Annotated in this window: 36 protein-coding genes; 30 read left to right on the top strand and 6 right to left on the bottom strand. The window is 37.2% G+C overall.

Annotation, left to right across the window (positions count from 1 at the left end; translation table 11 throughout):
* Nucleotides 1–858 precede the first annotated feature (858 nt).
* The 5 genes from ACLIBG_RS10840 (at nucleotide 859) to yhbH (ending at nucleotide 8,221) form a co-directional block, all read left to right on the top strand.
* Nucleotides 859–2,337: an OmpA family protein gene (locus ACLIBG_RS10840; protein ID WP_439312780.1), complete on the top strand. Its 1,479-nt coding sequence runs from the start codon at nucleotides 859–861 to the stop codon at nucleotides 2,335–2,337.
* A gap of 76 nt (nucleotides 2,338–2,413) precedes the next feature.
* On the top strand, nucleotides 2,414–3,505 hold the full coding sequence (locus ACLIBG_RS10835; RefSeq protein ID WP_439312779.1) for a hypothetical protein: 1,092 nt from the start codon (nucleotides 2,414–2,416) through the stop codon (nucleotides 3,503–3,505).
* A 30-nt stretch (nucleotides 3,506–3,535) separates the two neighbouring features.
* The gene (locus ACLIBG_RS10830; RefSeq protein WP_439312778.1) at nucleotides 3,536–4,396 is read left to right on the top strand and encodes a hypothetical protein; all 861 of its coding nucleotides are present in this window, start codon (nucleotides 3,536–3,538) and stop codon (nucleotides 4,394–4,396) included.
* A gap of 639 nt (nucleotides 4,397–5,035) precedes the next feature.
* Nucleotides 5,036–6,931 (top strand): PrkA family serine protein kinase, encoded by a 1,896-nt coding sequence (locus tag ACLIBG_RS10825; RefSeq protein ID WP_439312777.1) that lies wholly within the window; start codon nucleotides 5,036–5,038, stop codon nucleotides 6,929–6,931.
* Between the two features lie 129 nt (nucleotides 6,932–7,060).
* Entirely contained in the window at nucleotides 7,061–8,221 is a 1,161-nt protein-coding gene (yhbH, locus tag ACLIBG_RS10820; RefSeq protein WP_439312776.1) for a sporulation protein YhbH, read from the top strand.
* A gap of 829 nt (nucleotides 8,222–9,050) precedes the next feature.
* Here yhbH and ACLIBG_RS10815 read toward each other — a convergent pair.
* Nucleotides 9,051–9,524, bottom strand: coding sequence for a hypothetical protein (locus tag ACLIBG_RS10815; RefSeq protein WP_439312775.1), 474 nt, complete (start codon nucleotides 9,522–9,524; stop codon nucleotides 9,051–9,053).
* A gap of 44 nt (nucleotides 9,525–9,568) precedes the next feature.
* Here ACLIBG_RS10815 and ACLIBG_RS10810 point away from each other — a divergent pair, with 44 nt between their 5' ends.
* The 5 genes from ACLIBG_RS10810 to ACLIBG_RS10790 all read left to right on the top strand — a co-directional run bounded on the left by ACLIBG_RS10810 (nucleotide 9,569) and on the right by ACLIBG_RS10790 (nucleotide 16,207).
* Entirely contained in the window at nucleotides 9,569–10,957 is a 1,389-nt protein-coding gene (locus ACLIBG_RS10810) for a SpoVR family protein (RefSeq protein WP_439312774.1), read from the top strand.
* Nucleotides 10,958–11,108: 151 nt separating this feature from the next.
* Nucleotides 11,109–11,546 (top strand): CBS domain-containing protein, encoded by a 438-nt coding sequence (locus ACLIBG_RS10805; RefSeq protein WP_439312773.1) that lies wholly within the window; start codon nucleotides 11,109–11,111, stop codon nucleotides 11,544–11,546.
* 1,170 nt (nucleotides 11,547–12,716) lie between these two features.
* Nucleotides 12,717–14,201, top strand: a complete 1,485-nt coding sequence (locus tag ACLIBG_RS10800) for a Na+/H+ antiporter NhaC family protein (protein ID WP_439312772.1) — start codon at nucleotides 12,717–12,719, stop codon at nucleotides 14,199–14,201.
* Between the two features lie 113 nt (nucleotides 14,202–14,314).
* Nucleotides 14,315–15,001 carry a Crp/Fnr family transcriptional regulator gene (locus ACLIBG_RS10795; RefSeq protein WP_439312771.1) on the top strand — a complete coding sequence of 229 codons (687 nt, stop codon included), beginning with the start codon at nucleotides 14,315–14,317 and terminating at the stop codon, nucleotides 14,999–15,001.
* Nucleotides 15,002–15,100: 99 nt separating this feature from the next.
* Nucleotides 15,101–16,207, top strand: a complete 1,107-nt coding sequence (locus ACLIBG_RS10790) for an aminotransferase class V-fold PLP-dependent enzyme (protein WP_439312770.1) — start codon at nucleotides 15,101–15,103, stop codon at nucleotides 16,205–16,207.
* A gap of 416 nt (nucleotides 16,208–16,623) precedes the next feature.
* Here ACLIBG_RS10790 and ACLIBG_RS10785 read toward each other — a convergent pair whose 3' ends face one another.
* Nucleotides 16,624–16,773 carry a hypothetical protein gene (locus tag ACLIBG_RS10785; protein WP_439312769.1) on the bottom strand — a complete coding sequence of 50 codons (150 nt, stop codon included), beginning with the start codon at nucleotides 16,771–16,773 and terminating at the stop codon, nucleotides 16,624–16,626.
* Between the two features lie 630 nt (nucleotides 16,774–17,403).
* On the opposite strand from ACLIBG_RS10785, the gene rbsK reads away from it, so the two are divergent.
* The 14 genes from rbsK (at nucleotide 17,404) to ACLIBG_RS10715 (ending at nucleotide 32,941) form a co-directional block, all read left to right on the top strand.
* Nucleotides 17,404–18,327 carry a ribokinase gene (gene rbsK / locus ACLIBG_RS10780; protein WP_439312768.1) on the top strand — a complete coding sequence of 308 codons (924 nt, stop codon included), beginning with the start codon at nucleotides 17,404–17,406 and terminating at the stop codon, nucleotides 18,325–18,327.
* A 38-nt stretch (nucleotides 18,328–18,365) separates the two neighbouring features.
* Nucleotides 18,366–19,823 (top strand): aspartate aminotransferase family protein, encoded by a 1,458-nt coding sequence (locus ACLIBG_RS10775; RefSeq protein ID WP_439312767.1) that lies wholly within the window; start codon nucleotides 18,366–18,368, stop codon nucleotides 19,821–19,823.
* 376 nt (nucleotides 19,824–20,199) lie between these two features.
* On the top strand, nucleotides 20,200–20,982 hold the full coding sequence (locus ACLIBG_RS10770) for an SDR family NAD(P)-dependent oxidoreductase (protein ID WP_439312766.1): 783 nt from the start codon (nucleotides 20,200–20,202) through the stop codon (nucleotides 20,980–20,982).
* A gap of 303 nt (nucleotides 20,983–21,285) precedes the next feature.
* Complete coding sequence (locus tag ACLIBG_RS10765) at nucleotides 21,286–22,110, top strand: carbohydrate ABC transporter permease (RefSeq protein WP_439312765.1); 825 nt, start codon at nucleotides 21,286–21,288, stop codon at nucleotides 22,108–22,110.
* Nucleotides 22,111–22,136: 26 nt separating this feature from the next.
* Nucleotides 22,137–23,429 carry an extracellular solute-binding protein gene (locus tag ACLIBG_RS10760; protein ID WP_439312764.1) on the top strand — a complete coding sequence of 431 codons (1,293 nt, stop codon included), beginning with the start codon at nucleotides 22,137–22,139 and terminating at the stop codon, nucleotides 23,427–23,429.
* Between the two features lie 61 nt (nucleotides 23,430–23,490).
* Nucleotides 23,491–24,357 carry a carbohydrate ABC transporter permease gene (locus ACLIBG_RS10755; protein ID WP_439312763.1) on the top strand — a complete coding sequence of 289 codons (867 nt, stop codon included), beginning with the start codon at nucleotides 23,491–23,493 and terminating at the stop codon, nucleotides 24,355–24,357.
* Nucleotides 24,358–24,585: 228 nt separating this feature from the next.
* Nucleotides 24,586–25,488 (top strand): sugar phosphate isomerase/epimerase family protein, encoded by a 903-nt coding sequence (locus tag ACLIBG_RS10750; RefSeq protein ID WP_439312762.1) that lies wholly within the window; start codon nucleotides 24,586–24,588, stop codon nucleotides 25,486–25,488.
* 33 nt (nucleotides 25,489–25,521) lie between these two features.
* Nucleotides 25,522–26,325 (top strand): ABC transporter ATP-binding protein, encoded by an 804-nt coding sequence (locus ACLIBG_RS10745; RefSeq protein WP_439312761.1) that lies wholly within the window; start codon nucleotides 25,522–25,524, stop codon nucleotides 26,323–26,325.
* A 21-nt stretch (nucleotides 26,326–26,346) separates the two neighbouring features.
* The gene (locus ACLIBG_RS10740; RefSeq protein ID WP_439312760.1) at nucleotides 26,347–27,168 is read left to right on the top strand and encodes an ABC transporter permease; all 822 of its coding nucleotides are present in this window, start codon (nucleotides 26,347–26,349) and stop codon (nucleotides 27,166–27,168) included.
* 47 nt (nucleotides 27,169–27,215) lie between these two features.
* Nucleotides 27,216–28,013, top strand: coding sequence for an ABC transporter ATP-binding protein (locus tag ACLIBG_RS10735; RefSeq protein ID WP_439312759.1), 798 nt, complete (start codon nucleotides 27,216–27,218; stop codon nucleotides 28,011–28,013).
* A gap of 21 nt (nucleotides 28,014–28,034) precedes the next feature.
* A complete protein-coding gene (locus ACLIBG_RS10730) occupies nucleotides 28,035–28,799 on the top strand; it encodes an ABC transporter permease (RefSeq protein WP_439312758.1) in 765 nt (254 codons plus the stop codon).
* A 39-nt stretch (nucleotides 28,800–28,838) separates the two neighbouring features.
* Nucleotides 28,839–30,161 (top strand): ArgE/DapE family deacylase, encoded by a 1,323-nt coding sequence (locus ACLIBG_RS10725; RefSeq protein WP_439312757.1) that lies wholly within the window; start codon nucleotides 28,839–28,841, stop codon nucleotides 30,159–30,161.
* A gap of 53 nt (nucleotides 30,162–30,214) precedes the next feature.
* Nucleotides 30,215–31,393, top strand: a complete 1,179-nt coding sequence (locus ACLIBG_RS10720) for an ABC transporter substrate-binding protein (RefSeq protein WP_439312756.1) — start codon at nucleotides 30,215–30,217, stop codon at nucleotides 31,391–31,393.
* Between the two features lie 531 nt (nucleotides 31,394–31,924).
* Nucleotides 31,925–32,941 (top strand): Gfo/Idh/MocA family protein, encoded by a 1,017-nt coding sequence (locus ACLIBG_RS10715; RefSeq protein ID WP_439312755.1) that lies wholly within the window; start codon nucleotides 31,925–31,927, stop codon nucleotides 32,939–32,941.
* Nucleotides 32,942–33,042: 101 nt separating this feature from the next.
* On the opposite strand, the gene ACLIBG_RS10710 is transcribed toward ACLIBG_RS10715, so the two are convergent.
* A complete protein-coding gene (locus ACLIBG_RS10710) occupies nucleotides 33,043–34,050 on the bottom strand; it encodes a Gfo/Idh/MocA family protein (protein ID WP_439312754.1) in 1,008 nt (335 codons plus the stop codon).
* A gap of 156 nt (nucleotides 34,051–34,206) precedes the next feature.
* Complete coding sequence (locus ACLIBG_RS10705; RefSeq protein ID WP_439312753.1) at nucleotides 34,207–34,971, bottom strand: SDR family NAD(P)-dependent oxidoreductase; 765 nt, start codon at nucleotides 34,969–34,971, stop codon at nucleotides 34,207–34,209.
* A gap of 417 nt (nucleotides 34,972–35,388) precedes the next feature.
* Between ACLIBG_RS10705 and rlmH the strand changes: the two genes are divergently transcribed.
* The 4 genes from rlmH to ACLIBG_RS10685 all read left to right on the top strand — a co-directional run bounded on the left by rlmH (nucleotide 35,389) and on the right by ACLIBG_RS10685 (nucleotide 42,617).
* Nucleotides 35,389–35,868 (top strand): 23S rRNA (pseudouridine(1915)-N(3))-methyltransferase RlmH, encoded by a 480-nt coding sequence (rlmH, locus tag ACLIBG_RS10700; RefSeq protein WP_439312752.1) that lies wholly within the window; start codon nucleotides 35,389–35,391, stop codon nucleotides 35,866–35,868.
* Between the two features lie 909 nt (nucleotides 35,869–36,777).
* Nucleotides 36,778–37,770, top strand: coding sequence for a virulence RhuM family protein (locus ACLIBG_RS10695; protein ID WP_439312751.1), 993 nt, complete (start codon nucleotides 36,778–36,780; stop codon nucleotides 37,768–37,770).
* A gap of 394 nt (nucleotides 37,771–38,164) precedes the next feature.
* The gene (locus tag ACLIBG_RS10690; protein ID WP_439312750.1) at nucleotides 38,165–40,972 is read left to right on the top strand and encodes an EAL domain-containing protein; all 2,808 of its coding nucleotides are present in this window, start codon (nucleotides 38,165–38,167) and stop codon (nucleotides 40,970–40,972) included.
* 1 nt (nucleotide 40,973) lies between these two features.
* Nucleotides 40,974–42,617 (top strand): thiamine pyrophosphate-binding protein, encoded by a 1,644-nt coding sequence (locus ACLIBG_RS10685; protein ID WP_439312749.1) that lies wholly within the window; start codon nucleotides 40,974–40,976, stop codon nucleotides 42,615–42,617.
* A gap of 99 nt (nucleotides 42,618–42,716) precedes the next feature.
* Here the strand turns inward: ACLIBG_RS10685 and ACLIBG_RS10680 are convergent, their stop codons facing one another.
* Nucleotides 42,717–43,334 (bottom strand): hypothetical protein, encoded by a 618-nt coding sequence (locus tag ACLIBG_RS10680; RefSeq protein ID WP_439312748.1) that lies wholly within the window; start codon nucleotides 43,332–43,334, stop codon nucleotides 42,717–42,719.
* A 778-nt stretch (nucleotides 43,335–44,112) separates the two neighbouring features.
* On the opposite strand from ACLIBG_RS10680, the gene ACLIBG_RS10675 reads away from it, so the two are divergent.
* The gene (locus ACLIBG_RS10675; protein WP_439312747.1) at nucleotides 44,113–44,538 is read left to right on the top strand and encodes a hypothetical protein; all 426 of its coding nucleotides are present in this window, start codon (nucleotides 44,113–44,115) and stop codon (nucleotides 44,536–44,538) included.
* Between the two features lie 350 nt (nucleotides 44,539–44,888).
* Nucleotides 44,889–45,014: an IS3 family transposase gene (locus ACLIBG_RS10670; RefSeq protein WP_439312746.1), complete on the top strand. Its 126-nt coding sequence runs from the start codon at nucleotides 44,889–44,891 to the stop codon at nucleotides 45,012–45,014.
* A gap of 90 nt (nucleotides 45,015–45,104) precedes the next feature.
* On the opposite strand, the gene ACLIBG_RS10665 is transcribed toward ACLIBG_RS10670, so the two are convergent.
* Nucleotides 45,105–46,568: an aldehyde dehydrogenase family protein gene (locus ACLIBG_RS10665; protein ID WP_439312781.1), complete on the bottom strand. Its 1,464-nt coding sequence runs from the start codon at nucleotides 46,566–46,568 to the stop codon at nucleotides 45,105–45,107.
* Between the last annotated feature and the right edge of the window lie 199 nt (nucleotides 46,569–46,767).

Raw genomic sequence — 46,767 nt, 5'->3', positions numbered from 1 at the left:
GGGGCCCCTCCAAACCAAATAAAATTAAATCTTAAACCGTACAAATAGTTGAAAACCTTGTATCTTAAATTACACATAATTAAGGACTTGACTCAAGTACGGATATCCTGCCTTCGGGTGCGGATATAAAGCCCCAAGTACGGATATCCTGCCACCGAGTGTGGATATATTGCTCCAAGTACGGATATCTTGCCACCGAGTGTGGATATAACGCTCCAAGTACGGATATCCTGCCACCGAGTGCGGATATAATGTTCCAAGTACGGATATCCTGCCACCGAGTGTGGATATAACGCTTCAAGTACGGTTATCCCGCCTCCGGGTGCGGATATAATGTTCCAAGTACGGATATCCTGCCACCGAGTGTGGATATAACGTTTCAAGTACGGATATCCCGCCTCCAGATGCGGATATATCGCTTCCGAGAATGGATATAACACCCCCAAGTACAGATACCTACTATCGATCTCGCCGAACTCCTTCTCGTAAAATGTTGATTTGCTATCATTGCGAAGTTTTTGATTAGAGCTTATTGTGGAAATAAATGGATAACCCTGAGAGATTCCTTTGTATCAGGAACAAAGACTCAAATAAATTTTAACCATAATAAATAGTAGTTTTTTCGTCCTAAAAACACTCTTTTTTAACTTATTAGACCGAAAAGTAATGATTGTTAAGCCGATACGATTCCATGAAAACGTGATTATATGCTCATGTTTTGAGAATTTATTTTTGCTACCATGGGAAGTAATGCTTATGATAAAAAATAATTCGTAAAAAAGCCGGGGACCAATTCTCCTTTCGGCACCTTTTATATGCATATAAACCAGGGAAATCGAAGGAGGTAGAGTGAGAGCGATGAAAAAAAATAGAATGCTTATTTCTTTTGCTTTGATCATCCTGCTTGTTTTAGCTTCTTGTGGAGCTCCTGAGGAAGATGGAGAGGCAGAAGAGGTAGATGCGGAGAAGCCAAAAGAAGAGCAGAAGTCTGAGGAGACGGAAGAAGAGGCGCAAGAGCCTGAAGAAGAACCGAAAGAGGCAGAAACGGATCCGCAACCAGAAGAAAAAGAAGAAATGGAAGATGGAAAAGCCGCTGAAGATAGTCCAGATGTTGAACTAGGGGATTATGAAGTCTTTATCGGTGGAGAAATGATTGAGAAAGAAGATAATATTATCATTAATGGGGAAAGCAATCTGTTACCAGGTGCACGAGTGATTGGTGAAGTGTCTGTTGGAGATGAAGAAGACAAACAATATTTTGCCGACACGACAGAAATCATACAGGATGATGGCACCTTTCATATGGAAATTGCAAATCATAATTTAGACGAAGAAACAGAGGTAGCTGTAAAATTCCATTTTGACGGCCAACAGGATGATGGGATTATCAGACATTATGGCGATCGAGGACAAGAGCTGGAAGGTCCATACATATATAAGCACCAAGGAGAAGTTGGCGGCGGCAATCCACAAAATATTTTTAAACAGGCTAAAGCAACAGCAACATTTGAACCTGGAAAAGAGAAAGCGGTCCGCCATTTCAAAGAACCTGACTGGCACCCGATACCTGAAGACATGGGGGATCCGCGTATATGGATTGAAGTGGATGAAATTAATAACGATAAAGAATTTTTCTATTTACAAGGTCGCAGTAACCTTGTAGAAGGAAGCAATATTTTTGTGAATTATGGGAGCAATCGATTGGATGAGACAAGGATATTGCCAGACGGCTCTTTTTATTTGAAGTTTCCGTATGAATACAAAGAAGATACACCGTTTGAAATCGATTTTAAACCAAGTCACCATTCGCAATGGAATGAAGTAGAGGAACGATATGGGAAGGAAGGACAGAAGCTCGTCGGTGATCTCGTAGTCCAGGATAAATATAGTGATAAACAGTATGTGCAAAAAGTTATCGAACAGGAATCGGCTGAAATTGAAGTGCCGGATAACGTGGAATTAAATATTGAAGGCTCTGAAGTAACGATGCTTGTTCCGGATAATGTGTTATTCGATTTTGACAAATATGATTTAAAAGACTCTTCCAAGGATGTTTTAAAGGAAATAAGTGAGACACTCGCAACATCATTTAATAAAAAAGATCTCGAAATCGTCATTAATGGTCATACGGATAACGTCGGCAAGAAGGATTACAATTTGGAACTGTCGGAAAAACGAGCGAAAAAAGTAAAGGAATATTTAGAAGAGCAGTTGAAGGAAACTGAGGCATCTTTTACGACAAAAGGATATGGAGATGCAAAACCAATTGCATCCAATGATACGGAGAAAGGCCAAGCGAAAAATCGTCGTGTTGAAATTGTTATTAATTTACGTTAAAAGCTCGTGAAAGAGAAGATCGAAGCCATTTTTACCGGACTTTTGAATGACCTTTAAAAGAAGGAGTGTATAAACGATGCGAAAAAAATTATTTGGGCTGATCAGTATGATATTCATTGTCATGCTGCTCGGCGCTTGCGGACAAAATGAAGATGAAAAAACAAATGAAGGTGAAGCGAACGAAGCAGCTGCCGAAGCCGAGGAAGAACCGGTAACGGAAGAGAAAGAAGCCGAACTAGGAGACTATGAAGTTCAACTTGATGGTGAAGTTACGGAACAGGACAATACGTTTGTCATTGAAGGAAAAAGTAATCTATTACCGGGATCCCGATTGGTTGGTGAGGTCGTCGTCGTGACAGAGGGAGAAAAAGAGGTTTTCTCGGATACAACTGAACTTGTTCAGGAAGATGGATCTTTCCACATGGAACTGGAACATCACGAGTACGGTGAAGCGGAAATTATTGTACGATTTGATTTTAATACCGTGCAAGATGATGAGATAAAGAGGCATTACGGAGAAAAAGGACAAAAATTGGAAGGACCGTTTATTTACAAGCATGAAGAGTATGAAGGAATATTGAAAAAGGCCGAAGCAAAAATAGATTACGTACCGGGCGAAACAACAAACTTAGCGATTCAGGCACCGGATTGGTACGATTTGCCGGATGATTATGGTGATCCGAGGATTTGGATTGAAGTAGAAGAGCTTACAGAAGACGGGGAATTTTTCTACCTTCACGGGCGAAGCAACATTATGGAAGGTAGTGAGATTAAAGTAGAGTATAGATATAACAAGGATAAGACCCAAGTCAAGCCTGACGGATCTTTTGATTTTAAATTTGATTACGAGTATCTGGAGGATAAAGATATTGTCATCACGTTCGAGCCTTATGGCTACCAGTGGAACGAAATTGAAGAAGCCTATGGGAAAAAAGGACAAAAGCTCGTTGGTGACCTTGTCGTAAACAATAAATACAGCACGGATAAACAGTTTATTGAAAAGCGCATTCCATGGGACGGCAGCTTTGAGGAAGATGGTGCAGATGCCTCATCAACAGGAGTTGACGAGGAGCAAGCACCAGAAGAAAATGAAGAAAATACGAAAGATGAAAAGGAAAATCCGGACGATGAAGCTGATCAGGAAGAAGATCCTAAAAAAGAAGAGTAAGCAGCAGTTAACAGAGAGGAAGGTAGGTCGTTGAAACAAACGTTGATGTTCTTCGTCATGCTCGTAAGTACGATGTTCATTCTCACAGCTTGCGGGGCCGATCTTGGAGACCCGAAAGTATACATGGGCGGAGAAGTAAAAGAAAAAGAGGATAAAATTGTTATTGCTGGTGAAAGCAACCTGCTGCCTGGGTCTCGTGTCCACGGTGTTTTATATGTGGATGACGGCGAAGAAGTATTTGCCGATGTAACGGAACTGGTTGATGATAAAGGCAGGTTCAAAATGGAAATGGATCATCATCAATATGGAGATGCAGAAGTCGTCGTCACTTTTGGGTTCGCAGATCAAGTGCAGGAGGAAGAAATAGTCGAGCATTACGGTGAAGGCGGGAACGAACTAAAAGGCCCATACGTATTACAGGATGAGCAATGGGGAGAACCGCAAAAAAAGGCGGTTGTCCGCTTAGATTTGCCGGCTGATTCCGAAGAAGATACATACGCATTTTCCGAACCGGATTGGAATGAAAAACCGGACGATTACGGGGACCCGCGTGTACGAATTGAAGTTGAGGAGATTACAGAAGATGACGAATACTTTTATGTAAAAGGGAAATCAAATCTTCTAGAAGGAAGCAAAATTTCCGGCTATTATTCTGATCGCTGGGGGGTCACAGACGAAACGAGGGTGAACCCGGACGGTACATTTGATTTAAAAATTGAGTATAAATATTCAGAGGATCCGTATTTTACTATTATTTTTAAGCCGTCATCCCAATGGGAATCGATTAAGGAGAATTATGGATCAAACGGAGAAAAACTGGTAGGATCACTCGTCGAAACATCCAATGACAACCTCCATGTCGAGGCAATCATCGATTATGAACACGAATAAATGGAAAAAGCTGCTGAGGTAAACTTCAGCAGCTTTTTCATTGGTAAGAAAGCATAAATTTTTGCGCATAGCTGTCTAGATTCGACGTACAAATGTTTTCGGTGGGAAGAAAGCGTAGCTACAGTCCCAGGATGTTCTAGTGCAAATTTTTCCGATGGGACGAGCATTCACGCGCAGTCCCAGGCGTTGCAACAAATCTCTTGGTGGGAAGAGCATTTAAGTGCAGTCCCAGAATGTTGCGCTTTTTAGCCTTTGGGGGTCGCTTGTGCTTTTCTTAAAAGATAAGAATGTATATAATTTTGTGCATAGCTGTCTAGCTTAAGCGCCCAGAAACTAGGCGACTTCCTGCAGCGCCTTGCAATAAGTCATCATCGATTCGCGGTGCTCATCGTGATTCCTTTATCTTAGTTGCTTCAGTCCAGTCGCTACGATTCTAGGCAGGGCGCTTGTGCTTTTCTTATTGGTAGACAAAAAAGAATAATACATCATCCCATTGTATTCGGCCAGAGAAGCTTTTATAAACCGCGCTTGCTGATCAACAAAACTTTCTTAACAATACTGTTCTAAAAAAGTTCCGTGCATGACAAGTGCCCTGTACGCATAAGCTGTATAAACCTCAGATATAGATGGAGGGAAACAATGGATATTTTAAACAAGTTAAAGCGTCATAGAGAAGAAGAGAAAAAGCTGATGTGGGAAGGAACGTTTGCCGATTATTTGGAAATTGTAAAGGAGCGCCCTGAAGTAGCTCAAACCTCCCATTCACGTGTTTATAATATGATCAAATATGCTGGCTTGCGGGAGGAAAATGATCAAAGGAAGTACGAGTTTTTTGGCAGTGAAATATTTGGCTTGGAGGATGCGATTGAAAAGCTTGTGGAGGAATATCTCCATCCAGCGGCACGGCGTCTTGATGTTCGGAAGCGTATTTTACTTTTGATGGGGCCGGTAAGTGGAGGAAAATCTACCATTGTTACAATGCTGAAACGCGGTCTGGAAAGATATTCGCGCACTGATGAAGGGGCAGTGTATGCCATTAAAGGCTGTCCGATGCATGAAGATCCATTGCATTTGATTCCGAAAGAACTGCGAGAGGAATTTTATGAAAAGTACGGCATCCGTGTGGAAGGCAGCTTATCCCCGTTGAATTTGATGCGACTCGAGAAGGAATATGGCGGACAAATTGAGGATGTCAAGGTGGAGCGCATTTTCTTTTCCGAAGATAAACGCGTTGGTATTGGTACATTCAGCCCATCGGATCCGAAATCACAGGATATTGCCGATTTGACCGGGAGCATCGATTTTTCGACGATTGCCGAATATGGATCCGAATCCGATCCGCGTGCATACCGATTTGATGGGGAACTGAATAAGGCCAATCGTGGCATGATGGAATTTCAGGAGATGCTGAAGTGTGATGAAAAGTTTTTATGGCACCTGTTGTCATTAACCCAGGAGGGCAATTTTAAAGCAGGTCGTTTTGCGTTAATTAGTGCAGATTCTTTAATTGTTGCCCATACGAATGAAGCGGAATATCGATCGTTTATCTCTAATAAAAAGAACGAAGCACTACATTCGCGGATTATCGTTATGCCAATTCCGTACAACTTAAAAGTAAGTGAAGAGGAACGTATTTACCAAAAAATGATTAAGCAAAGCGATATCGCCCATGTCCACGTAGCTCCACATGCATTGCGAGTTGCTGCCATCTTTTCCATTTTAACAAGATTAAAGGATTCGAAAAAACAAGGGATCGACCTCGTGAAAAAAATGCGTTTGTATGATGGAGAAAATGTCGAAGGTTTAAACCAAATTGATATGGATGAACTAAAAAATGAATATACCGATGAAGGCTTGAGCGGTATTGATCCAAGGTATGTGATCAACCGCATTTCTTCAGCCATCATCCGGAAAGATGTGCCGGCAATCAATGCATTGGATGTATTAAGGTCATTGAAGGAAGGCTTGGATCAACACCCATCCATTTCCAATGAGGACCGAGAAGACTTTTTAGACTATATTTCCATCGCCCGTAAAGAATACGATGAAATGGCCAAAAAAGAAGTGCAAAAAGCATTTGTTTACTCGTATGAGGAGTCAGCGATAACGTTAATGGATAACTATTTGGACAATGTGGAAGCATTTTGCAATAAAAACAAGCTCCGTGATCCGTTAACAGGAGAAGAAATGAATCCCGATGAAAAATTGATGCGCTCGATTGAGGAACAAATCGGTATTTCGGAAAACGCGAAGAAAGCATTTCGAGAGGAGATACTCATTCGTATTTCCGCTTATGCCAGAAAAGGAAAAACATTTGACTATCACTCGCATGAACGTTTGCAAGAGGCCATCCAGAAGAAGCTTTTTGCCGATTTAAAGGATGTCGTGAAAATAACGACGACATCGAAAACGCCGGATGAATCCCAATTGAAGAAAATTAATGAGGTTATTGCCAGACTGATTGATGAACATGGTTATAACTCGATTTCCGCCAATGAACTGCTGCGCTATGTCGGCAGCCTGCTCAACCGCTAGTTTTGTTTTTGGAATTATGTAGCTGTACTCATTGCACCGTCTGCCAAGCCAAAAAAGGAAGTACGAACAGGCAAACGGTGCATACAATAAAGTAATACACGATTCACCTTAAATAGGGAGGGAGATGGGATGCAAGCCGGAAAAGAAAACTTTGTCGTCTCCAAGGAAAACTGGTCCCTCCATCGAAAAGGCCAGCAAGATCAAAAAAGGCATATGGATAAAGTTAAAGAGGCGATCAGAGACAATTTATCTGATTTAATTAGTGAAGAAAGCATTATCGCTTCTGATGGAAAAGAGATTATTAAAATTCCGATTCGGTCCCTTGACGAATATAAAATCCGCTATAATTACGATAAAACGAAACACGTCGGTCAAGGTGATGGTGACAGCAAGGTAGGCGATATTGTTGCCCGTGACGGACAGGGCAAGCAAGGAGCTGGTCCAGGGAAAGGGAAAAAAGCAGGTGACCAGCCGGGTGTTGATTATTATGAAGCCGAAGTATCGCTCGCCGAAATTGAAGAAGTGCTATTTCAAGATCTTGAACTGCCAAATCTCGAACAAAAAGAAAAAGCTGAACTGACAACCGAAAAAATTGAGTTTAATGATGTTCGCAAAAAAGGTTTAATGGGCAACGTCGATAAAAAAAGAACTATTTTAACGGCTTTAAAAAGAAATGCGACAAAAGGAAGTCCGTCGATTGCTCCAATTCAGCAGGATGATTTACGTTTTAAAACGTGGAATGACGTCACAAAACCTGAATCCGAAGCAGTAGTCTTGGCCATGATGGACACAAGCGGCTCCATGGGGAGCTTCGAGAAATATATGGCCCGCAGCTTCTTTTTCTGGATGACTCGATTTTTACGAACAAAATACGATACCGTCGAAATTGTTTTCATTGCCCATCATACTGAAGCAAAGGTGGTCAGTGAAGAAGCCTTCTTTTCAAAGGGCGAAAGCGGTGGGACGATATGTTCATCCGTTTATTATAAGGCATTGGAACTGATCGGAGAAAAATACAGCCCGAATCGTTACAATATTTACCCATTTCATTTTTCCGATGGCGATAATCTAACATCCGATAACCCGAAATGCTTAAAGCTTGTGCATGACATCATGGATGTTTCCAATATGTTCGGCTATGGAGAAGTGAATGTGTTCAGTCGCTACTCCACCTTAATGAACGCCTACAAGCGAATCGATAACCCGAAATTCAAAAATTATATATTAAAAAATAAAAATGACGTTTACCATGCGATGAAGGAGTTCTTTAGCGCAAGTAGGGAAGTGTAACACTTCCTTACTACATAAAATATTTAGATGGGCACGCTGTGGCACCCCAGCCATGGCGATGCTTTGTTTACGGTCTTTTTTTAGGGGGCTTCGCTTCTGTCTTATAGCGGATGTAAGCTTTAATTTTGGACGCTGGGGATCGCCGCGTGCCCCAAATGGAGTGCTTTGGTGAATTTCGATCATGCTGGAACGTGCCACGTACCACAAATGGATTGTTTGCACGGATTTCGGTCACGCTGAGGATCGCCTCGTGCCTCAAGTGGAGTGTTTTGATGAATTTCGGTCACGATGGAACGTGCCGAGTACCCCAAACGGATTGTTTGCACGGATTTGGGTTACGCTGAGGATCGCCTCGTGCCTCAAAAGGAATACTCTGACGAATTTCGGTCAAGCTGCAACTTGCCTCGTGCCCGAACAAGAGTGCTTGCATGAATTCCGGTCACGCAAGAAAACGCCACAGCCATTCTCACTCACTTTCGTTAGCACGAAAAATCACTCCCGGTGTTCTTTACCAGAATTTGCACAGTATTGATGCATCTGTCTAGTATTTTTCAAACAGGAATTGCATCACAATATCCTCTATCATTTAATCCAGACAACTAAAACAACATACACAGAACAATATGCACAAATTTTTTCAATATCATGCCCCCTTTTTACACTTCTATACGAATGTAGTAATAAGGATGTTTTCTCCATTTAATTTTTGCCAAATAGCTCTCTAATCCTACATTCGTTTTTAATTACGAAATGGGGGCAAGCTGCATGGAAAAATATATCTCCGTTGTTCTTTAAAATATCAGTTATCCCAAATATCCGTAAACACGCGTTACGCAAGGACAATTTTATAAACCGCACGGTCCGTGCTAATAATAAATTCCGATTCATCGAATTCGTATAACGTGTTGTTTTCTAGCGGGATTTCATATAAAGATGATGGAAGCGGCTGCAGTTCATTCCGCTCATTATCTGTCTGGGTCATACCTGCGCCGTTTAGTTCCAACGTGTACATGGATTCATAATCATCCAGCCTCCGTGTATCCTTTTCATATGAAATATACTCAAGCGCGAGTACTGTTTCATCCACATCATCCATTTCCAACTTAGATACTTTTACCCGTTTACCATTCCATTTGCTTAATTGGTCATTAAATTCTTCTATTGATAAAAAATGATCCATGTATAAATCCCTCCCATCATTTAACGTTTCCTTTATGGAGGAAAACATACAGAACAACATGACTAAAAAATACATAAGGACAATGAAAGTTAAATGAAAACCAATCTCTGTATTATTGTTCATGATTCACTCCTTCCATCATAAACTATAGAAAGGAGGGGTCGTTTTTGGAGAAAGAATTAACACGAGCCATTGATGAAATTACGGAAATTGCTTCGGACTTTGGACTTGATTTTTATCCGATGCGTTATGAAATTTGCCCTGCGGATATTATATATACGTTCGGCGCGTATGGCATGCCGACCCGTTTCACCCATTGGAGCTTTGGAAAGCAATTTCACAAAATGAAGCTCCACTATGATCTTGGCTTAAGCCAGATTTATGAACTTGTCATTAATTCTAACCCTTGCTATGCCTTTTTGCTTGATACGAACAGCCTGATTCAGAACAAGCTCATCATCGCCCATGTACTCGCTCACAGTGACTTTTTCAAAAACAATGTACGTTTTTCCAACACGCGGCGTGATATGGTTGAGAGCATGACTGCAACGGCCGAGCGGGTAAGTCATTATGAGATGATTCACGGAAAAGATGAAGTGGAAAAGTTTTTGGATGCGGTATTGTCAATTCAAGAGCATATTGACCCAGCAATTATTCGATCGGAATATCCGGAAAATGGCGAAGAACAACTGCAAAAAGCAACAACCCCGTATGATGATTTATGGGATTTGGATAATGCTGACAAAAGGCAAAGCAAACCGGTAAAAAAGGAGAAAAAGGTCCCTGCTCAACCGGAAAAGGATTTGCTATTATTTATCGAGAACCATAGCCGCGAGCTGGACGACTGGCAGCGCGATATTTTAACGATGATGCGGGAGGAAATGCTGTATTTCTGGCCACAGCTCGAAACGAAAATCATGAACGAAGGCTGGGCATCCTACTGGCATCAGCGGATTTTGCGGGAAATGGATTTAACGGCAGGGGAAACGGTTGAGTTTGCCAAATTAAACGCAGGTGTCATTCAGCCATCAAAAACTCAAATTAACCCATACTACCTCGGTTTAAAAATGTTTGAAAATATTGAAGAACGTTATAACAATCCGACGAAAGAAATGAAGGAAAGAGGGATTAAAGCGAATAGCGGTAAGGAAAAAATATTTGAAGTGAGAGAACTCGAAGCGGATATTTCCTTCATCCGAAACTATTTAACGAAAGACTTAGTTCGGCAAGAGGATATGTACTTATTCGAAAAACAAGGAAGAGATTACCGTATTTCCGATAAAGAGTACGAAAATGTTCGTGACCAGCTCGTATCGGCAAGAGTGAACGGAGGCTTTCCATATATTTACGTAGAGAACGGCGATTACTTGAAAAATGGTGGACTGTATTTAATTCACGCCTATGAAGGCATCGAGCTCGACCTCCCGTATTTGGAAAACGTGCTCAGTTATATATATCAGCTATGGGGACGCACGATTTATATGGAAACATATGTCGATGATCGGAAAGTTTTATTTTCTTACAACGGCGAAAAAGTAACGCGAAGAAATTTGTGAGAAAGAAATTACATGAACCGAAAACGTTTTTCATCATCACATATTAAACTGCGCATCGTGAAAAAACCGAGAAACCCCTTTTATAGCAAAAATTGCCTTTATAAATTTAGGGGAAATGACTCATCCTAAATGATGAAAGGGAGGTTTTATGATGCAGCATGAATTAAGAAATGTGATGACGTCCAATGTGGAAACAATCCAGGAAACCCAGTCCATCCAAGAAGCAGCAGAATTAATGAGTGCTCGTAATATCGGTTCTGTGCCAGTTGTGAATAACAGCGGGCAGATGGTTGGAATTATTACGGACCGCGATATTACGTTACGGTCTACAGCTGATGGTGAAGCAGCACAAACGCCTGTATCTGAAGCGATGACTGCCCAAAGCATTGTCCAAGGCACACCTGACATGAGTGCTCAGGAGGCTGCCCAATTAATGGCACAGCAACAAATTCGCCGCCTGCCTGTCGTTGAAAACGATCAAGTCGTCGGAATGGTAGCGCTCGGAGACTTAGCCGTTGACAACATGTCCGATGATGCAGCAGGGGACGCATTATCAAGCATCTCCAACCCATCTGAACCACAAAAATAGCACAAGCAAATTTAGTCAAGAACGTTGATCGAAAGGGTGATCAGCGTTCTTTTTCATATAAAAAACTCCCAAAAGGCAGATTTTCACTCTAACTTTTGGGGTGCACATCAGAACCGGCAGATTTTTTAAAATTATTGTATAAAAAGTATACATACGAGCTTGCTCCAGTGAGTGCAACGAAGACTTATCAAGCAAGCGTAGATGCTGATAATGGGTATCAACACAGTGATGTTCCTTACTGAGAGTTGGTTCTCGAAGGCGATATTGTTCCGGGCGACACAGCATTTTGGAGAAAGTCCATCAAGACTTTGACGGTGATTTCTACGATTATAATGACAGTAAGGATTACACCGGGCCCGAACGAATCGCCTGGAAATCCATTTAGCCTACGTATTGATAATGTCATGATCTTTAGTTTGTTCAAACAGTTATGCGAACAGGAAATATTTATTCATTTATATACTTGATATTGTATAGCTTCGCTTTATTCCGGCCGAAAGAAGGTTATTTTCTTCACATTCCCCTTGTTTGATTTCTGTATCTTCTTGAGGTAATATACTGAAAATCTCCATATATTAAGGGAGGTTTTTTATCATGTTTATCCATGATTTTGAAAATGACATCGAGTGTTTTTGACTAAATCAATCGTTTCTAATAAAAGAATAATACTGTCTAATCTGAAATTGTTTTTTCGGAAAGTAGACTATGAGGAAAATGTATAACTGAAACGTATAAATTGTAGTGTAGACTACAGAGTTTAGTAAAGAAAGTTTATATAATATAGTTAGTATATTTTAAAAAAGCAATACCCTGAGAGGTTTTCCCCCTGCCCTGAGGACTTCTATTAATGAAGTCAATTCCTTTAAAAACCTTGTGTATTAATCTGTTTGGTGATGTTCTATCGCTTAAGTTAAAGTGATAAATTGAATGGGAAGGGTTGGATGTACACTAATAAGAATTAAATTTAAAAAGGAATGAATGCGATTACAAATGATATAGTGTCTTTACGTAAACCATGAATGTTTAACGTAATGTTAAGTGTTCCGTAACTTAATTGGATTAATGTCATTCATGAATGATAGCGCTATCTATAGTGTTCCATTTATAAAATCTGAAATTGATTCAATTAATTTACTTTATTGAATCTTCAAAGGGAAAGGTGTTTTAATTATGTCTAAACCGAAAGAATACTTACTCGAATTTAATATAAATCGGTCATTAGCATTTTTACCATTAATTATTTTTATGATATCGTGTATTCTTTTCTTCGTTGTGTTCCAAGTATATGAGATGGAAGCTTTGGCTATGGGAGGATTTATTGCGTTAATTATTGGTAGTCTCTTCGCAAAAAGTAATGCTAAGTATTGGGATGCGGTTATTAAAGGAATGTCATCGAAAATTGCCAATACATTAATACTTATTCTTTTTATAGTATCCTTTTTTGGAAAGTTGATGGGAGAAGCTGGTGCTGCAGAAGGGTTCGTTTGGGTTGGTATGGAACTTCATTTAACGGGAGCTTTATTCACTTTATTTACTTTTCTTGTAGCGGGGATTATAGCTGCTGCGACTGGTACATCAATAGGAACATTATTTGCAGCCTTTCCTTTACTTTATCCAGCGGGGGTTTTATTAGGTTCTGATCCAATAATATTGGCTGGAGCTATTTTAAGTGGGGCTATTATGGGTGATAGTATGGGGCCTATATCAGATGTAACCATTACAAGCTCTATTACTCAAAAGTACACAAAAAAAGAAGGCAATGCAGATATTATGGGGATGGTCAAATCGCGTCTGCGTTATGTTATTCCAGCAGCTATTTTAGCTAGTATCCTGTTTTTGATATTTGGTGGCACTGGAAATAAAATCAATGCAGAAGGTTATGAATTAATAGAGCAATATTCTGATCCACATGGTTTAATTATGTTAATTCCTATAATTATATTGTTAGTTGTAGCAGTCAAAAGTCAAAATATATTTTTAGCGTCAACCGTTGGAACAATCATTGGGATTGTCGTGGCTGTGCTTTTTGGGGCGATTGATATAAGTAATATATTTATGGTTCAAGAAGGTGCATTAAGCGGGTTTCTTATCGATAGCGTTACAGGAGTTATTGGTACCATTGCTTTTGTAATACCTTTGTTTGGTATTATAGGAGTTCTTGAAGAAAGTGGTGCAATGGACAGGTTAGTAAATGATTTGATGAACAGTAAGTTTGCTGCCACAGAAAGAGGAACAGAGCTCATCATTATGATAGGAGCTACGATCTCTGGAATTAGCCTAGGAGGCGCAAATGGACCTACTTGCATGATGTTTGGGCCTTTGACAGATGAAATTGGTCAGAAAAAACAACTTCACCCTTATCGCAGAGGTAATCTGTTATCTGGATTTGCATCTTCGCTGCCAATTTTAATACCATTTAGCAGTTCATTTATTATTATTACGTACGCTAATATTAATGCCTTGGTTGAAAACTTTACATTCGTACAGCCCATTAACCCATTAATGATAGCGATTGGAACATTCTTTCCTGCAATGCTTTTCATTGTGTTTTTATATGCAATTCTTAGCGGGTGGGGAAGACGATTTGAAGGAGAAGGTGGTTTACCTGTAAAACAGCCTAGGCAGAATGAAGGTGCAAGCGAAAGATATATTTAATTCAAGATTGTTATAATTAGTTATCTTATACAAATGTAAATTCACCTATATAATTGACGTATAATAATAGTTATTAAACTGAAATTTTTTATGAAGGAAGGTTTTTAGTAAGAATGACTTTTATTGATGAACTTACGTCACCTTGGTTAGATAACTTACCTTATAATTGGAGTGTTTTTGATACAGAAGGCAAAGTTATTCATTTTAAAAAGAATAATTTTGTTTTTAATGCAGGAGACGATTTAGACTATGTATATATAGTTTTAAATGGAAGAGTGAGAACATATCTAAATACAGTAAATGGTAAAGAGAAAACGTTAATGGTTATTGGGAAAAATGGTTTGTTAGGGGAAGATTTTATTCAAGGGGATCACGTTCACTCAACGTCAGCAATAGCGGTAACAGAGTCAACTCTACTAAAAGTAGATAAAATAAAATTTCGTAAAATTACGTTTTCTGAAGAAAAAACTTTGACGCAATGGTTACAGATATTGAGTTTAAAAACAAAGGTCTTAACCCAATCTCACTCTAACCTTGCATTTAATGATACTAGAGAAAGATTAGCGAGTGCCTTGATTTATCTTGCAAAGACATATGGGGGAAAAGATATAAATAATTCCACAAGAATAGGAATTAAATTTACACATCAAGAATTAGCAGACTTTATAGGTTCTTCTAGAGTAACTGTTTCGAATGAATTAAATAAGTTAAGAAAAGAAGGCATTGTTTCTAAAATGGATAAACACTATCATATACAAAGCATTTCAAAGCTTAAAGAAATTTATAGTTCTGAAGAATAATTTATACTTTAGTAATCCTGTTTACAGAAGTATATAAATTAATACTTTATAATTTAATCAGCAATAAAGTTATAGAGACAGAAAAGGTGAGGGATATAAATGAAAGATATGCAATTAGTGAGAGAGGAATTTCCTATTTTAAAAGATAAGATCCAGCTATCTAGCTGTTCTCAAAGTGCGCTTCATCATAATGTTAAAGAGAGTATAAATAAATATATAAACACTTGGGAAAAAGATGGCATGAACTGGGGTCTATGGATGGAAGTATGTGAAAATGCAAGAATGAAGTTTGCTAAACTAATAAATGCAAAACCCTCAGAAATCGCAATTGTTTCATCGGTTTCACACGCAATATCTTCAATAGCTACAAGCTTGAACCCTGAAGAAGGTAAAAAAGATTTTTGGGTCTCTAAAGAAGATTTTCCATGCATTGGTCATGTAGCGTTGTCCCAAAACAATTATAAGGTAAAGTATATAGATTATAATAAAGATGATTATAGCACAGTAATAAATGACGAAACATTTATGGTTTCCGTCCCTCATGTTTCGTTTTATAATGGTGCTATATCTAATCTAGAAAATGTTATACATCACACAAAAAAAAGAGATGGCTATGTTTTTGTAGATGCCTACCAATCAGCAGGTCAAGTGGATATAGATGTGAAAAAACTAGATATTGACTTTCTGGCTGCAGGTATGCAAAAGTACTTGCTTGGTATTCCTGGAATTGCTTTCTTGTATGTTAAAGAAGAAATAGCTGACACTTTATCGCCAAGAATAACTGGTTGGTTCGGACAGGAAAATCCATTCGCTTTTGATGGCGAGAATGTAAACTATGCTCAAGGAGCGCGAAGATTCGATACGGGAACTTTCCCAATGATTAATGGATTTGCGGCCGATAGCGCTCTTGATATTATTTTGGGTGTTGGCGTGAAAAACATAGAAAAACGTTTACAAGAATTATCGCAATTCACACTCAATTATTGCAGAGATAATAGTTTGAACATTGCAAGTCCGTTAGACCCAACATTAAAAGGATCTAATACAGCTATAAAAGTAGAGGACGCAAACAAGATAGAAGCAAAGTTAAAGGAAAGAAATATTCTACTCTCTGCCAGAGCTGATGTTATTCGTATAGCTCCTCATTTTTACAATACAGAAGACGATATCAAGATAGCTGTTGACGCATTGAAGAAGCTTATCTGACTATTAGTAATAGGATATTTGAGTTACAGGAGACCAATTATCCAACGCTATACATTTAATTTTTGGAAGTCATCGTATCATATCTAGAGAGTCTGTATTCTGTCCAGATGTCGTATGACAGTATTTTAGCAAATGATTACAATGCTCATTTTTGGGGCGCTAATCGTTGCTTTATTATCTGAAAGTAGAAAATAACTGAACAGCACCCTGTCAAGTAGACAGTAAAATAATCAAAACCAAGATAAGCGGCTTTGGCTCTAAATTCATACGGGCTAAGGTTGCTTATATTTTTTGTTAGCATCTAATACATGTACCCCCTATGTTTTAATTTAACTGGATTCAAATCCTCGGTACACCACCAAAGAATTCTAAAGCATGAATGTGTGCTGTAAACCAATTTACAGATTTTATATAACTCAACTGATTATAAGATCCAATCGACAAAAAATATACGCAGGCAACACCTCTCTTGAAGCACGATCTGTAACAACCAATGCCAAACCAGCCCAATTTACTTCTATATATTTATCCTGGTTTTTTCGAATAAACAGATGGTAAATAATCATTGAGTAACGTCCTGTATAATTTTGTCATTCCTTCTCATGCAATATAAATTTATTTTTCTCCGTACTTTTGGTGCGCTGATTCACAAATGGCTACTTATCTTACCCTTATTACTCGTTCAAACCCACACAGCATGGCTCAACTCATCTATAATAAATAAAACATAAAAGCTCTTCACTCAATGGGAAGGACATTTCGTTTTATTACATTAATGTTTTCCCAACAACCCAACTGACAAAAACAAACATTGTAGTAATAAATTCGAACCTGTTGATGCGTTTAATTAATCAACGGGTTTATTTTTTGTCATATTTAAATGGGTCAACTTATATAATAGTAGAACTAATAAACTTGTATTAAAAAGTAGTGTTTTTATGTTTATTAGAAAAAATAAATAAAAATCGATTGATATAGCAAGGACAACACGAGTTAAACAAGACCAAGCCAAATAAAAACGATCGGCTATGTCGCATTAAACTAAAGATCAACATCCTATGGCATTATTGAACTTTACTTAGGAAAAATTACATTTTTATAAGCGCTAATGTTTAAATCGATTATCATGAACCCGATGTCATATTACTTTAAGAAATTCACAATGCAGTAGCATTTAAATAATAGGGATGGAGAGAATGGAGTTTATGAAACAATCGCAGATCACAGTGGTGGGAAGTTTAAATATGGATTTAGTAGTAGAAACACAACGTATACCGCGCCAGGGTGAAACGGTTCTTGGAAAAAGCTTCACTACATTATCTGGTGGAAAAGGAAACAACCAGGCGGTAGCTTGTGCAAGACTAGGAGCAGAGGTTACGCTCATCGGTTGTGTAGGAGAAGATATATATGGAGAACAGTTAATTCAAAATTTAAAGAATGAAGGAGTTATTACAGAGCATATTATAGAGGTCCCAGAAACTAGTACCGGAATAGCTTCAATTACTGTTAACAATGGTGAAAACCAAATTATTGTAGTGCCGGGAGCAAACCATCATTTGACTCCAGATAATTTACAAGATAAAGAAGAAGTTATTAAACAGTCGGACATTATATTAGTGCAACTTGAAATTCCATTAGAGACTGTTATTAAGACGATCGAAATTGCAGAATTTCATCGAATCCCCGTAGTTTTAAATCCAGCACCTTCTATGACTTTACCAGACAAGCTATTAGACAAGGTTACATACATAACACCAAATGAACATGAATTGAAGAAAATGTTCCAGGAAGATGAGGTTAGCACGCAAAGTTTTGAGGAAATATTAGCAAGGTTTCCAGAGAAAATTGTCATGACAAAAGGAAAGAAGGGTGCTTACTTTATAGATATAGATGGTAAATTAGTGCATCACCCAAGTTATCCAGTCCAAGTAGTCGATACAACTGGAGCGGGAGACTCATTTAACGCAGGTTTGGTCGTAAAGTTAAGTGTTGGAGAAAATATTTCTGAAGCGACGAAATTCGCCGTGGCAGTTGGAGCTCTTTCGGTCACTAAATTCGGTGCTCAACATGGAATGCCAACGATGAAGCAGGTAAAAAGGTTTATGGAAAATGAGTTATAGAACAAACAGAAAATTATATTTTATGGGAGGCTATGATGATGGTAAAGCATCAATCAAATGAAATGAAACAACGGGAAAAACTATCAATTAATGAGGAACAATTGCAGCAGCGGATAAACAATATGAGTTATGGTGATGAAAAAAGTAAGGACTGGGCGCGCCGGTGGTTAGATGTCGAATCAAGAGGCCAGGTAGGATTATCGTTGTTTCCTGTTCCTCCAATTATCGAGAGAGGGTCTGGTGACAAACTGTACGATGTAGATGGGAAAGAATATATCGATTTATTATCTGGTTTTTCGGTTTCAGCCTTAGGACAATGCAATCCTGAGATAACGAAAACGATATCAGAACAGGCTGGTAAGCTAACACATTATTTTGATTTCCCACATCCCGAGCGAATTGAGATGGCTGAAAAACTTACTAAAATGACACCTATTAAAGGAGAAGATGCGCGAGTAGTTTTTGGCGTTACAGGATCTGATTCAGTTGAATTAGCGATTCGAGCAGCACGTTATTATACCGGACGGTCAATGGTACTAACAGCGTACGGTGATTACCACGGAGTTACTTATGGTGCGATGCCATTTACTACAAAGGGTGGAATGAGACCATATTTCCATCCGATTCAACCGCAAGATTCAGGTGTTGGTTATTTCCCTTTCCCTTACGCGTATCGTGGACCATTTGGAGAACCACCAACTGGAGAGTCAGCGGAGGAGTATACATTAAGTAAACTTAAGCATTATTTAGAGTTTTTACTAGAAAGTAAAGAAACTCCTTATGCAGAAGGAAAAAGCGGGATTTCTAACGTAGCAGCAATTATCGTGGAACCTTTCCAAAGTTCTGCTGGTTATTATATACCACCTAAAGGGTACTTGAAGTTTTTACGTAAAATTGCAGATGAATATGGAATTCTCTTGATCGTGGATGAAATTCAAACAGGGTTAGGAAGAACAGGGCGTCTATGGGCGACTGAATGGGAAGATGTTGAAGTCGATATGTTATTAACATCGAAAGCACTTGGTGGAGGTTTACCACTATCCGCAGCAGTTGCAAGAGCGGATATATTGGAGGCCTGGGGACCTGGTGCACACGTATCAACTCAAGCAGGAAATGTTATTGCATGTGCTGCTGGTAATAAAATATTGGATCAAGTGTCAGATGAGGCGTTCCTAAAATCGGTTAAGGAAAAAGGAGACTACTTTGCAAACGGCTTACGTGAATTACAAAGGAAATATCCGATAATTGGACAGATTGATGCTCGAGGTCTATATATTGGTTTAGAATTCGTTAAAGACCAAAAGACGAAAGAACCTGCAGACGAAGAAGCTCAACAAATATTAGAAGCTTGTTTGGAAGAAGGGATTATTTTTGAAAAAGGAGGATTTTTCCACAACCGTTTTCAACTCATTCCTCCATTAACAATATCATATGAAACGATAGATGAAGTGATTGCTAGGTTTGATAAAATACTTTCAAAAGTGAACACCAAATAAACCTGAAACATGCAGCGTTCAAACATGTATTCAAATTTGGCCGCTTGTTACATGCGTACAACACTAGTATGAAGTAAAAAAGCGGCTTTCCCATTCTTTATCATTATGTCTTACGTAAAAGAAGTCGTCTAGGGTCATTCTTGGTTGAAGTATGAAATTAGAAGCCCTTAAATTCGAGTAAATAATGGCGGAGAGATATCATGTCGTTGCAACATTTCATAAAAGAAGATAAGCGGGCATCAAAAGAGGAGTCTAAATGCTTTCACCACTTCTTCACTAGGGTAGCAATGTAAGAGTCTATGTAGTATAGCAACAGTTTGTACAAAGTTAAAAAATATATTATCCACGTTTAGCAATAGATAGGAGATGATTTTCAATGAATTCAAATAAAGGTTTAGCAATTGTCACAGGGGGCGGGAGTGGAATAGGTAAGGAAATTGCCCTACGGTTGGCACAAGATGGTTATGCTATAGGAGTTACTGGGCGGAATATGGATGCAGTCAACGCGGTTGTAGATGAAATTATACAACGGGGCGGTCAGGCGGAAGGTCATTTCATTGATGTTACAAAAAAGGCTACTATTACAGAGGCAATGGATTTTTTTGTGGATCAATATAGTGATTTAAAAGTGTGGGTTTCAAATGCTGGTGTTTCTACAATGAATAACTTTACGGAGCTGACTGAAGAAGAGTGGGATATAAATATGGATGTGAATACCAAAGGGGTATTCTTTTGTGGACAAGTGGCTGTAGAGCAGTTCCTCAAACAAAAAAAGGGAGGAAGAATCATTAATATAGCCTCTATGGCGGGTAAAAAAGGTAATGTACCGTTTCTTGCACATTATGTTGCATCCAAATTTGCAGCGGTAGGACTGACTCAGGCGATGGCTTATGAACTTGGAAAGCACAATATTACCGTAAATTCGGTTTGTCCCGGATATGTGTCGACTCCAATGCAGGAGAGAGAGTTAGAATGGGAAAGTTCCTTAAAAAATGTAACCGTGGAAAAGATAAAAGAATCTATGATAAGTGATACTCCATTAGGTAGAATTCAAACTTCCGGGGATGTAGCAAACGTGGTTTCATTCTTAGCAAGTGATGATGCTGGTTTCGTAACAGGAGAAGCCATATCAGTTAATGGAGGGGCATTTATGGATTAAAAGTTTAAATAACTCGGCTTTGCACTTTTAAATACTGATCAAAAAACTTTATATTCATGGGATTAAAATGTTGTAGGTACAATAACAAAAATGCCAAAGCAATCCCTCCGCTGGGTACTGACAAAAGTATTTCAAATCTAATGTCATTACTTAGCTTGAGATTTGTTTTAATGATTAGCCCATAAATTATCTAAATATTATGATTATGTATTAATGAACAGTTTTTTACAAGGTGACGCCTGTTCGTTTTTAGACCAAACAAGCGCTCACGAAGGGTTTTATGCGAAAGGGGGGTGTAAACAGATGAAAAGAAAAAAAAGAATTATGGATGTTTTTACTTACATTGCATTAACAATCATTTCACTAGTTTTTCTATTGCCATTACTGTGGATTTTAAGAACTTCACTAATTAAAAAGGTGGAAGCATATCAAATACCACCTAAATGGTTAGTCACACCTACCCTAGACAATTATCTAGCAGTCATTAATGATTCAACATTTTTCCATAATTTCACAAACAGCTTAGGGATTTCTCTAATATCTACAATATTATCATTGATTTTTGGCTCACTGGCGGCATATGGATTTGTAAGGTTACGCCAAGGAGGTGGAGACACGTTAAAAATATCTATCTTGGGAACTCAAATGCTGCCACCCATTGTGTTAGTAATTCCTATCTTTGTGTTAATTAAATCTGTTGGACTTTTAGACTCTTGGATTGCCTTGATCGCGACTTATATGACATTCAGTTTACCGTATGTTATTTGGTTGTTATTAGACTTTTTTGAGTCCGTTCCAAAAGAACTAGATGAAGCTGCAGAAATTGATGGAGCTTCAAAATTTAAAGGATTTATAAAAGTCGTTATACCAATCGCAGCCCCAGGTATTATATCAGCAGGAGTATTTAGTTTTATTATGGCATGGAATGAATTTATTTTTGCACTTGTATTAACTGGTACAAAGTCAAGAACATTGCCCGTTGCAATAGCAAACCTAAATACACATCAAGGCGTTATGATTGCTGAATTAAGTGCATCCGTAATCCTGATAGTTCTACCAGTTATTTTATTATCAATGTTTATACAAAAATATTTAGTAAGTGGTATGAGTTTCGGGTCTTTAAAATAGATGGGAACTCAATGAGGAGGGTTAAGATGCCAAAAAGATTTCTTGCTTTGATTCTAACGTTAATATTACTGACAGTCACTGCATGTAATTCTTCAACAAATAGTGAAAATGAAGACGCTAGTGAAGGGAAGCAGAAGTTAAATATATTGATGGAGTCACTTCCAGACACTGAATTTGTAGTAGAAATTGCTGACCAATTTACGGAAGAAACGGGAATTGAGCTCAATTTTGAAGTAATTACTTATGAAACAATGCATGAAAAATTAATTCCACAACTGACCGGTACGTCAAGTGATTATGATGTTATCGTTGTGGATAATTACTGGGTCGGTGAGTTTACATCTGCTGGTTGGTTGGAACCTTTAGATGAATATATTAATAAGGATGACTTTGACACAAGTGTCTACTTAGATTCAATGTTTAACATGGTAGGTCAGGTAGATGGAACTACTTATATGCTGCCGTTTTATAACTACGCTATGGCTTTAGTTTATAGGACTGATGTTTATGAGGATCCTGAATTAAAGAGTAAATATAAAGAAGAATATGGAAGAGATTTAGAAGTTCCGGAAAGTATTGATGAATACTTAAATATTAGTAAATTTATTACTAGGGAAACAAACGGTGAAATATACGGCTCTGCAATGCAAGGCTTAAGGCCAGATCCAATCACAATGGAATGGTTGAATTATCTGTTCAGTTCCGGTGGAAATTTCTTTGATGAGAGTGGAAAAGCAATAATTAATAACGAAGCTGGAGTTGAGGCATTAGAGCTATATATTGACAGTATGACAAATGCAGCACCCCCGGGAGCCAATGGTTTTGGTTTCGATGAGGCGTTTAACGTATTTGCTCAAGGAAATGCAGCATCTTTTGTTTCTTACAATTTTATGTTGCCTAAACTGAATAATCCAGATGAATCTCAAGTAGCAGGTAAAGTTGATATTAGCCATATACCGTTTGGAAAATCATTAAACGGTGGTTGGGGTTGGGGGATTCCACATAATGCGGAGGATAAAAACGCATCTTGGCAATTCCTGTCCTGGGTTGAATCCCACGATGTTGCAAAACAACGGGCGATGCTTGGTGGTTCACCTACACGATCGGATGTATTTGGGGATGAAGAAGTATTAGAAGAGTACCCTCATTTTAGCGAAGTACAAGATATTATAGCTACATCAGAAATGATACCAATTATTCCAGAAGCGCCTCAGTTAATTGAGATATTAGGTAGGGAATTATCGATTGCTGTTTCTGGAGATAAAACACCTCAAGAAGCGTTGGATACAGTAGCTGAAGAAATTGAACAACTTGATTAAAAAAATAATTGCTATAAAATCCCCCCTTTTATTAGAGGGGGGAAAATAGGAGTAGATGTAGGTGGCGTTTGAAAAAAGAAAACAAGAAGCAATATTTATATATCCTGCTTTAATAATCTTAGGGGTTATCGTTTTATTTCCGTTACTCTATGCACTTGTTACCAGTTTTTTTTCAACCTCACTCAAAGAGTCCGGACTTGGAAGTTTTGTTGGTTTAGATAATTACCTAAATGTATTCAAAAATGAATACTTCGCAAAGTCAATATGGGTTACATTTATTTTTACTGTTACAGTAGTGTTTTTTGAATTTATATTTGGATTTATTATAGCATTACTTCTTAACCGGAAGATTAAAGGAAAAAAAGTTTTCTTTACAATTATAATTACACCGATGTTGATTACTCCTGTCGCTATTGGTTTAATTTGGCGATTATTATTACATCCACAACTTGGTATTGTAAATTATGTGTTGAACACGATCGGGTTGTCTAGCCAAGCTTGGTTAGCGGATAAAAGCTTGGCATTAATGTCTGTTGTTTTAATAGATATTTGGCATCAAGTTCCTTTTATGGTTTTAATACTTCTTGCAGGTCTCGTCTCATTGCCAAAAGAACCTTATGAGGCTGCATTTATTGATGGCGCTTCTAGTATACAGACTTTTTTCCGTATTACTTTACCTATGATGATACCTACTATGGCTGTGGCTATTTTACTACGCACTATTAATGCATTAAAAACATATGACTTAATTTACATTTTAACTAAAGGTGGGCCTGGTTCCGAAACAGAAATTATTAGTTACCACATTTATAAGCAGGCATTCACGTTCCTTGAAACAGGTTATTCATCCGCTATGTCCTATCTATTATTATTTATTGTAGTAATCCTTAGTTTCTTATTTGTTAAAACAAGTAAAAGAGATTGGTGACATAAGGTTAGACCTTGGAAGGTAACAAAGCAATTCTAGGTCGTTGGGGGAGAATTTTAAAGGATTTTTAATTACATGTTATAGCAGCAAGAAGTATACAGTGTAGAGTGTTTACGACATTCTATACTATTTTGTTTTATACGTTTTTAACCCAGTGATGGAGAAAATTTCTTATCCAAGGAATATGTATGTTGTACAAGGAATATGTATTACAAGGGGGGCTTAAATATGGGGTATGATTTTAGGAAAAGTATAAACATATGGTCATTTGATGAGAATCTCAGTATTATCCAGTGTATGAAAATGGCCAAAAAAGCAGGGTTTGAAGGTATAGAACTTGTTCTAAATCGGGATGGTAATCTCAGTTTAGATAGTAATGATGACGAAATCTTAAGTTATAAGAATGCAGCTGAAGAAATAGGAATTAATATTACTAGTTTAGCAACGGGGCTTTATTGGCAGTACTCGATAACGAGTAATACAAAGCAAATTCAGGATAAAGCAAAAGAGATCGTCCGTAGGCAAATAGATATCGGTAACTTACTTGGTGTAGATTGCATATTAGTTGTTCCAGGGTCTGTGGGAGTAGATTTTAAGCCTAGCGAGGTTGTGCCAAACGCAAGAGACGATGATTTTTTTGCAGGTTCAGAAGTAATTGATTACGATATCGCCTATGAGCGGTCTGTAAAGGCATTCAAGGAATTAGCGCTATACGCAGAAGAAAACAAGGTGATTATTGGAATAGAAAATGTATGGAATAAGTTCCTATTATCGCCATTAGAGATGAGAGGGTTTATTGATGAAATAAATTCCCTATGGGTACAAGTATACCTTGATGTGGCAAATATGATGTTATATGGTTACCCAGAACATTGGATTAAAATATTAGGTACTCGTATAAAAGCGGTACATTTTAAAGATTATCGCACAGCTGCTGGTGGCTTATCAGGCTTTGTAGACTTGCTTGCAGGAGATGTTAATTTTCAGAAGGTAGTAAGCGAGCTAGAAAAAATAAACTATGCAGGATGGGTAAATGCGGAAATGACGCCAGCCTATAAACAATTCACTGATCAGATAGTCTATAATACGTCAGCATCAATGGATCGAATATTAAAACGTAACGTTACTTAACCTGAAACGGCTGTATAAAGGGAGTGATGAGGCTTGCAAGAACCAATAGTTAGTATTAAGGGGTTGTCAAAATTTTATGGTGCTAAAAATGAACAGCTTCAGGTAATTCAAGATATAAATATGGATATAGCAGATAAAGAGTTTGTCTGTATCCTTGGTCCAAGTGGTAGCGGCAAATCTACTTTTTTAAAAATTGTTGGTGGAATTCAAACCCCCACTACAGGAGAGATCACATTAGACGGTACAACATACAGAGAGGGAATTCCTTCTGATGTCCTTAATAAGTTTGGATTCGTTTTTCAAAATAGCAATCTATTACCGTGGCGAACTGCAGAACAGAATTTAAAATTAATTTTAGAAGTACATCGTTTAAAAGGTGAAGCGTGGTCGAATAGAGTAACTGAAATGCTGGAGACTGTTGGCCTTAAAGATTATATGAATGTATTTCCGCATGAGCTCTCCGGCGGTATGAAGCAAAGGGTAGGTATTGCTAGAGCATTAGTGCATAATCCGGAAATATTACTGATGGATCAACCATTCGGAGCATTGGATGCGATAACGCGTAAGATGCTAGGCTTTGAAATGCTAAACATTTGGAAAAGAACGAGAAAAACAATCATTATGGTCACAAACAATGTTAATGAAGCAATCTTGTTGGCCAACAGAATATTTATCTTATCCCCATTACCTGGAAGTGTAACACATGAAATTAATGTAGACATTCCGTTAGAGGAACGAGGGCCAAACATAGTAAAACTAAAAGAATATAAAAAACTTCAGTCTCAAATAAATAAAATTATTCGTATTGAAAACAAGCAAGAAAAAGCAATTTTATAAGTTAGAAGGAGCTGCAATTATATGAATACGAAGAATGAGCATAAGAAAGATAAGAAGGAAGAAAACGAACTTAAAGAAGTTAAGAATGGTAAAAGAAACATACAATTGAATGTAATATTGCCTATCTTAACATTTATTTCTTTGTACGCCGTTTTCGAGATATTTATTAGAGCAACTGGGGTTCCAAGAATAGTTCTTCCAACTCCTACCGCAATAATAACGGAAACAGTTCAGCGTTTTCCAGCAGATTTGTGGCCACATTTTCTAGTGACATTCAGAGTAATTGTGTTTGGGTTCATAATTGCAATTCCTTTTGGTATAGCTTTGGCAGCTGTTTTCTCTCAATTACCGATTGTCGTAAAAGCGACCACACCATTTATTATATTGCTAGTCGTTACGCCAGTTATTACGATTGTACCGTTGCTCGTTTTATGGTTAGGATCAGACCCAAACATTCGTATAATAGCCGTTGTTGTGCAAGCGACTCCAATTATAACTTTAAATACGTTATCTGGCTTTTCGAAAGTAGAAACAGCGAAATTAGAATTGATGAAATCGATAGGGGCTTCAAGGGCTCAAACATTTTTCAAAGTGACTTTTCCTAACGCATTACCGCAAGTTTTCACAGGGATAAAATTAGGATGTATATTCTCAACAATTGGAGCTATTAGTGCGGACTTTGTAGCAGGGAATGTTGGTTTAGGCTTCCGTATCCTTCAGTATTCAGGGGCAATTATGACGGAAATGGTATATGGAACGATTTTAATTGTTGCGTCCATAGGTATTATTTTGTATTTAATTGCAAGTTCTATCGAAAAGAGAGTTATTGTTTGGCGTAAATAGTCTACATCTAGACCAACACACTTACTAGCTATAAAGGAGGGAAATATGTGAGCGAACCTATTATTAAACTAAACAATATAACGAAGCATTTTCATACTAGGAGTCAAACGATTCGGGCCGTAGAAAATATAAATATGGACGTATATAAAGGTGATTTTGTCGCTGTTGTTGGTCCAAGTGGTTGTGGAAAGTCAACTATTATTAGGATGATTAACGATATTATTCAACCAACTGTTGGAGATATATTTATTAAGCAAAAGAGAATGAAAGGGAAAAAAACTGTAAAAGAATTAATTAAAAATATGGGTTTTATATTTCAGCAGCCAAACTTATTCCCGTGGTTAACAGTCAGACAAAATGTAGCATTACCTTTAAAAGTATTCGGTTATAGTGGGCAGAAATGGGAGGACAGTATCGATCAATTACTAAAAATTTTTGAATTGGATAAATATGCAGACTCCTATCCAATAGAAATATCTGGCGGTATGGTACAAAAAGTCGGGGTTATTCGTGCAATGGTACATGATCCGGAGATATTGTTAATGGATGAGCCGTTTGGTGCGTTGGATGAAATAACTAGAGAACAATTAAATTTAGAATTACTTGATGTTTGGAAAAAAACGAAAAAGACGATTATTTTTATAACTCACGATATTAAAGAGGCTGTATTGCTCGCATCTAAAGTATGTGTTATGGGCACAAATCCCGGTCGTATAATATCAGAGGTAGACATTGATCTTCCAAGACCTCGTAGTTTAGATATCGTAACTGATGAAAAGTTCATTCATTATGAAACAAAAATAACGGAACTTATTGGAGATGTTGAATTGAGTAAAATAAAGTAGGTGCAGAAGGGAGATCAAACATTGCACATTATTAGAGCTAAAACGTATGTAACGAATCTTTTGCCCCCAATTGTTATGTTTTTTATTATTTTTGGTTTGTGGGAACTTATGGTTGCTCAATTAGAGATTGAAAGATGGATTCTTCCAGGCCCTATCGCTATTTTTAAAACGATGATTGTCAGTTTTATGGATTTTTTACCACATATATTAGTAACGATTCAAACTATTTCTATCGGATTTATCATTGCAATACCATTAGGGATATTTTTAGCGGCGTTGTTATCAAATTACCAGTACTTAGATTTCTCCGTATCTCCTTTTGTCATATTATTAGTCACTACCCCTTTAATTTCTTTAGTACCCCTATTAATGATGTGGTTTGGTTATGGAATAAGTGTAAAAATTATGGCCGTTACTATTCAAGCGTTTCCGATAATTATGTTGAATGCTGCAACCGGTTTTATTAACGTAGATAATCTTAGATTAGAACTAATGAAGTCATTTGCTTCAACTAGGTCACAGACGTTCTTTAGAGCCGTATTTCCATCTGCATTATCGGATGTATTTACAGGAATCAAGCTAGGAGGTATTTTTGGAACAATTGCTGCTGTTACTGCTGAATTTGTAGGTGGAAACACTGGATTAGGAAGCCAAATTATAAAGTATACCCAATACATTAAAACAGAAGAGGCATTTGCTTGTATATTATTTGTTGCAATAATTGGGACGGTTTTATACGGCCTTATTTCACTAGTGGAAAAGTTAATTATTCGTTGGGAAATTTAATGGATTAATAGTATTTAAAATTATGTGGGAGGAATATTGATGACTTTTGATAAGCAAGCAGTTTTTGATTATATAGATAGACATAGAGATCAAATAATTGAATATGTACAAAAAATGGTAAGCATCCCGTCTATTAACCATACGATGGGAGGGAATGAAAAGGATGTACAAGATTGGTTAGCAAATAGCTTAAGAGAGTTTGAGTTCGACAAAGTGGATCAATTTGCTGTTGATGAAGAGAAGGTGCGCCCTAATGTAGTTGCAGTTATGAAAGGTAGTGGTGAAGGCAAGAGCATTATATTCAATGGTCATATGGACGTTGTACCAATTGCTAGGCCGGACGTGTGGCATGAAGATCCTTTTGATGCTGTGATTAAAGATGGAAAGATGTATGGCCGTGGGACTAGTGATATGAAAGGACCCATCGGAGCTGTGATCTGGGCTATGAAAGCCTTAAAAGATTGTAATATCGAATTAGAAGGTGATGTTCTCTTACAGGCCGTAACTGGGGAGGAATCGAACCAAGCAGAAGAAGTAGGAACCGTTCCTTGTTTAGAAAGAGGGTATACCGCTGATTTCGCAGTAGTATGTGAACCTACAAACCTTGAGTTGCATACATCATCTGTTGGTTTATTCTTTTTTGAATTAATTGTCGAGGGTAAAGCTGTGCATACCTCAGCTAGAAATCAAGTCATTTTTCCACAACCAGGAGGAGTTCCGAGTGGTTCCGAAGTAGGAGTAGATGCATTTAAAAAATCCTTACCTATTATAAACTACTTGTATTCATTGGAAGAACAATGGAATCATCGATGGAAAGACTCGGTTTTAGGAGCCGGTGGTAAGCCGATTAAAGACTCACAAGGAATTAGTTTATTTACTATAAATCCTTCATTAATAGAAGGTGGTGATTATTTAGGCGCGGTCCCTTCGCGTGTGAAATACACGTATAATGTTTGGTTTCCTGATCAGCTTGTATCAAAGGAAGAGGTTTGGGAAGAACTTAGAAAAGGCGTCAAAGCAATTAGTTCTACAGATGACTATTTAAGAGAAAATCCCCCAACTTTAAATATCCCAGTTTTTCAAGATTGGGCAGGATTTAAAGTTCCTGAAGAACATCCAGGGGTGCAAACGATGATTGGTTCCATCGAGGATGCAACAGGAGAACAAGCTATATTATCAGGGTTTAAAGCGGTTTGCGATGCAACATATCTAAATAAAAATGGTGTTCCCGCTGTTGTGTTTGGTCCTGGATCATTAAGTTGGTCCGTTCATGGGGATAACGAATATATCACTGTTGATAGTATTATTGAAGCCACAAAAGTGTACGCAAGTATGATGATCGATTGGTGTAATGATCAGTAAGGGAAAGTCTGTTTGGTCATATTACAATAAATTATTTTAAAGGGGATTGTACAATGAAAAAGTTTAAACTTTTTGGTAGTTTAATAATGATTGCTTTGTTAACTATGTTTTTAATTGCCTGTGGTGGGGATTCGAATAATACGGAATCAGAGGGAGAAGCGACGGAAACAGAAACGGCTGAACCAGAGGCGGAAGAGGCTGAAGAGGGTGAAGAAGAGGAAGCTACAGAGGATAGCGGAGATTTACAAGAAGTAAAATTAGTTGTACCCCGTACTGTAGAAGTACTTGATGATGCGCATGTGTGGTCAGCAATAAAAATGGGCTATTTTGAAGAGGAAGGACTAAAAGTTTCTATAGAAGAATCATTTGGTACAACAGATGTCAAAATGGTCTCTACCGGTAATGCGGATTTTGCACTTCCTGCACCAAACTTTATTCTAATGTCAATTGAAAATGAGCTGCCTATTAAAGCAGTTTTCCAAAATGATTGGATTAATATCTTTGGAATGGCAGTACTAGAAGATAGTGATATCGAAACGTGGGAGGACATGAAAGGAAAAACAGTCGCTCTTGGTGACGCGTCTTGGGAAGATATTATCAATCCAGTTGTTATCGCTGCAGGACTAGATCCTGATAAAGATTTAGAGTATGTTGTTGCTGGTGAAAATAGATTCCAAGCGGTTCAGGAAGGTGAAATAGATATTTTATTTACTTGGGTTGGAGAAGTTACAGAGTTACAAGGAAGAGGATTTGATTTTGAATATATTGATGGTAATGAAGTTTTACCATACGCATCGAACCCATTAGTAACAAGCTTAGATAATATAGAAAACAATCCAGAAATGGTTGAAGGCTTCGCTCGTGGACTTGCAAAGGGAATGTATTTCGTTAAAGAAAATCCGGAAGCAGCGGCAGACATCGTCCTTGGACAGTTCCCGTCAATTGATATAACGTGGGATGGTGCGGTCGGAGCTATGCTAGGTCGCGTGAAACAAGGATTCGGTATTAGTGAAGAGGAACAGCAAGAAAGAGTAGATGAAGGAATTGGTTTAGCTAGTGAAGAAAAATGGGGTTTAAATGTTGAGTGGGCACTAAAAACGGATTCAATTAAAGAAGAAATACCGTTAGACAGAATATTTACGAATGAATTTGTTGATACAAGTTGGGATCTGACTCAAGTTGAAGAAGATGCAGCAAACTATGAATTTAAAGTAAAAGACCAATACGAATAAGAGCTTAATAGCTAAAACCTATGCGGTATTATTAAGTCTCTCACCTATTCTGGTGGGAGACAAATATCGCTTTATTATTTTATATAAGGTCAGAAAGTATAAAGATTTGTTCATAACTGTCTAGCTTCGACGTACAGGATGTTCTAGTGCAGGCGGAGCCACAGGACGTGGCGTTCTAAGCCTGCTAGCCCAGAAACTAGGCGACTTCCTGCAGCGCCTTACGATAAAGAAGACTTGCCGATTGGCTTTAGACAGAGGCTTAGTCGCCCTTATGCCCTTGGGTGAAAGTCATCATCGATTCCATAAGGTAAGGGAGGGCCAACTAAATACGGCCTTTGCGGCCAACGTTGGCATACCCCTTTTGCAGGGGCATGATTCCTTTATCTAGGATGATTTGGAATGTTCGATTAAAACCGCCACTTTGCGTGGCAACATCGAACCACCAGCTTTGAGCTGGCGCAGTCGCTACGTTTCTAGGCAGGGCGCTTGCGCTTTTCTGTATTAAATATTCTTTACTGGAGGTAATCCGTTTTGCACAAAATAGGGATAATAGGTACTGGCCTAATTGCTTATAGTCATGCTGAGGCTATTAAATCTACTCAAAATGCGACTCTTGTTGCTGCTGCTGACATAGATAAAGATAAGGTAACCATGTTTTCTGAGAAATATAATTGCCGTTATTATACTGATGTTAAAGAAATGTTAGAAAGTGCAGAAATAGAAATAGTTATTATTTGCCTACCAACTTACTTACATGAAGAATATGTAAGCCTTTGTGCTACATACGGAAAACACATTCTATGTGAAAAACCGGTTGAAATGACAGTGGATGCGACTAAAAGAATGTTGGCCAATGTAAAACAGGCGAACGTAATCTTTATGGTCGGTCAAGTTGTTCGATTTTGGAGTGGGTATACAGAGATAAAAGAGTTGTATGAATCTGGCGAACTCGGGAATGTTTATATGGCATTTGCAAGTAGATGCTCCAGCCTACCCGATTGGGGAAATTGGCTCTTTGATCCTGAAAAAGGAGCTGGAGCTATTCAAGATATGCATGTACATGATGTGGATTTCTTGAGATATGTATTCGGAGAAATGGATTATGTTTATTGTCATGCAAATAAAGATGAAACTGGTTGCTGGAATCACGCAATGTCATCGATCGGATTTAAAAACGGAGCTAAAGCAGTAGCAGAAGCATCGTTTACTATGTCTGATAGTTATCCATTTACAATGTTTTTTAAAGCAGCCGGTACAAAGGCTACGGTTGAATTTTATTATAAAGCAGGAGAAAATATTGGACTAAGAGATTCCTCTTCAAGTGAAATTAGAATTTATCAGCATGGGAAAAAACCTGTTATTAAAACGCCTGAAAATTATGATGCATATGCAAAGGAAATGGAGTATTTCCTATCTTGTGTCGAAAAAGGTATACAGCCAGAGATGGTACCACATCATGAAAATCTAGAAGTAATGGAAGCTATTGAAAGCATTCGACTTTCTGCAGATACTGAAGAAGTTGTGTATCTACAACCACAACGGCAATGAACGATTAACGACAAGTTTGAAATGCAGGATTATTGTAAGGTGAATTAATAATGTGAGCATTAGTTCTAGACCATAAACTTCTAAGCAAAAAATAAATCCTATTAATTTACCTTTACTACACTTTTGGTTTCTAGTGATTTTAAACAAGCATCAATCACACGCATATTTTCAAAAGTATTATTAAAATCTAGAGCAACTCCATTATCCCCATTTATAATAGATTGGGATATATGCTCTACTTCACTTCTGTACTGATCTCCGTGACATGTTTCTAGTCTAGTCTTATTCCCCTTTTCTATAATGATATGCCCTTCTCCACCAAGAAGATCTGGGCGAAAAGCACGTGTGACAGTAATACTTCCTTTTGTACCAATTATCTTATAATCATGACGAACTGGTAAATTAAAGCTCGTATCAAATGTTGCTCTTATACCGTTAGGAAATGATAAATATGTGACTGTTTCCATATCTACTTCATATCTAGGGTCTTCAACAGCATGAACAAACACTGACTCTGGTTCTGTCTGCAAAATATGTCTCATTAGATGGATTGAGTAACAACCTAAATCATAAATAGTGCCGCCACCCATTTCCTTTCTCATTCGAATATTTGTGTTCTTATCTTCTTTTGTCATGCTGTATGAATGGCCCGACTGGATAAGTGAAACCTCACCAATTTCTCCCCTACCAATTATCTCCTTCACTCGTTTATGCTGGGGGTGAAAATAATACATAAATCCTTCCATAAATAAAACATTGTTCTCTTTAAAAACCATTTCTATATCACGTACCTCTTTGGCATTCATAGTAGCCGGTTTTTCACATAAAACATGTTTTCCTTTAATAGCAGCTTTAATCGACCATTCCTTGTGTAAATTATTTGGAATTGGAATGTAAACAGCATCAATATGCGAATCATTCAGTAGCTCCTCATAGCTTTGATACACTTTATCAATTGAAAATTGCTCGGCTATTTTTTTAGCCTTGTTGACATCACTACTAGTAGCGATTGCTGTTACTTCTGCATTTGTTGCACGAATGATTGCTGGTATCATTTGTTGTTGCGCAATATTTGCTGTGCTTAAAATCCCCCATCGAACCTTTTTCATATTCATACACTCCCATTTTTTGTAAAGCTAAATTTTAATATGGTTCTATAATTTCATTGATAAAAAAAGTAACATTGCTTAATTTTAACTTCCCAGCGTATTACTCACCGTCTCGAAGCCTTGTTGCATCTATATTTTACAAAAAGGATTAGTAAATTATTTAGCTATCATTCCACCATCGATAATTATTTTTGTTCCTGTGATATAACGCGATTCATCCGATGCTAGGAACAAAACTGTTTGAGCTACATCTTCCGCTGTGCCTAAATATCCTAAAGGTATACCTTTTTTAATTTCTGTTATTGATTCTTCATCTTCTGTAACTACTGAAACCATTGGTGTGTCGATATAACCAGGGTGCACAGAGTTTACTCGAATATTAAATTGGGCGAGTTCCATTGCTGCCCCTTTAGCAAGTAATCGATTAGCTCCTTTGGAAGTAGTATAATGAACACCTGCACCACCACCTATAATGCCAGCTACAGAAGAGATATTTATAATAGATCCACTACCAACCTTTTTCATTTCTGGAGCCACGTGTTTTATACCTATAAAGTTACTCGTTGTATTAACTTTTAAAAACTTATTAAAGCTTTCTAGATCAACATCATCGAATGAAGCAAACCCTTCTTCTCCACCGATACCTGCATTGTTAACTAATATATCAATTTTACCGAAGTTAGTAATAGCTTTACTAACCGTGTTTTCCCAATCAGTAACAACGGTAACATCATGTCTTAATGCAATCGCAACTTCACCATATTCATTGTTAATATCGGTAACGACTGTTTTCAGTAACTCTACCTGTAAGTCGGTTGCAATTACTTTAGCACCTTCTTTTGCAAATAAACGAGCTTCAGCGGCACCTTGGCCACTTGCAGCACCAGTAATAATGGCTACTTTACCAGATAATCTTTTCAAGTTATTCCCTCCATTAAAAGTAACTTATGGTCTCATCGTGTTAAAATGTATATGCTAGTTGACAATTATTAATTACTCCCCCAGTGTACAGCGAGGAGTAAGGACGTAATTTTCTTGATAATAAAACAACTCATAACAGCTTCATGTATAATGTGAATAATATAATAGAGTAGGACGAGCATCATCAATGGGGTAAGCTATTCGACTCTTAATACTTTAGATAGGGTTATCATGTATTATGAGTGGAGAATATACGAGTAGATAAAGCTTTCTACCATGGTTAAGTAGAAAAAGCCGATGGATAGAACGGTATAGTGTTCGCATGTTTTTCGATGATATAGAACCGTATCGGAAAAGTTCTCGTCTTTACACAATTCATGCGGTGATGCGAATTAAGAGTGAGAGGAAGACAATTATATGAACATCCATATTATTACGGTTGGGAAAATAAAGGAGAAATATTTAAAGCTCGGGATTGCTGAATTTGAAAAGCGTCTCCAAGCATATTGTAAATTGAAAATAGATGAAGTAAGTGATGAGCAAGCACCAGAACAATTAAGTGATAAGCAATTAACGCAAGTAATAGAAAAAGAAGGAGCACGTATTTTACAAAAAATAAAACCGACAGAATACGTCATTGCTTTAGATATTCAAGGTGCTAGTTGGTCGTCCGAACAATTTGCTAAGGAATTAGACAGGCTTGCAGTATCAGGGAAGAGCAGCATCGCCTTTGTTATTGGTGGATCTAATGGTTTAAGCGAGGAAGTATTGCAACGTGTTAATCAGAAATTGTCCTTTTCAAAAATGACATTTCCTCATCAACTCATTCGATTGGTGTTGTTGGAGCAGATCTACCGGGCGTTTCGGATTAATCGGGGAGAACCGTATCACAAATAGTGGTAAAACAGAGGGTGGAAATCGAGTTAAGTAAATTCGTATTAGAACAAATTAAATAATAAATTAATAGCCCCTAAGAATTTTACAACAAGTCCGAGGGGTTTTCCTTTTGTCTTAGAAAAAGATATTGATAGGGGAACAAACGTTCGCTATTTGTAAGACGATTCAATGTTTAAATGGTATAATAGTACACAGAGTAAAGTTGAAAAGGAAGGTAGAGCAATGTTAAATAAAATAAAAACTTTGATCTATCAACCAGAGGGAAGTAATACATCAGTAGAAGTTAAAATGGCAGATGAAACAGTTTGGATGCCATAGAAAGCAATTGCAACACTTTACCAAACCACTCCGCAAAATATAACAATTCATTTGAAAAATATTCGTAGAACTTTAGATTTACTGCACGATACTAGGAATTATATAGTTCAAAATAAAGAGGGAACTAGAAATGTAAGGAGGAAAGTTTTACATTATAATCTAGATATTATTTTTAATATTGCAATAAGAGGCCAATATTTTGTGGAGTTCAATAATCTTATTAATTTCGCACAAACAAATGGTGTAAAAAAGGAATTCTTAGTATTTATACCAATTAAAGAACGAAGATTTGGAGAAATGTTAAATAATTGTTTAGAAGGTATTGTTGATATTTATGGTCAATATAAAGTGAACAATTACATCGTTGATTTCTATATACCACAATTAAAATTAGTAATTTCAATATGATGAATAACATCACGAAAAACAAATAAAGGACGATAAAATACGCCAAGGATATGTTGAGAAAAAGTTAAGAGTTCAATTTAATGAGGGGAAGGAATTACAAGACTAAATCACATTATTAAGTTACTTTTAAAAAATGTACATTAGGATGTCGAAATTAATTTCAAATTCTTGGAGGTGCTGAAAATGAATAATAAAACAGATATCTTAATTTATCAAACAGAGGACGGAAACACAAAAATAGATGTTAGATTGGAAAACGAAACAGTTTGGATGACACAGAAGGCAATTGCCGAATTGTATCAATCGACTAAGCAGAATATAAGCCTCCATATAAAAAATATCTTTGAAGAGCAGGAATTAGATGAGAATTCAGTTGTCAAGTTTTACTTGACAACTGCAAAAGATGGCAAAAAATATAAAACAAAACACTATAACCTCGAAATGATTATCGCAATTGGCTATCGTGTTCGTTCCCACAGAGGTACACAATTTCGAAAGTGGGCAACAGAACGTTTGAATGAATATCTTGTCAAAGGATTTACAATGGATGATGATCGATTGAAAGAAATACGTAATTTTGGACAGGATTATTTCGATGAATTATTGGAACGAATCCGTGATATTCGTGCTTCAGAGAAAAGGTTCTATCAAAAGATTACTGATATTTACGCTACATCTGTCGATTATGATCCTAAAGCAGAAGTAACACAGGAATTCTTTGCAACGGTTCAAAACAAATTACATTTTGCAATCCATGGTAAGACGGCCGCTGAACTCATATCGGATAGAGCAGATGCAGAGAAAGAAAACATGGGACTTACTTCATGGAAAGGTGATAAAGTACGCAAAAGAGATGTTACTGTTGCTAAAAATTATTTATCTGAAAAGGAGTTAAAGTCGCTTAATCGAATTGTTACGATGTATTTAGATTATGCTGAGGATCAGGCAGAACGCCAACGCCCAATGTATATGAAGGATTGGATTGATAGACTAAATGCATTTCTGAAATTCAATGATCGTGATATTCTTGAAAATGCTGGGAAAGTCTCGAAAGCCATTGCAGATGAGATTGTGACTAAAGAATATGAGAGATATAATCAACATCGAATTGTTCAAAACACATCCGATGATGATTTTGATAGATTTATCGAGAGTAATAATTTGAAAAAGTATTGAAGTAAGTAATAAATCAGTAAGAGGAGACTATTATGGTCTCCTTTTATTCTATATAAAAATTAGGTGTGAACATATATATTACCACTGAACTAAGTTGAACCGTACCATAAGTAAATGCATTTTCCAAAAGATATTATTCATTATAAAGGTGAATATGATAGTGCATTAATGGGATCAGACCCGATTCGTGAGGTGAAGCGTGAAGCCGCTAAACAGGAATGCGGTGAGACAGTCACTATGAATTTACGAAGTTTAGTGCAAAAGAACCGTCCTCATGCACGATGTTATAAATATATATATTTACTTTTCAGAATAAATGGACATCGATGAGGTTAACTGTATAATTATGGTATACTAAAAGTCACACTATATTATTAAAAAGGGGTGGATCTATATGTCAGGAGAACAAACAAGATATTCCCGTCTTGCTAATATAACGAAAATGATCAATACTAAGCTCGAATTACGTGAAGTATTGGAGCAAGTGACAACTGCAATCTCTGAGGAAATAGTTCAATGTAATTCTGTTGGCATATACTTACCACAGGAAGATGGTTCATTTAGAGGGTATGTAGGTAAACCGGATTATATAAATGGTTGGACTCTAGATATGCATGTGATTGATACGGATTACGATTTACTAGCAAAAGAAGTCATTGAAACAAAGAAAACAATATATATTCCTGATACATCAAGCGATAATCGACCTGATCCACGTGCTGTTGAAGGATTTCAAATCAAATCTTTATTAGCTCTTCCCATTTCTTTTGAAGAAGAACTGTTTGGTCTTGTTTTTTTATTTGATTATGGCACACCTATGAATCTAACAGAAGATGAAATACAAACCGTTGAAGCATATGTCAATATGGCTGCGGTTGCTATACAAAATGCAAAAAATCTAACTCATAAAGAGCATCTCATTAAAGAAAAGCAGCTACTGCTTGATGCAACGCGAGATCTATCAATGTGTTCCTCTATGCAAGAGGCTGTTGATAAATGTTTCTTCTATTTAGGACAAGTTTTAGATACTTATAATACAGGGATTCATTTATTAGATCCCATTGCCGGTAAGAATGTTAAACCAGCAAAGTTAAGTAAGTGGAGTGACTGGACGGAGGCTGCGTGGCTCGAAACACATAATAAAATTAAAATAGACCAAAGCAATGATTTAGTCACTCAAGAAGTTTTCGAGACTAGAAAGGCTATTCTCATTCCAGATGTATTTAAAGATCATCGACCTAATCACGATGTTTGCCGTAATTTTGGTATCAAAGGCATACTAATGTTCCCATTAATCTCGATGGGTGAAATCTTAGGACAAATATCCGTTGTGAACCTTGATGATTCCGAATTTTTCTTTTCAAAAGCTAGATTGCAGCTAGCCCAGTCCATAATCGACGCAACCGCCTCAACTTTATCAAATCTTTTATATATGGAGAAACAAGAGGTCATTATAGAAGAGAGAACATCTGAAATCACAGTTAAAAACCAAGAGCTTGAAAAGGTAGTAACAGAATTACAACAACTTAGTCGGGAAAAGGAATTAATTCTCAACTCTGCAGGAGAAGGAATCTTTGGTCTAGACCTTAATCGAAGTATTACATTTTGTAATCCAGCAGGCGCCAATATGCTGGGATACAAAAATGAAGCCGAATTAATCGGGAAACCAGTATACGTGATCTTTCACAGACAAGAAACATTCCACACCAATAATAAAAAAACGAATAGAAAAGTAAATCCAAAATATTTTTTAAAGGAAGGTGAATTTTTTAAAAAAGATCATTCTAGTTTGCCCGTTGAATATGTCATCTCTCAAATAAAAGAAAACGGCAAAATTATTGGGGAAGTGGTCACGTTTAAAGATATAACGGAGAGAAAACAATTGGAAGAAGAGATTACTTTCCATGCGTATTATGATAGCCTCACCCAATTACCTAACAGAGTTCTCCTAAATGATAGGTTAACTCAAGGAATCATATACTCAAAAGAGAATAAGGAAAGGCTAGCCGTATTGTATTTAGATTTAGACCGCTTTAAATATGTAAATGATTCATTTGGCCATAGTTTTGGAGATCTTTTGCTTCGAGAAGTTGCGAATCGTTTACGAAATTGCGTCCCCGAAACAGCAACGTTATCACGACAAGGTGGGGACGAGTTTGCTATCTGTCTACCACATATTAACACTAAAGATGATGTTCTAAAAGTGATTAATTGTATTATTTCTACTTTTTCTAAACCATTTAGTTTGCTAGATAATGATATCTTTCTGAAAGCGAGTATCGGTATCAGTTTATTCCCAGATAACGGTGATACGACAGATGCTCTAATTAAAAATGCGGATACAGCCATGTATAAATCAAAAGAAACAACGGGCAATGGTTATTATTTCTTTAGTGAAAGTATGGAAATAAGAACCTCTGAAAATATTATGTTGGAAAATGCTTTATATAAAGCATTAGAAAGAGATGAACTATTTCTCCTATATCAACCTCAAATCAACTATAAAACAGGTCAACTAGAGGGCGTAGAAGCTTTAGTAAGATGGAATCATCCCGAGCATGGTCTAATCATGCCAGATAAATTTATTTCGATTGCCGAAGAAACTGGTCTCATTGTTTCCATAGGAGAGTGGATTCTGACTGAAGCCTGTAAACAGATAAAAGCATGGCATAATCAAGGTTTCCAGTTAAAAAGAATGTCTGTGAATTTGTCTGTTCGGCAGTTTGAACAAAACAATTTATTTTCTGTTGTTAAGAATGTATTAGATAAGGTAGAGCTGTCACCAGAGTATTTACATTTAGAACTGACAGAAAATCTTATCGTTAAAAATACGGAGTTAACCTTAAAAACAATGAAACAATTAAATGGGTTAGGTATTAAACTTGCTATCGATGATTTTGGCACTGGTTATTCATCTTTAGGTTATTTAATACACTTGCCAATTTCTACCTTAAAGATAGATAAAACGTTTGTACAAGAAATGACCGAAGATGAGGCAGCCATTACAAATACAATCATTACACTCGCTCACAATTTAAATCTGGAAGTCATCGCTGAAGGTGTCGAGACAAGAGAACAAGCAGAATTTTTATCTTCTCGAGACTGTTATTTGATGCAAGGTTATTTTTTCAATAAGCCCCTTAAGCCTGATCAAATATTAAAAGAATACCTTTCAAATATAAAAATATATAAGGAGAGTTAGAATGAAAATAGCTAGACTTTTATTGGAGTACTTAAAGATGAATGGAGTAAAGTATATTTTTGGCATTCCAGCGGGCTCCGTTAATGCTATTTTTGATGAGTTGAACGACGTGCCCGAGATTACGCCAATTGTAACAAAACATGAAGGTGCAGCTTCATATATGGCTGCCGCTTATGCAAAATACACAAATCAGTTAGCTGTATCTATCGGTTGCAGTGGCCCTGGCGCGACAAATCTTGTGACAGGTGCTGCAAACGCCATGCGTGAGCATTTACCCATTTTATTTATTACGGGATCTGTACCATTGAATACAATGGGGTTAAATTCTTCTCAAGAACTAGATGTTGCACCAGTATTTTCGCCTGTTACAAAATATAGCACTTTAGTTAAAGACGCCAAAGACTTTTTGGATGAAGTCGTAAAAGCATGTGAAATTGCGATAGATGGTGTGCCAGGCCCCGTACATATTGCGATCCCAATCGATCTCCAACATGAAATAATGAATGATATTAACATCCCAGCTCCCGCAAAGAGAGCAGACATGATCACTGATCGCAACACCATTAAAGACGTTGCAAAGGAATTATTAAATAGAAAAACAGGCTATATTTTTATTGGACAAGGGGCAAGACATTCAATTCAGCATGTCCTAGAGTTAGCAGAGATGCTTAATTGGCCTATCCTAACGACACCTGTGGCCAAAGGATTCATCCCAGAATCGCACCCACTTCTTAAGGGTGTTTTCGGCTTTGCTGGACATGAAGAACCTTCCGATCTAATCACTGAAGGGGATGGAGAGGTCTTATTCATCGTTGGGTCAAGCTTAGGAGAAACAGCAACAAATAACTATAATGTAAATCTAACGAAAAATCGTTTTACCATCCAAATGGATTTTGACGAATCTGTGTTTAATCGAAAATATACGATAGATTTACCTGTTCTCGGTGATATTAATTTAAGTTTAGCATCACTTATAGAGGAATTGAAAGTTGCCGGCCTTACAAGAAAAACGGTTGATTATGTCGTTAATCATAAAGAAGATATCGAAGGCATGACAGAGGAGTATAATACAATCAATGTCCTACTCAAACTTCAAAAACATTTGCCGTCTTCAACTAGATATACAATTGATATCGGCGAATTTATGTCTTATGTAATTCACAATATGAAGGTTTTGGATTATTCGACATTTGATATTAATGTACATTTTGGCGCTATGGGAAGTGGTATCGGAACTGCAATTGGTTCACAATTAGCTGAACCAGAACGACCTACTGTATGTATTACAGGTGATGGTTGCTTCTTCATGCACGGGATGGAGATCTTAACTGCCAAAGAATACAACTTGCCAATTCTATTTGTAGTGATGAATAATGCTCGTTTAGGAATGGTATATCATGGACATTCATTGCAATTCCAGCGGACACACTCATCGTTTGAGCAAGAGCCCATTCATATTTGCGCATTAGCTGAGGCTATGAATATCCCAGCTTATCGAGTAGACAATATGCAAGATCTGAACGCAGACTTACTGAATAACTTCAAACATTTAAATGGACCTGCTGTTTTAGAAATAGCTTTAGTCGATAATAATACACCTCCATTAGGCGACAGAGTGAAGTTTTTGTCTTCCTTTGGAAAATAATAGACGAAGAAATTCTGAGGAAAAAATAAAATCAAATAGAAAAGGGATATCCCTCTTCTATTTGGTTTTTTAAAAAGATAGATGCATTCAATTTGTCTATTACAAATGTGAAAATGACTTACGAATAACCTTAACAATCGTTTCCATTGTTTTACCTTTAAAGCGATCAGAAACGGCTTCACCATCAGGATTTATGTAATAGTAACCACCCATTTCCTCATCGTAAATATATCCTAAATCACTTAAATCACTTAAGATTTCCTGGAAATTAATTGGAGGTTCCGCCGATTTAATCTGTTCTGTTAAATAAGTTGTAGGATACACTTTTACATCATCATCACCAGTGCCAGTATGTACAACAATTAGGTCTTTTTTATGGTGAACAACCCAGTGTTCCTTTGAATATAAAGAAATCCTCTTCCCTTCTAAGGACGAGATCGCATCTAAATTAACTCCGAAAATGTCATTGATCATCCAACGGATATGGGCGCCTGTCATTTCCTCATCATATTGATTGAGATAAGAATCAATCAATATTCTAGCAGATACATTGTCATCCGGTATCGGAAACGCATCTACAACATTACCTTTTGCTAATATAGGTATCTCATCTAAATTTATCCCAAAAATCATATGTACAATCTGACAAATCACAGAAGTACTTATTGTACCTTCATATGATACTAGATATTGATCCATCATTTCTGATTTCGACATGTTGAAGTTCCCCCCTTGGAAAAATAATACTTCCCATTTTAAATCATCGTAGCACCGCACTTACTTATGGTCGTTAATAGGTAAAAAATGAATAAACGTTGCTCGTTAAATAATCTCTCTATTTTAATTATACCTCTATTTTTTAAAAAGCGGAACTTCAATCAGTAATGTATTAATAAAGTTGGGAAGTTTTCCATCGTTCAAATTGGTTATTTTCACCTACTAAGAGCATTACATGGACTTTCTATCTAATCATATCGTTATTAAATATGGAAACTAGTAATAGATAGACCTCTCATACCATCTGGGGGATCCGTTTTTTAATAAGATAAGAATGTATAAAATTTGTCGCATATCTGTCTAGCTTCAGCGCCCAGAAACTAGGCGACTTCCCACAGCGCCTTACGATAAAGAAGACTTGTCGATTGGCTTTAGACAGAGGCTTAGTCGCCCTTATGCCCTTGGGTGAAAGTCATCATCGATTCGCGGTGCTCATCGTGATTTCTTTATCTCAGTTGCTTTGGTCCACTCGCTAAGTTTCTAGGCGGGGCGCTTGCGCTTTTCTTATAATGTTAATTTTAAACTTCCATTTCTTGAGCTGTTTTATAAGCTATACTGCCATGGATTCGTTGACGGTTGTACCAACCTTCAATATATTGATTTAGATCCAATCTATAATTAGACTCCAATCTTTACTGGATTATAAAGTAACTTTATAATTAAATTAAATATGTCTTACAGTGCTTAAGAAAATTTGCTACAAAGGAGGGTGAATGAGATGGGACAGAAAAATGGTAGTTCACAAAAAGATTCTACCCTAGTTCGTGACACTTTTAATTTTTTACAGGGTGAAAATATAGATGTTTCATTAGAACACTTAAAAAACTTAATCCAAAATGCTCCTTTTGTTAAAGAGTTATTCATAAAGATAACTGACACAACAGAAAAATCTAGTCAAAATGTGTTTGATGTAATTAAAAAAGTTACATCGATTTATGAAGATGAGTTAAAAAGAGAAGACCTTACGTATGATCAAAGAATGAATATTTATAACCGAATTGATCAACATGCAATTAACGCTATGAAACAAGATGACAGTAATAAACGCTTTATTGCAGGAGTTGCTGGTGTGCTAATTACTTCAGCAGTTGGTGGCGCAATAAAATTTGGACCTAAAATAATTAAATCCGTAATTAAAAAATAATATAAATAAAAATGAAATTAATGTCCTTCCTTTTAACCCTATGGAGGTTTATCGTACTATACGAAACTCTTTTTTTCTTCAAGCAAACAGAATCTGGCAATGGCGAATGTGAATTTCCCATTTGAAAAACACACGCATTTATTGTGGAGACAGTAAACCAACCCCATCAAAAGGTAAAATCCTATGGAGAAGCAAATTAACCGAAGTTGACAGCTTTTTCTTTGGAAAGATATCCGAACCTAAAAGCAGCCGGTGGCAGTAAAAAATCATAAGAGCGAGATAGCAGATAACGAGGCTAGCCCAGTGGTCTTTTGACAAGGGGCTGGCCCCGCATCAATTTTAGAGATAGAGTGGAAGGCACCGAGGAATTAGTTGATTCTATTACAGATTGCATTCGCTTTTATAACGAAGATCATCTTCAGGCAAAAATTAACGGCCTCAGCCCCATGGAATTTAGGGCTAAAGCCGACGCATAGTTTCATATACTTCTACTATCTACTTGACAGGATGCAGTTCATTTTCTACTAATAGGCTACATTCCAACATAGGAGATAGAGTTTTTTTATTTAAGAATAAGGGTATTGTCTTGGCTTATGTTGAACAGAGATCCACTGTGTTGTCGTGAAAGCATCAAGACTCCATTTCCCGTTAAGTCGACCAATTCCTGAATTTTTGACACCACCGAAAGCAACTGTTGGGTCATCGTCAATAGAACCGTCATTGATGTGAATCATGCCTGTATAGACCTGTTTGGCAAGTTCTGTTCCTCTTTCAACATCGTTTGTATGAAGTGCACCACTTAAACCGTAAGGACTGTTATTTGCAACTTCTACGGCTTCTTCATCACTTGATACTTTTAAGATTGAAACTACTGGAGCAAAGAATTCTTCTTGGATATAAGACATGTCTGGCTTAACATCGGCAAACACAACCGGTTTAAAAACGTTGCCTTCAATACCCCCGTTAACTATAGGTGTCGCTCCTTCCTCAATCGCTTGATCGACAAGTTTTTGAGTGTTTTCGACTTGTTTTTTATTAATTAAAGGTCCTATAATTGTTTCCGGATCTTGTGGATCACCACATTTAAGCTCTGACACTTTGTTCGTGAATTTTTCAACGAATTCATCATAAATTGCTTCAGGTAAAATAATACGATTACTAGACATACAGATTTGCCCTTGATGTGTGAATCGGCTAAAAACTGCTGCACTTACGGCAAGATCAATATCGGCATCATCTAACACGATAAATGCATTATTACCGCCTAGCTCGAGATGGGCTTCTTTTAGGTTACGCCCAGCGACTTCTCCGATATGCTTTCCTACAGGCGTTGAACCTGTGAAAGATATCGACTGAGGGATAGGGTGATCAACGAGTGAATCACCAATCTCCGAAATTTCTGTTGAAATAACATTTAAAAGCCCTTTAGGTAATCCAGCCTCTTCAAAGATCTTAGCGATCATCGTTCCACCCGTTATCGTCGTATCTTCATGGGGCTTTAAAACCACGCCATTGCTTGATGCTAATGCTGGTGCCACGGATTTTACTGATAAGAAGAATGGAAAATTAAACGGACTGAGTACCCCTACGACACCAAGCGGTTTACGATACACTCGGTTTTCCTTATGCTCATCTGTAGCAGACGGATGAATACTACCCACCATACGAGCTGGAAATGTGGAAGCTTCTTTAATCATATTAATGACTAACCCTACTTCAAAGTCTGCTTTTAACTTGGTTGCTCCAAGTTCCTCCATAATGATTTTAGCAATATCATCGTTATTTTCTTCTATATAAAACACGGCATTTTCCATTATCTCGCGTTTTTTAATAGAGCTAACCTTTTCCCAATCTCGTTGTGCTTTAGCTGCTGCTTGATACGCTTCATCTACATCGGATTTGCTTGCGGCATGAGTAGTTGCAATTAGATCGTCATTATATGGATTTTTGTTCTCCATTTTTTGTTGACTTGATCCATCTCGCCACTCACCACCAATATATTGACTTTCCAATTTTTTAAAATTAACCATAACCACTAGCGTTGCATTAATTAAAACAAACAATTGTTAATATTCCCAATGATCAGTAATTTGCTTTTTATTCAATAAAAAATCCTTTATAATGGAGAGACAGGTGGTTCCTGTCCAAATCCCATTACAAAGGATAACAGATATGGACAAGAATACACGAAAATCTTCATTTGGTAAATGGATAAGCCCTATTAATTTT

This window comes from Virgibacillus sp. W0181 (assembly GCF_051846915.1).
Classification (GTDB): domain Bacteria; phylum Bacillota; class Bacilli; order Bacillales; family Amphibacillaceae; genus JBPYCR01.
This window is presented reverse-complemented; position numbering and strand designations above follow the sequence as displayed.

What these genes read in the sequence shown, in the direction of transcription:
- ACLIBG_RS10805 (WP_439312773.1), top strand. Translation starts at nt 11,109, where the DNA reads ATGCAGCATGAATTAAGAAATGTGATGACGTCCAATGTGGAAACAATC.
- ACLIBG_RS10825 (WP_439312777.1), top strand. Translation starts at nt 5,036, where the DNA reads ATGGATATTTTAAACAAGTTAAAGCGTCATAGAGAAGAAGAGAAAAAG.
- ACLIBG_RS10800 (WP_439312772.1), top strand. Translation starts at nt 12,717, where the DNA reads ATGTCTAAACCGAAAGAATACTTACTCGAATTTAATATAAATCGGTCA.
- ACLIBG_RS10815 (WP_439312775.1), bottom strand. Translation starts at nt 9,524, where the DNA reads ATGAACAATAATACAGAGATTGGTTTTCATTTAACTTTCATTGTCCTT.
- ACLIBG_RS10725 (WP_439312757.1), top strand. Translation starts at nt 28,839, where the DNA reads ATGACTTTTGATAAGCAAGCAGTTTTTGATTATATAGATAGACATAGA.
- ACLIBG_RS10790 (WP_439312770.1), top strand. Translation starts at nt 15,101, where the DNA reads ATGAAAGATATGCAATTAGTGAGAGAGGAATTTCCTATTTTAAAAGAT.
- rbsK (WP_439312768.1), top strand. Translation starts at nt 17,404, where the DNA reads ATGGAGTTTATGAAACAATCGCAGATCACAGTGGTGGGAAGTTTAAAT.
- ACLIBG_RS10665 (WP_439312781.1), bottom strand. Translation starts at nt 46,568, where the DNA reads ATGGTTAATTTTAAAAAATTGGAAAGTCAATATATTGGTGGTGAGTGG.
- ACLIBG_RS10740 (WP_439312760.1), top strand. Translation starts at nt 26,347, where the DNA reads ATGAATACGAAGAATGAGCATAAGAAAGATAAGAAGGAAGAAAACGAA.
- ACLIBG_RS10710 (WP_439312754.1), bottom strand. Translation starts at nt 34,050, where the DNA reads ATGAAAAAGGTTCGATGGGGGATTTTAAGCACAGCAAATATTGCGCAA.
- ACLIBG_RS10770 (WP_439312766.1), top strand. Translation starts at nt 20,200, where the DNA reads ATGAATTCAAATAAAGGTTTAGCAATTGTCACAGGGGGCGGGAGTGGA.
- ACLIBG_RS10765 (WP_439312765.1), top strand. Translation starts at nt 21,286, where the DNA reads ATGAAAAGAAAAAAAAGAATTATGGATGTTTTTACTTACATTGCATTA.
- ACLIBG_RS10840 (WP_439312780.1), top strand. Translation starts at nt 859, where the DNA reads ATGAAAAAAAATAGAATGCTTATTTCTTTTGCTTTGATCATCCTGCTT.
- ACLIBG_RS10760 (WP_439312764.1), top strand. Translation starts at nt 22,137, where the DNA reads ATGCCAAAAAGATTTCTTGCTTTGATTCTAACGTTAATATTACTGACA.
- ACLIBG_RS10750 (WP_439312762.1), top strand. Translation starts at nt 24,586, where the DNA reads ATGGGGTATGATTTTAGGAAAAGTATAAACATATGGTCATTTGATGAG.
- ACLIBG_RS10695 (WP_439312751.1), top strand. Translation starts at nt 36,778, where the DNA reads ATGAATAATAAAACAGATATCTTAATTTATCAAACAGAGGACGGAAAC.
- ACLIBG_RS10785 (WP_439312769.1), bottom strand. Translation starts at nt 16,773, where the DNA reads ATGATTATTTACCATCTGTTTATTCGAAAAAACCAGGATAAATATATA.
- rlmH (WP_439312752.1), top strand. Translation starts at nt 35,389, where the DNA reads ATGAACATCCATATTATTACGGTTGGGAAAATAAAGGAGAAATATTTA.
- ACLIBG_RS10680 (WP_439312748.1), bottom strand. Translation starts at nt 43,334, where the DNA reads ATGTCGAAATCAGAAATGATGGATCAATATCTAGTATCATATGAAGGT.
- yhbH (WP_439312776.1), top strand. Translation starts at nt 7,061, where the DNA reads ATGCAAGCCGGAAAAGAAAACTTTGTCGTCTCCAAGGAAAACTGGTCC.
- ACLIBG_RS10775 (WP_439312767.1), top strand. Translation starts at nt 18,366, where the DNA reads ATGGTAAAGCATCAATCAAATGAAATGAAACAACGGGAAAAACTATCA.
- ACLIBG_RS10835 (WP_439312779.1), top strand. Translation starts at nt 2,414, where the DNA reads ATGCGAAAAAAATTATTTGGGCTGATCAGTATGATATTCATTGTCATG.
- ACLIBG_RS10690 (WP_439312750.1), top strand. Translation starts at nt 38,165, where the DNA reads ATGTCAGGAGAACAAACAAGATATTCCCGTCTTGCTAATATAACGAAA.
- ACLIBG_RS10795 (WP_439312771.1), top strand. Translation starts at nt 14,315, where the DNA reads ATGACTTTTATTGATGAACTTACGTCACCTTGGTTAGATAACTTACCT.
- ACLIBG_RS10720 (WP_439312756.1), top strand. Translation starts at nt 30,215, where the DNA reads ATGAAAAAGTTTAAACTTTTTGGTAGTTTAATAATGATTGCTTTGTTA.
- ACLIBG_RS10685 (WP_439312749.1), top strand. Translation starts at nt 40,974, where the DNA reads ATGAAAATAGCTAGACTTTTATTGGAGTACTTAAAGATGAATGGAGTA.
- ACLIBG_RS10675 (WP_439312747.1), top strand. Translation starts at nt 44,113, where the DNA reads ATGGGACAGAAAAATGGTAGTTCACAAAAAGATTCTACCCTAGTTCGT.